Here is a 57,671-nt window from a genome sequence, read left to right on the forward strand (position 1 = left end):
CGGCCCGTGAACGTCGACGCGTTGAATTCGTGCTCCGCGTACAGGTTCAGCGACACGTGCATCGCGTCGACCCACGACTTCGACGGCTCCACGCCGTGCAGCAGATGCAGGAAGTGGCCGCCGATCGAATCGTCGTCGGTTTCGACTTCGATCCGCTTGCCGTTGTGCGAATAGTGATACCAGTACAGCAGCATCGAGCCGAGCGAGGCCATCAGCCGGTCGGCGATATCACGCGCGCCCGCGAGGTTGTGATCGTCCTTCTCCGGCAGCACCGTGCCCAGTGCCGAGACGCCCGTGCGCATCACGTCCATCGGGTGCGCGGCGGCGGGAATCCATTCGAGCACCGCTTTCACGTTCGCGGGCAGGCCGCGCAACGCCTTGAGCTTCGTCTTGTATGCAGCGAGTTCGGCGACGTTCGGCAGCTTGCCGTGCACGAGCAGATACGCAACCTCTTCGAATTCGCAGGCGCCCGCGATGTCGAGGATATCGTAGCCGCGGTAGTGCAGATCGTTGCCCGTCTTGCCGACCGTGCACAGCGCGGTGTTGCCCGCCGTCACGCCCGACAGCGCGACGGATTTCTTCGGCTTGAACGCGCCTGCGTTCGGCGTGTTGTTGTCTGCTTCGCTCATGTGTCTTCCTCCAGATGCCATTACTTGTTCGCGGCGAACAGCGCGTCGAGCTTGTCCTCGTACGCGTGATAGCCAAGGTACTTATAGAGATCGTCGCGCGTCTGCATCGTCGGCACGGCCGCTTTTTGCGTGCCGTCGCGCATCACCGTCTCGTAGAAATTGAGCGCCGCCGCGTTCATCGCGCGATACGCGCCGCAGCAGTACAGCGCGATATCGACGTTCGCTTCGCGCAGTTCCGTCGTCGTGAAGAACGGCGTCGAGCCGAACTCGGTCAGGTTCGCGAGAATCGGCACCTTCACGGCGGCCTTGAAGCGGCGATAGTCGTCGAGCGTCTTCATCGCTTCGGGGAAGATCATGTCCGCGCCCGCTTCGACATAGGCGACGGCGCGCTCGATCGCGGCGTCGAGGCCTTCGGCAGCGGCTGCGTCGGTGCGGGCCATGATGACGAACTGATCGTCGGTGCGCGCATCGACGGCGGCCTTCACGCGGTCGACCATCTCTTCCTTCGCGACGACTTCCTTGTTCGGCCGGTGGCCGCAGCGCTTCTGGCCGACCTGGTCTTCGAGGTGAACGGCCGCGACGCCCGCCTTGATGAACGAGCGGACCGTGCGCGCGATGTTGAAGGCGCCGCCCCAGCCCGTGTCGATATCGACGAGCAGCGGCAGGTTGGTGGCGTCGGTGATACGGCGGGCGTCCGTCAGCACGTCGTCCATCGTGCTGATGCCCAGATCGGGAATGCCGAGCGAGTTCGCGGCCACGCCGCCGCCCGACAGATACACGGCCTTGAAGCCGACGGCTTCGGCCATCTTCGCGGCATATGCGGTGATCGCGCCGACGACCTGCAGCGGTTGTCCTTCTGCGACGGCCTGGCGGAACGCGGCGCCGGCGCTAGCGGGTTGTTTGGCTGAATTCAATTTGAGGCTCCTTGATAGCGGGCCTGTATTCGCAAGCACCGTGCCATGCACGGCCGCCCCGCTAAGTCACTGATTTTGCGGCGCGCACGTCCGAACGGTCTTGCAGGTGCATTTCAGAAATGGAATCTCGCGTTTCTGTTGTGAAACATATAATGGACGAACGCCACGACCCGTACCGAGCACGTCCATGAGCACGCCTTCCGCCGCCTCCCATTCCCGTCCGCGCATCTGGGCGATGGGCATCAGCCGTCTGCGCGATCTGTTCGTCGATATCGCGAGCGAGTATGCGGGCCGCGCCGACGTGCGCATCGTCGCGCGCGGTTTCGGCGATGCGATGCAGGAGATCGACGCGGCAGGCGCCGAGCGTCCCGACGTGATCGTGGCGGGCGGCTCGAATGGCGCGTATCTGAAGGCGCGCGTCGACGTGCCCGTGGTTGTCATCACGCCGACGGGCTTCGACGTGATGCAGGCGCTCGCGCGCGCGAAACGCGACGGCGATTCGGTGGCGCTCGTCACGCATGGCGAAACGCCCGACGAGGTCAAGCGCTTCACGGCCGCGTACGGCGTCGATGTGATCTTCGCTTCGTACCGTTCGACGGAAGACGCGGAGCAATGCGTGCGCGAACTGCGCGAGCGCGGCGTCGATGCCGTCGTCGGGCCGGGCCATGTGACCGATCTCGCGGAGCGCGCGGGCATGGGCGCCGTGTTTCTCTATTCGCGCACGTCGGTGCGCGCGGCGTTCGACACGGCGCTCGAAGTCGCGCAGGCGACGCGCGCCGAAGGCGTGCGCCGTCAGCGTCTGGACAACCTGTTGCAGCACTTGCGCGACGGCGTCGTCGCGCTCGATGCGCAAGGGCGCGTCGAAGCGATCAACCAGCGGCTCGCGGGCGTGCTCGGCATCGATGCCGCCAGCGCCGCGGGCGTGCCGCTGCAACAGCTCGCGCCCGATCTGGCGAGCGCGCTGCCCGATACCGACGGCGATACGCTCGTGTCCGTGCGCGGCGCGAGCTATGTCGTGCATCGCGGGCCGCTCGCGGGCGCGGGCCCCGCAGCCGGCACGGTGCTGACGTTTCAGGAATCGCGCGCGGTCGAGCGGCTAGATCGCACGCTGCGTTCGCGTCAGCGCGCGCAGCAGTTCACCGCGCGTTACCGGCTCGACGATCTGGTCGGCGAATGCGCGTCGATCGAACGCGTGCGCACGCTGGTCCAGCGCTACGCGAAGTCCGACGCGACCGTGCTGATACTCGGCGAAAGCGGCACGGGGAAGGAAATGGTCGCGCAGAGCATGCATCACCTGAGCGCGCGGCGCGACTTCGCATTCGTCGCGATCAATTGCGGCGCGTTTCCCGAAGCGTTGCTGGAAAGCGAGCTGTTCGGTTACGACGAGGGCGCGTTCACGGGCGCGCGCAAGGGCGGCAAGGCGGGGCTCATCGAAGCGGCGCATCGCGGGACGCTCTTTCTCGACGAGATCGGCGAGATGCCGTTGCCGCTGCAAAGCCGGCTGCTGCGCGTGCTACAGGAGCGCGAGGTGGTGCGGCTCGGCTCGACGGAGCCGACGCGCGTCGACATACGCGTGGTGGCCGCGACGCATCGCGCGCTGACGGAAGGGATCGAGGCCGGGACGTTCCGCGCGGATCTCTACTATCGGCTGAACATCCTGAGCATTGCACTGCCGCCGCTGCGCGAGCGCGCGGCCGATGTGATGCCGCTTGCCGCCGAACTGCTGTTGCAGGCAGCAGCGCGCGAGCCGCGTCTGGCGGCGCGCGTGCGCAGCTTGCAGGCGGCGGCGCATATGCTTGCGCCCGTCAGCGAGCCTTTGTGCCGCTACGCATGGCCGGGCAACGTGCGCGAATTGCAGAACGTGATTGAACGGATCGCCGTCGAGCTGGCCGACGCGGAAGGCGACGCAGGCGCTGCGTTCTCACGCGAGATGCTGGAGGTGGTCGCGCCCGAACTCTTCGTGCAGTCGGGGCGGCAGAAGAAGGGCGCATTGACGCTGCGCGAACGCAGCCGCCATGTCGAGGCCGACGAAATACGCGCGATGCTGGCTGCGTGCGGCGGCGATCGCGATGCCGCGTGCAGGGCGCTCGGCATCAGCAAGACGACGTTGTGGCGCAAGCTCAATACGACGCAATGAGCGTTCGCGAACGGTTCACACGCCCACCAACGCGGTGATGAACAGACCGACTGCCACGACGGCCATGCCGATCGTGATCTTCTGAAGCCAGCTCTTTTTCGTGAGCAGCGTGATGGCGGCGAGCGCGATCGAGATCTGGATCAGCGTGGTCGCCTGCGCCCAGCGATGATGCTGATGTTGCAGCGACTCGCTGGCGTCATTGTCCTTTTTCACCTGCTTTTCGAGCGATTCCGCTTGCTGGCGAATCGGTTCTTTTTCGGTCTTGTAGCGCTGTACGTCGGTGATGAACTTCCCGTGCGCCGCCGATGCGGGATCGCTCAGCGCCGCGCCCAGTTCGGCGAGATTCTGTTTTTCTCCCTTGGCCTGATAGTAGGCCCACTGGTTCGCGGCTTCTGTCTTGAGTATCGCGGCCTCGTTCTTGTAGAAGAGTGCAAGGTTTTCGTTTGCGCCGCTCTGATATGAGGCGATTGCGCCAACGCTCGCGAGGATCGCCGTCATGACGGCAAGTCGCGAGGCGCCCGTGTCGCTTCCATGGGAGCCGGGGTGCTCGATCGCGTGATCGTGCGGGCCGTGCACTTCGTATTCGTCGGACATCGTGATCGTGGCTCAAGAGAAACGCAGAGTCGCAAGCATACCGCAGCGTATCACCCGCGAAAAAGCGCCTGGCCTTTTCTTTTCTCTCCGGTCGATGCCGTGTCGAGCGTGCGCCGCTTGCTGCTCAGCATTGCAGCTTGCGCTGCGCACGATACTCGGTCGGCGAAGTTTTCATATGCCGCCGGAAGCTGCGCGCGAGATGATCGCCGCTCGTCATGCCCGCGCGCTTCGCGACCTTGTCGACGGGCAGATCGGTCTCGATCAGCAGATTGCAGACCACCTGAAGCCGCGCGTTCATCAGATAGTCGGACGGCGTCATGCCGAGCTCGCTTCTGAAGTGACGCAGCAGGCTGCGCTCGCTCATCGCGGCCACCTGCGCCGCGTCTTCGATCGTGATCTGGCGGCGGCAGTTGTCCTGCAGCCAGTGCGCGGCCGCGCGCACTTTTTCAGCGGGCGTGCTGCCGACGACGTCCTCGAATATCGCATTCAGCGCGTCTTGCGAACAGATCGACAGATGCTCGGCGACGCGCCGCGCCATCGTGTCGCCCATGTCGCGACGGATCAGTTTCAGTGCGCCCGTGAGCGCTTCGTGAAGGCTCTGGGATTTCCGCTTGCAGTCGTTCGCGTGTCCCGCCGCGTTGCAGGACGGCTCGCGATGCGTCGCGCGCGGCCCATCGCGAATGGGGCTGTCGGGACCCGGCAGCGGCGCGCCCACCAGCCGCACATCGGCCGCTTTCGCACGGGCGCGGCTGATCCACGCGGTCAGCGGCTCCGAGCGGTCGTCGAGATCCGTGTCCGCGCCGACGATCGCGAAGATCGCGTCGAATTCATAGTCTCTGCGTGTGTCGAATGCTTCCGTGGAAACGAGCAGCGTCGCGGAACTGCCGACGTGTCCATCATGGGCCGCGAGAACGGCGACCCGATACGCCCACTGGATCGCATTGCGCGACGACAGCTCGCTCGCCAGCTCGAGTGTATTGGCGATGACGCTTGCGCTCAGCAGATCGAATCCCTCGAACAGTACGACGGCGACATGACGCGTGCGCAGCGGTTTGCCGTCCGGTCCCTCCGATTCACTGGCATCGAGTCTTTGACGCGGACGCGTGGACATGTTCTTCCCCAACCTCAATGAACTGGACCGGAACTCCGGATACCCTGACGTCGACGGGAAGCATTCCGGACGATGCGCGCGTCACCGAATGTATGGAAGGCTCCAGTTCTCCCGCTAGCCTCCAATGCTGCCTTGATAAATCGCAAAGCGAATGTGGGCCGGCGCACGCAGCGCGACAAGTATCGTCAAGGCGCTTTCACAGGCATCGGCCGATGCGTCTGATTCGGCACGAGGGGCACTGCATCCGGTTGCGGGAGTCAGCGTGAGCGCAAGAGCAAAACGATTGGCGGGCCGATATTGTTCCCGCGCCGATGTCCGATTGTCAGGTCGACTGGTTTCCGTTCCAGTTCGACATCGACGAGATGCCGCTGGACTCGAAAATGGCCTGCGCGACTTTCAGGTAGCTCTCGGCCGTGTCGCGCAGCGTATAGCCGTCCAGCGGGCGATATGCGCGAGGCGTGTGCAATGCGTGAATCAGCGCGCGCGCGTACGCGGAAGGATTCAACGTGTCGACGAGCGAGACGCCTGGAAATTCGCGGGCGAATTCGAATGCTGCAATGCGGCTTGCGACGACGGGGATACCCGATGCCAGCGCTTCGAGAAAGCCGATGCTGTGCGCCTCTCTGTGAGAAGGCATCGCAAACACATGCGACGCTTGCAGGATCGCGGCGACATTCGTCGCGGGGCCGCACAACGTGACACGCTCGTTCAGGCTCATGCGATCCACGAGATTCATCGCTGTCTCGTGATAAGCCTTGTCTTCGATGACGCCGCACAGCAGCAGGCGCGCTTCCGGTTCCTGTTGCAGCACGCCATCGAAGGCCCGAATCGTTTCGAGCTGTCCCTTGTCGTCGACATAGCGTCCCAGCTGCACGATCTGCTTTGCCGTGCTGTGATCTGCCAGGTTCAATGCGGAAGCCACGAAGTGAAAGCGCGACAGGTCGACGCCATTGGGGATCACGGTTACGAGCGGATGCGGTCCGAATTCGCGAACGTAGTCATGCGTATTCTGCGGGGACACGCCGACGACGGCTCTCGCGCGATGCGACAGAAAACGCTCCGCCCATTTCAGCTTGGGGTCCTCGAAATCGTTGGAGCCGGAGTGCATCACATAGACAACGGGCGCGGCATACGGAAGAAGACGCACGTAGAGCGCGGCGAGCGTCGCGTGAGCGATGATGATGTCCGGCCGGAACCGCTTGATGCAGCGCCACAGATGCATCAGACGCCCCATCCTGCCCAGATACGCATCGGGAAAATCGCACAGCACGTCCGCAGCCACCAGTTCTCTGCGGCTGTGATCGAAGTCCGCGAGTTGCGGCAGCATCGATGCGATGCAGACTTCGTGGCCACCCTCCCTATGCTGGATTGCAAGACCCTTCGCGAGGACCTCGGCACCAGACAGACGTGGCGCATGTACGACCTGTAGTATCCGCACTTGTCACCGTATGAATAAGTCTTGTGTACGAAGGGAACAGGGCCACGATGACGAATCGTCAATTGCTTTCTGTTCTCCGTGCAGCGTACGGTTCCGTTGATCGACCGTCAATTGGTGTGTTCAATGACGGTTCTAACATACTCAATGGCACCGACAATCATCAGCCAAGGACTAGTCATTACTCGACACCTAAGTACTTACCTGTAGAGTTGATTTTGCTGCAACCATCGATGCAGCTGATTGCACAGCCATGCAATTTTTTTGCCCGATTCAACCCTATTGAGCGAGCCGTTCGAGCCAGAGCGTTTCCGAGTACATCGCGGGAAGCTGGACCGTCGCTGTCGGTACAGTCTGCATACTGTTTCCGTTCATCGCGTATTGGGCCAGCGCCGCGCTTCCAGCGGTAAAGAGCGTGTTATCGAGTATCGCGTCGGTGCGCTGGTAAAAGACGAGCGTCGTGTGCTTGCCGCCGCCCGTCAGTGCGGGTGTCGCGTCCTGCCACCGGATGCCGTGTAACGAGGCCAGCAGAACGGGCGTCGAATCGGGATGAGCGGCGTCCAGCTTCCATACGTCGACGCCGCCGGGGTTCGCGAAACGAGGCACGGTCATGACGATCGATGCATCGGCATCGGCGTGCGGATCGCTGGCGGCGAATTTCGTCAAGTCGGGCTTGAACGTCGCGGGCAGCATCGCGGGCGCGCCGACCGACCAGTGCCCGCCTTCGACGCCGAGCGGGACGATGGCAATGCGCCCGTTGTCGTCGGCCGGTTGAATGGCGACAAACGATACATCCGCGTGATCGTTCCGCACTGCAAGCAGGCGAAGATTCGACTTGAGACGGCTGTCGTCGAGTACCTGGATTTGCTGAACGCGCCCCGCTGCGTCCGGGTCCACTGTCCATAGTTCGACGCCGGTGTCCTGCTTTTGAATTGCGATCAGTACTTTTGCCGGTTCCTTCTCTTTGGTCGAGTACGGCGTGATCTGCTGCACGCGTCCGGCAGGCATCCGGCTGTCGCTCTGGAACCAGAGAACGGGCGCGGTAAAGCGGCTGCCCGTGCTGTGCAGCAGCCAGAAGGCGGTGCCGCCGTTTCGCGGCGTGACGACCATCAGATCCGCGCGGCCGTCGCCGTCGAAATCGCCGAGCAGAAAGCGCGCGCTATCGAAGCACAAACTATCGGCGCGGCACGTTGTCGTCGTTGCACGGCTGTCGAACGGAATCGCATTCGCGTACCAGCGCACGGGTTTATCGGCTTTGTTCAACGCCTGAACGTCGACGTCGAAGCCCGGACCGTCCGCGCGACGTTGAACGTACACCGCCGACGACTCGCCGCGTCCCGACACGTCGCCGTACATCGCACCCGCGAGCCGCAGATCGGTCGCCCATGTCGGGCGCGTCGTCGACCATCGGTATCGCGTCGTCAGCGATGCGCAACCGCGGATATTGAGGCGTCCGCTTTCCTCACCGAGGCACCGGCGCGACGGCGTAAAGATCAGACCAAAGTCCCACGGCGTCCAGCGCTGCGATTCGTCCCACGCTTCGCAGGGCTCTTCTGTCAACGTGCCGTCGTGTTCGGCAACGCATTGCCGCGTCGATGCCGAAACGAGCGCCGCATTGTGCTGATTGCCCGCATACGTTGGCCTCGGTTCCCACGTCCACTGCTGGCTGACCGAGCCGTCGCACGGCGCGAGTTCCGGCTTGCGCTCGCTGCCCGTCGAAGTCAGGCATTCGCTGGAAGCGGTGTTGAACAGCACCGTCGGCAGCGCGACGAAATCGGGCGTGGCGTGACCGGTCGTATCGAAGCGTGCGTATCGGCGCAGGATCCAGTTGCCGTCCCATTGGTATTCGCCGAACACATGCGCGAAGTCCCCGCCGTCGATCGTGAAGTAGCTTGCCGAAACATCCCGCTTGCGTTGCGCTTCGTCGCCGGACAGCGTGGATGGCCACGTTCCCGTCGGATACGTGATGTGGTACGCGATGGGAATCGATCGTCCCAAGGTTTGCGCGACGTGCCGTGTGATGCGCGCGGAGTAGATGTGATCGGGGTGCTCGATGAACGGCACGGTGTCGGGGTTGAGCGTGTAAATGCGCGTGGCGTCTTGCAAAATTGTCTTGAGCACGGCGGAAAGCGAATCGCGCGTGTAGCGTGCCGGCGCGATTTCGCCGTGTCCCATCGGATAGCTCGTGATCGTCGCGCCCTGATCCCACAGCAATGCGAGCGGCACGCGGCCGCCGCGCACGGCGCCGCCCGGAAGACGCAGTTCGAGCAGCCGCACTTTTGGTTGCGCTTTCAATGTCAGCTGGAATACCGGCTTGCCCGCGATGCGCACAGTCGATTCGTCCCAGTCGTTCGGCACGCCGACCATGCGTGCGTAGGCGAGACGCGATCCCTGCTCGCGCTTTTGCACATACGCGAAGTTCGCACCGTTGGCCCCGCCGATCAGATGAACTGTCGTGACACACCATCCCGCGCGCAACTGCTCGCTGATGCCGGGCTCGACGAACAGCAGATCGTCGTCGAGATGCGCGACTACGGTAACGAGCGTGCCCGCGCTGCAATCGGCGGACGCGGCATGGCTCGCGCCGCAAAAGGCGAATGACACACAGAGAAGAAACAGGAAGCGAATGAAGCGGCGAGCGTTGAAGAGCGACAGGTTCATGTGATTTTCTTCGTGTTCTTCTCGCGAGTCGTCACTGGATGAAGGACGTAGTGTCTCTTCTCTTTTTCTAACGTGCTGGCAATTCCATAACGCTTACTGGGTGAAAGATTAATGGGCTTTTAAAACCAGCCTCTCATTGGCATTGAAATGAACCTCGCCAATTTCGCTTCTTTCACTGTCGTCTTAGGGACATTGAATAGCATTTAATCGCCAGGATTTCTGTCATATCGGCATCACACGGATGCATTGATCGCGTTGGCAGCGCTTTACGACCCGGCGCGCGGCGTGGCCTGAAACGTATCGACGATTTCGCGCATCAACGCTTTCCGGTCATCGGATGCGCGCTGCACCATGCCGACCGTTCGAAGGACCGGCGGGCTGCCGATCGAAATCACGCGTAGCAACGGGTCGTTTTGCCAGTTGCCGCGATTGAGCAGCGGCAGCACCGCCACCCCGACCTTCTCGCGCACGAGCGCGACGATCGTTTCGATCGAATTGAGTTCGAGATATTCGTTGACCGTCAAACTCGACTTCTGCAACGCCTGTTCGACGACCTGCCCCGTGCGCACGCGCCCGTCGAAGCGCAGAAACCCATGGCTGCGCAAGATGCGCTGCGGATCGTTGTCGATGATCTCGCGGCTCACGACCAGCATCATCGGCTCCGTGTAGAGCGTGGTCCACTTCAGCGTGTCGGGCAGCGTCTGGTCCGCGCGCGCGACGACGGCGGCGACATCCACTTCGCCTGCTTCGACCATGCCCGCCAGCTCGTCCGAGCGCGCCGACAGCAGGCGCACGTCGAGCCGCGGATGCGCCGCCTTCAGCCGCGCGACGGCCAGCGACAGCGCGCCGATCACCGACACCACCGCGCCGATCGTCACGGGCCCCTCCATCGCATCCGAAGGCTTCGCTTCAAGCTCGGCGAGAAGCTCCAGAATCTGCTCGACCTTGGGCCAGATCGTGTGGCCGTGCTGCGTGAGCGCGATCTGGCGGCCCCGGCGGTCGAACAGCTGGCGGCCCAGTGCCAGTTCGAGTCCGCGCATCTGCAGGCTAACGGCGGCCTGCGTCAGCGCGACCTTGTCGGCGGCGGCCGAGAACGATCCCGTGCGTGCCACGGCCTTGAAAGTCTTCAACATGCGAAGCGTCGGCATGGTGTGTCCCGAGTGCGTCTCATGATCGAGCCATGAGAAAAACTTAAGTGTCGAAAAGAAATATTAATATTTTTTGTACAACGCCGGCCAGATAATGGATTCGTAACGACATGAAAGGACGAGCGACACGATGCGGAGTGCCCAAGCATGACCGGTGCTGAACGCCGACCAGTACTGGATGTACGAGGCTTCTCGTTGAAATTTTCAAACGCGGCCGAGGTACCCAATGTCGTCGATAACGTTTCCTTCCCGGTTCACGCGGGCGAGACCTTGTGCATGGTCGGCGAATCGGGCTGCGGCAAGAGCGTGACGTCGCTGGCGCTGATGGGGCTGCTCGCGAGCCCGCCCGCGCGGCGCGTCGCGGGCACCGCGCATTTCGAGGGCGCCGATCTTTTCTCGCTGACGGAGCGCGAACTCGCCGACATTCGCGGCAACCGCATGTCGATGATTTTCCAGGAGCCGATGACGTCGCTGAATCCCGCGTACACGATCGGCGAGCAGATCGGCGAGAGCATCCGGCGGCATCGCGGCATCAAGCGTGCGCAAGCGCGTGACGAAGCGCTGGAGATGCTGCGCCTCGTCCACATTCCCGCACCCGAAACGCGGCTCGACGCCCTTCCGCACCAGCTGTCAGGCGGCATGCGCCAGCGCGTGATGATCGCGATGGCGCTCGCGAACCGCCCGCGTCTGTTGATCGCCGACGAACCGACCACGGCGCTCGACGTCACGATCCAGGCGCAGGTGCTGTCACTCGTGCGCAACCTCCAGGCGGAGACGGGCACGGCGATGCTCCTGATCACGCACGATCTGGGCGTGGTCGCCGAAGTGGCGGATCACGTTGCCGTGATGTACGCGGGCAGGATCGTCGAGTACGGCACCGTGACCGATCTGTTCGACGATCCGCAGCATCCGTACACGATCGGCCTGATGGGCGCGATTCCGTCCGTCGGCAAGCGCGCGGGCTCGCTCGCGACGATACGCGGCTCGGTGCCGTCGCCGGAGCAGATGCCGCGCGGCTGCCGCTTCGCGCCGCGCTGTCCGTTCGCGGAGCAGCGCTGCATCGACGCCGCGCCACCCGACAGAACGCTTTCGGGCGAGCATCGCGTCGCGTGCTGGCTCGCGCCTGTCGAGCAACTCGTGAAGCCCGCGCAGCAAAAGGAACTGACATGAGTGCCGACATGAAAGCGCCCATCATCGAAGCCAGCGCGCTCACGAAACGCTTCGGCGGCGAGCGGCACATGTTCGCGCGCACGCCGACGGTTCATGCCGTCAACGACGTGTCGTTCGCCGTGAACACGGGCGAGACGTTCGCGATCGTCGGCGAGTCGGGCTGCGGCAAGTCCACGCTCGGCCGGCTGCTGCTGCGCCTGATCGACGCGACGCAAGGGCGTGTGATCTATCAGGGCGAGGACATCACGCACTGGCAAGGCGCGAAGCTGCGGCGGCTGCGCCGCGAAATGCAGATCATCTTTCAGGACCCGTTCGCTTCGTTGAATCCGGGCATGACGGTGGGCCAGATCATCGGCGAGCCGGTCGGCGTGCATGGACTTGCGCGCAATGCCGCCGAGCGCCGCGAGCGCGTCGCGCAGCTGCTGACGAAAGTGGGCTTGCAGCCCGGTTACGCGGAGCGCTATCCGCATGAGTTTTCGGGCGGGCAGCGTCAGCGCATCGGCATCGCACGGGCGCTCGCGGGCGAGCCGAAGCTGATCGTCGGTGACGAGCCGGTGTCGGCGCTCGATGTGTCGGTGCAGGCGCAGGTGATCAATCTGCTCGAATCGCTGAAAGCGGAACTCGGCCTCACGCTGATCATGGTCGCGCACGATCTGGCCGTGATCCGCCATATGAGCGACCGCGTCGCCGTGATGTATCTCGGCGAGATCGTCGAGCTCGCGCAAGTCGACGAGCTGTTCGATGCGCCGCTGCATCCGTATACGCAAGCGCTGCTGCGCGCGATTCCCGCGAGCAGTCCGCACGAGCGCCGCACGAAGCCCGCGTTGCAAGGCGATCTGCCGAGTCCGACGGCGCCGCCGCCTGGCTGCCGCTTTCATACGCGCTGCCCGCATGCGAAGCCGCGCTGCTCGCAGGAACGGCCGCTCGCCGAAGCGCTGCCCGGCGGCCGGCAGGTCGCCTGCCACTTCTGGCGCGAAGTGCAGAACGCGGGCAGCGGCACGCCGCTCGCGGCGAGCGTCAGCGTGAAGCTGAACGAGCGCCTTTCGATTTACCGCGACAGACAGGCCGCGCTGACAGCGGGCGCGATCCGATAACTCACCTCTGATGGCAACCCGAACCGCAACAAGGACATAACGCATGCGAAGAATGTTGATTGCCGCCGCGCTCGCATTGAGCGCATCCGCCGCGATGGCCCAGACCACCATCCGCATCGGCTTGCAGGACGATATCGGTTCGCTCGACCCCGCGCGCAGCGTGCAGTTCGTCGACCGGATCGTGTTCGCGTCGATGTGCAATTCGCTCGTCGACGTCGGGCCGGATCTCAAGATCGTGCCGATGCTCGCCACTTCATGGACCACGAGCGCCGACGGCAAGTCGCTGACCTTCAAGCTGCGCCAGGGCGTGAAGTTCCAGGACGACGAGCCGCTCAACGCGGCCGCCGTGAAGGCCAATCTCGACCGCTATCGCAGCCTTCCGACCAGCAACCGCAAGAGCGAGCTTTCGTCGGTCGATCATGTCGACGTCGTCGACGACAGCACCGTGAAGATCGTGCTGAAGCAGCCGGACGCCGCGCTGCTCGCGACGCTCTCCGATCGCGCCGGCATGATGCTCGCACCGAAGACGCTCTCCGATGCGGCGGGCGTCGCGTCGCATCCCGTGTGTTCGGGTCCGTACAAGTTCGTGCAGCGCGTGCAGAACGATCGCGTCGTGCTTGAGAAGTTCGCGGGCTATTGGGACGCGGACAAGTATCCGATCCAGCGCGTCGTGTTCCAGCCGATTCCCGACAGCACCGTGCGTCTCGCAAACCTGCGCTCGGGCTCGCTCGACATGCTCGAACGCCTCGCGCCTTCCGATGTCGCGTCGGTGAAGAGCGATGCGAACCTGCAATTCAAGCCGGTGACGGGCCTGGGCTTCTACTACGTGACGTTCAACATCAACAACGGACCGCGCGGCAACAGCCCGTTGAAGGACAAGCGCGTGCGCCAGGCGTTCGAGCTATCGATCGATCGCGATGCGATCGATCAGGTGATCGGCGCGGGCATTTTCACGCCGGCCAACCAGGGCATTCCGAAATCGAGCCCGTACTACAACGCGTCGCTGCCGACGACGAAGCGTGACGTCGCGAAAGCGAAGGCCTTGCTGAAGGCGTCGGGCCACGAGCATCCGACGATCGAGTTCGCGTATCCGAACAACACGGTCGCGAGCCAGATCACGCAGATGCTGCAGGCGATGCTCGGTGAAGCGGGCATCACGCTGAAGCTGCGCCCGAGCGACTACGCGACCGAGCTGAACGCGGGACACAGCGGCGATTTCGAAGCGATGTACACGGGCTGGTCGGGCCGCGTCGATCCCGATGGCAACCTGCATCAGTTCAACACGTGCTCGGGCAACCTGAACTACGCGCACTACTGCAACCAGCAGGTCGATTCGCTGCTCGACGGCGCGCGCACGAAGCTCACCTCAGCCGAGCGCAAGGCGGACTACGACGCGGCCGGCAAGATCCTCGCCGACGACGATCCCATCGTCTACATCTACGCGCAGCCGTGGCCGTTCGTGTTGTCGAAGAAGGTGCAGGGCTTCACGCCTTCCGCCGATGGCCTCGTTCGCCTGCGCGGCGTTTCGATGAAGGGCTGAGCGCCATGCTGCGGATCATCGCCAATCGGATGCTCGTGGCCGTGCCGACGCTGATCCTGGTGTCGATGCTGATCTTCGGCCTGCAGAAGCTGCTGCCGGGCGACCCCGTCATGGCGATGGCGGGCGAGGACCAGGACCCGCAACTCATCGCGACGCTGCGGGTCAAGTATCACCTCGATCAGCCCGTGCCGACGCAATACGCGCTGTGGATGCGCGACGTCGCGCGCGGCGACCTGGGCGCGTCGCTGCGCACGGACGTGCCCGTGCGCTCGCTGATCGCGCAGAAGCTTCCCGTCACGATACAGCTCGCGATCATGGCGATGATCCTCGCTATCGGCATCGGCATACCGGCGGGCGTGATCTCGGCGGCGAGCCGCGGCGGGCCGCTCGACTACGCCGCGAACATCTTCGCGCTGTCCGGCATGTCGATACCGAACTTCTGGCTCGGCATCATGCTGATCTTCATCGTGTCGGTGCGCTGGCATCTGTTGCCGTCGTCGGGCTATGTGCCGCCGGGCGAGGACTTCTGGCTCAGCATCAAGACGATGCTGATGCCCGCGTTCGTGCTCGGCGCCGCGCTCGGCGCGCAACTGATGCGCCACACGCGCAGCGCAATGCTCGGCGTGCTGCGCACCGACTACATCCGCACCGCGCGCGCGAAAGGTTTGCTGCGCGGCGCCGTCGTCGTCAAGCACGCGTTCCGCAACGCGTTGATCCCGATCGTCACCGTGCTCGCGCTGCTGTTCGGCGAACTGCTTGCGGGCGCCGTGCTGACCGAGCAGGTCTTCACGATTCCGGGCTTCGGCAAGCTCGTCGTCGATGCCGTGTTCAACCGCGACTATCCCGTCGTGCAAGGCGTCGTGCTCGTGACGGCGCTCGCGTTCATCGTCGTCAATCTGTGCGCCGACGTGCTGTACATCCTGCTCAACCCCCGACTGAGGCGCAGTTGATGGCTACTCCTCTCGATGCCCAAGCCGTGTCGCCGGCTGCAACGCTGCCGCGCCGTAAGCGCCGTGGACTCGTGCGCTTCATGCGCAACCGCGCTGCGGTATTCGGCGCGCTGCTGGTGGCGCTCGTCGTCGTGATGGCCGTGTTCGCGCCGTGGCTCACGCAGTACGACCCGGTGCAGGCGAGCTTCATGACCGTGCGCCAGGCGCCGTCGGCGGCTCACTGGTTCGGCACCGACGAACTCGGCCGCGACGTGCTGAGCCGTCTGCTGTACGGTGCGCGCGCGTCGCTGCTCGCGGGTGTCGTGTCCGTCGGCATCGCCGTCGTGCTCGGCGTGCCGCTCGGATTGCTCGCCGGCTATTTCGGCAAGCTCGTCGACGGCGCGATCTCGCGCGTCGCCGATGCGCTGCTGTCGATTCCATTCCTGATTCTCGCGATCGCGCTGTCGGCTTTCCTCGGGCCGAGCCTGACGAACGCGATGGCCGCGATCGGCATTTCGGCGATGCCGCGCTTCATCCGCCTCACGCGCGGACAGGCGATCAGCGTGAAGGCCGAAGAGTATGTCGAAGGCGCGCGCGCGATCGGCCTCGATCATCCGCGCATCATCCTGCGGTACATTCTGCCCAACGTGCTGCCGCCCATCATCGTGCAGGCGAGCCTCACGGTGGCGAGCGCGATCATCGCCGAAGCGAGCCTGTCGTTCCTCGGGCTCGGACAATTGCCGCCCGCGCCCTCGTGGGGATCGATGCTCAACACCGCAAAGGACTTCGTGAGCCAGGCGCCGTGGATGTCGATCTTTCCCGGCATTGCGATCTTTCTGGCCGTGCTCGGCTTCAATCTGCTCGGCGACGGTTTGCGCGACGCGCTCGATCCGCGCGAATCCTGATTTCTTTCCGTGGCCGTGTCGCTTTCGATAGGGCCGTGGTCAACCTCTAGAGTGAAGGCATGACACATTTCAACTGGCAGAACCCTTATCCGACGACGCGCATGCCTGTGTTCGCGCGCAACATCGTCTCGACTTCGCAGCCGCTCGCCGCGCAGGCCGGACTGCGCATGCTGTGGAAAGGCGGCAATGCCGTCGATGCCGCAATCGCGGCGGCTGCGGCCATCACGGTCGTCGAGCCGGTGTCGAACGGCCTGGGCAGCGATGCGTTCGCGCTCGTATGGGACGGCAAGAAGCTGCATGGGCTGAATGCATCGGGTGTCGCGCCCGCCGCATGGAACGTCGACTACTTCAAGCGCAAATACGGCGAGAACAACGGCCTCGCCGAGCACCCCGTGCGCGGCTGGGACTCGGTGACGGTGCCGGGCGTGATCGCGGGCTGGGAAGCGTTGCACAAGAAATTCGGCTCGCTGCCGTTCGCAGACCTGATGGAGCCCGCTATCGAGATCGCCGAGCGCGGTCATGCGGTGGCGGGCATCGTCGCGCGCAAGTGGGCGGCCGCCGTGCCCGAGCTCAGGAACCAGCCAGGTTTCGCGGATACGTTCATGCCGCGCGGCCGCGCGCCCGAAATGAGCGAACTGGTGAAGATGCCGGGCCACGCGAAGACGCTGCGCGTGCTCGCCGAACAGGGGCCGCGCGCGTACTACGAAGGCGAGATCGCCGAGCGCATTGCGGCGTTCTCGCGCGAATGCGGCGGCGCGATGACGCTCGACGATCTGCGCAGCTACCGGCCCGACTGGGTCGAGCCGATCGGCAAGCAGTATCGCGGCTACACGGTGCACGAGATTCCACCGAACGGGCAGGGTATCGCCGCGCTGATCGCGCTCGGCATTCTCGAACAATTCGACATGGCTTCGATGAAAGTGGACGGCATCGAATCTCAGCACTTGCAGATCGAAGCAATGAAGCTCGCGTTCGCGGATGTGTATCGCTACGTCGCTGATCCGCGTTCGATGGAAGTGACGCCCGCGCAAATGCTCGACGACGCGTACCTGAAGTCGCGCGCAAAGCTGATCGACCCGAAGCGCGCGACGCATTTCGGCTTTGGCATGCCGAAGTCGGGCGGCACGATCTACCTGTCGGCAGCCGACGAGCGCGGCATGATGGTCAGCTTCATCCAGTCGAACTACATGGGCTTCGGCTCTGGCGTCGTGGTGCCGGACAGCGGCATCTCGCTGCAGAACCGCGGCTACGGATTCTCGATGGACCCGAAATCGCAGAATGTCGTCGAAGGCGGCAAGCGGCCTTTCCACACGATCATTCCCGCGTTCCTCACGCAGCAGGTGGACGGCCGGCAGGAAGCCGTGATGAGCTTCGGCGTGATGGGCGGCGACATGCAGCCGCAAGGTCATCTGCAAACGGTCGTGCGCATGCTCGACTACGGCCAGCAGCCGCAGGCCGCGTGCGATGCGCCGCGCTGGAAGGTCAACCGCGACTTCACGATCGACGTCGAATCGACGCTCAATCGCAACACGACGCGCGCGCTCGAAGGGCTCGGCCACACGATCAAGTCGATCGACGATCCTTATATGGATTTCGGCTCGGGCCAGTTCATCTGGAAGCTCGACGGCAACGAGCCCGAGCGCGGCTATGTGGCCGCGAGCGACAGCCGCCGCGACGGTCTCGCGGCGGGCTTCTGAGCGGAACGTATCGATGCGCCCGCGCGTTGGAACTGGCGGCGTTCAGCCGGTTTTCCAGCGCGCGTCCGCGACGGTCAGCTTGCCGGGAATCAGCTTGAGCGCGCTGAACGTATCGGCGATCTGCTGCTGATACGCGAGCGTCGCGTCCGTGATCGGCTGAACGCCATAGCCGGTGCGTTTGAGCGCGACTTCGAGCGTCGCCGTGTCGAGTCCGACGAGCGGCGACAGCAGCGCGGCCACTTCGGGAATATTGTCGTGCGCCCAGCCGTCGACGCCGTTCACTTCTTCGAGCAGCGTCCGCAGCACTTGCGGCTGCGCGGCCGCGAATGTGCGGGCCGCGACGTAGTACTGCGTATTGCGCACGAGCCCATCGCCGTTTGCGAGCGTGCGCGCATTGCCCTGGCGTTCGATCGCCGCGAGATACGGGTCCCAGATCACCCACGCATCCACGCTGCCTTGCACGAAGGCCGCGCGCGCATCGGCGGGCGTCAGATAGACGGGCTGGATGTCGGTGTACGCGAGTCCCGCTTTTTGCAGCGCCTTTACGAGCAGGAAGTGGACATTCGAGCCCTTGTTGAGCGCGACCTTCTTGCCGCGTAGCTGAGCGACCGAGCGGATGGGCGAATCGTGCGGCACGACGATCGCTTCGCCTTGCGGCGCCGACGGCTCGCTGCCGATGTATACGAAGTCGACGCCGCCCGCCTGCGCAAAAATAGGCGGCGTCTCGCCGACGGTGCCGACATCGACGGCGCCCGCATTCAGTCCTTCCAGCAATTGCGGTCCAGCGGGAAATTCGAGCCATTGGACGGTCATGCCCTGGCTTGCAAGCCGCTTTTCGAGCGTGCCGCGCGCCTTCAGCACCACGAAGTTGCCGTACTTCTGATAACCGATTCGCAGCCGGTTGCTCGCGCCTTGCGCATGCGCAGTGCCGCTCGCGAACGGTCCGAAGGGTCCGAGCATGCCGCCGAGCGCGGCGCCTGTCAGGCCCGCGGCGGCGCGCTGCAAGAGCCGCCGCCGGCGCAAATCGGCGGGATGGGTATCGATGGATGTGTCGTCGTGTTTGCTCATCGGTCGCTGATGTCTGTTATGTCTGTTGTGTCTGTGAGGGATGCCGCTTGCCCGACTGCGCGGCGCGGTCAGCAGGAGTTGTTCACGGCACAATCGCGCGTGCCGGGACTCACGACGTTAAGTCGACGCACGCGCGAATCCAACCAATGTTTGCGCATATCGAAAGCAGCGAATCGACGATAGCGCTCGCGTGACGATGGCCGTGCACATCGCATGCGACGCGCCATTTGCATATATCGAATCGTCGTTTGGAAGACGCGTAGCGCGTCGCTAGCATGCAGGGACTTTTGACTCCCTTCGACAGCCACCATGTCTACCGTCGCCATTCCGTCCGCTTCCGTCGATGCCCCGGCCGGGCACGCCGAGGCCGCCGTTCCCGTCCTCATCCGCAGCGCGCAGGACGTCTCGCGCATCGTCAACGCGGGCGCCGCGAAGGGCAGCAACGCGCGCATCGTGATCGCGATTGCGCTCGGCGGCGTCTTTCTCGACGCCTATGATCTGACCTCGCTCGCCTACGGCATCAAGGACATCGCGAAGCAGTTCGCGCTGACGCCCGTGCAAGTGGGCTTCGTTTCTTCGGCGATCACGTTCGGCGCGATTCTCGGCGCGCTGTTCGGCGGCTATCTGACAGATCGGATCGGCCGCTATCGCGTGTTCATGGCCGACATGCTGTTCTTCGTCGTCGCGGCAATCGCGGCGGGTCTCGCGCCCAACGCATGGGTGCTCGGCGCAGCGCGCTTTCTGATGGGGTTCGGCGTCGGCCTCGACCTGCCCGTCGCAATGGCCTTTCTTGCCGAGTTCTCGCGCGTGGCGGGCAAAGGCAACAAGGCTGCGAGCGTCGCGTCATGGTGCCCCGCGTGGTACGCGGCAACGAGCACCTGCTATCTGCTGATTCTCGGCTTGTACGCGATCCTCCCCGAACAGCACCTGGGTTGGCTGTGGCGGCTGACGCTGGCGTTCGGCGCCGTGCCCGCGCTCGCGATCATTCTGGTGCGCAGCCGCTATATCAGCGAATCGCCCGTGTGGGCCGCGAATCAGGGCGATCTCGAAGGGGCGGCGCGCATTCTGAAGCGCACGTATGGCGTCGATGCGATCGTCGAGCGCGCCGCAGTAACCGCAACGTCCGCGAGCGAACCGCGCCGCGCTTCATGGCGCAACTACGGCGTGCTCTTCAACAGCACGTATCGCAGGCGCACGATTCTCGCGGCCGTGATCGGCAGCGCGTCGTCGTTCGGCTATAACGCGATCATCTTCGGCTTGCCCGTTATCATCACGAGCTTTTTCGCGCAAGGACCGCTGACGACGATCGTCGCATCGCTCACGCTGAATCTGCTGTTCGCATTCGTGGGCGGATTGATCGGCGTGCGGACCGCGCCGACGGTAGGCGCATGGAAGATGACCGTGCTCGGTCACGCGCTGCAATTCGTCTCGCTGATCGGACTCGCGCTGATCGGGCGGCCGAGCGGCGGCGCGCTGGTCGCGGCGGCGATCCTGCTGCTGGGTGGTTATCTGTTCGGGCAAGGCTTCGGCCCCGGCTCGCATTCGATGACCTATGCGTCGCTCAGCTACCCGACATCGTTACGCGGTATCGGTGTCGGTTTCAATCAGACACTCGTGCGCACGGCATCGACGATCTCGCTGTTTCTCTTCCCGGTGCTGGCGGGCGCACTCGGCACGAAAGTGTTCTGGGTCATCGCGATCGCGCCGCTCACGTCGCTGCTGGTGCTGCTCGCGATTCGCTGGGAGCCGTCGGGTTATGACATCGACGGCGAGGACTATCGGCCTGTCGAGCCCGCTCCGGCGCGTGCCGGCGCTTGCAGTTGCCGTTAGTCGCGACATCACGACATCACGACACGGGCGGTATGCGATCGAAGTAGTGCATCTTGCGCGCGTTGCAAAGCATTGCACAAATGCTTGTTTGCACATGGACGCGCCACTGACTAGATTCAATGACGAGGCCACAAGCAGGAGGGCACATCATGTCGATGAACCTCGCAGCGTTTTACCGTCATGCCGTATTCGAGCCGTTCGAAGCCGTGCGGCATCGGCTGCATGCGAAGCCGCGACGCGTCGCGGTCCGCCAGAAAGAGACGCACCACAAAGACACACACGACAAAGACACGCAGGACAGGCCCACGCCATGCGACGACGCCGAGCGCCTCGAACGTATCGCCGCTTATGCACGTGCTGGCTACTTCAACATGGGATACACGCTCGACATGTTTTACGTGATCGGCGAAATAGAACCCGAGTGACGCCCTCGCTTCGATCCGCATGCCGAATCGGGACGGGTTCGTTCCCGACCCGCGTCCCGGACGACTGTGACGCTAGCTGCGTGAAGAAGCAAAGAACCGGTTTTCCGGACGTGGCAAGCCGAGGTGATCGCGCAAGGTCGTGCCTTCATACGCACGTCGGAAAATCCCGCGCCGTTGCAGTTCGGGCACGACCTTGTCGGCGAAATCGTCGAGCCCGCCTGGCAGATACGGGAACATCACGTTGAAGCCGTCCGAGCCGCGCTCGGTCAACCATTGCTCCATCTGATCGGCGATCGTCGTGGGCGTGCCGATTATTTCCAGACCCGAGTAGCCGCCGATGCGCTGCGCGAGTTGTCGAATGGTCAGCTGTTCGGTACGCGCCCAGTCGACGACGCGTTGCCGCGCGCTCTTGCTCGCGTTGCTCTCGGGAATGTCGGGCAGCGGGCCGTCGGGATCATACGTCGACACGTCATGTCCGAGCGCAATCGAAAGCGAAGCGATGCCGCTGTCGTAATGCACGAACGTATCGAGCAGCGCGCGCTTTTCGCGCGCCTCGTCGACGGTATCGCCAACGACGACGAACGCGCCCGGCAAAATCTTCAGATGCTCCGGGTTGCGTCCCGCGCGCTCGGCTCGCGCCTTGACGTCGGCGTAAAAGCGCTTGCCCTCGGCGAGCGACGGCGGCGCGGCGAACACGGCGTCGGCGGTCTCGGCGGCGATCTGGCGGCCCGGCTCAGACGAGCCGGCTTGCACGACGACGGGCCAGCCCTGTATCGGCCGCGCGATATTCAACGGGCCGCGCACCGACAGATGCTCGCCCTCGAAGCCGAGCACGTGCATCCGTTCAGGATCGACGAAGGTTCCGCTTTCGACGTCGCGCACGAACGCGTCGTCGGCCCAGCTATCCCACAGGCCGGTGACGACATCGAAGAACTCACGCGCGCGCTCGTAACGCACGGCATGCGCAACGTGCTCGTCGAGCCCGAAGTTGAGGGCCGCATCCGGGTTGGAAGTGGTCACGAGATTCCAGCCCGCGCGCCCGCCGCTCAGGTGATCGAGTGAAGCGAACCGGCGCGCGACGTGCCACGGCTCCTCGAATGTCGTCGAAGCGGTGGCGATCAGGCCGATGCGCTCCGTCACCGACGACAGCGCGGACAACAGTGTCAACGGCTCGAACGACGTGACGGTGTGGCTGCGCTTGAGCGCGCCCACGGGCATGTTCAGCACGGCCAGATGATCGGCCATGAAGAACGCGTCGAAACATGCGCGTTCGAGCGTTTGCGCGAAACGCTTCAAGTAGTTGATGTTGAAGTTGGCGTCGGGGAACGCGCCGGGATACCGCCACGCGCCCGTATGGAGGCTCACGGGACGCATGAAGGCACCGAGATGAAGCTGGCGGGATGGGGTCATGATCGATGGCCTCGTCGAAGCGGGGATCAATGTGCGAACAACGCTGCTGGATACGATACGAACGAACGATACGACAACCGCGTGATTCCGGCTCGTACTCTGCCAGTGTTTCGTCCATCGCTTTATGACTCACGCAGATAAGGGTATCGGCTTTGATTCGTTGACCCTCGCGCAAGTCCAAGGGGGCATCTGTCAACTTAAGGACGCCCGTAGCGTTGGAGGACGACGTTCTCGATGTCCGTACGAAATAGGACCTCACGTCATCGGGGGGCGGTCTGGCAGACCCGGATGTACACGAATCCTGGCCCGTGTGATTCTGTGCTAACGCGTCACCACAAAAGTGTTTGATGCCGGTAAAGGCAAACACAGATTCTTGATATGTCACTTGCTGAAAGTTTGAATGCTTCCGGCGTCGACCGAACTCTCATGCGAGGCATAACTAGCAAGCATCTCTGTGAGATTGGACATCGTCGACCTCGGATAGCCGCCAGCGCCGAATTCCTGCGAAGTGCGCTCAATACCACGTTGTCGCCACACACACGAATGCGGTGCGTTTTTGAAAGCATTTACCTGTCCTCTTGCGAGCTCGCCGAGATGCAGAAGCTGTCGTTAGAGCTGGTCGAACATCCGAGCATGGACATTGTGAACGCTGCTGCGACGGTATTGGAGTTGACCGGCTCGGACAACGTGAAACTGCGAACCCTGACTGAGTGGGCAGCCAGCAATTCGCCTTTCGTGCCGCGGTTAACGCTGGAAGACGCGTGTGCGCTCGCACGGGATGTCGCTGTGCGCACAATTTGCTTTTTCACCTAACGTCGGTTTGTTCATGAGAAGAGGGAGAAGCGATTGCGCTTTCAAGTCGCGTCCGACCTGCACCTAGAAATGCTGTCGCGTCGCTTTCCCGGATATCGAATCATCGAACCCGCGGCGGATGCCGACGCGCTTATTCTTGCAGGCGATATTCATTCGCACACACGCGCACTGGACGCGTTCTCGTGCTGGCCTGTCCCGGTAGTGTGTGTGCACGGAAACCACGAACCGATGTCCGCGCACTACTGGGGCATCGTTCGTGAGCTTGCGCGAAAAGCACAGGGAGGGATGGTGCGATATCTGGAGCAGTCGGTATTCGAGATGGACGACGTTCGCGTTCTCGGTTGCTGCCTCTGGGCGGACTACGACCTGGGCGGGCGACGCGCTACTTCCATGAGCGAAGCGGCGCGAGCAATGCCTGACCATCAGTTCATCCGTGTTGGGGGCGGCCAGCGGTTCTTGCCGTCGCACGCACTCGCGGAGCACCAGAAGGCTCGTCGCTGGCTGGAGGCCGAGCTTGCACGTCCATGGTCAGGAAAGACAATTGTCGTCACCCATCACGCACCGCATCCACGGTCATTGGGCTCACGGTTTGCGGACGATATATTGAATGGTGCGTTTGCGACGGACCTGTCACCGCTGCTCAAGTCCGTTGACCTGTGGGTGCACGGGCATACTCACGTTTCAGTTGATTTCAACGTCGGGCGTTGTCGTGTTGTTTGCAACGCGGCGGGCTACGCTCGAAACGTCCGCGTCGCGGTGAATGTAAACGAACTTCTCTTTGAAAATGAATCGTTTGTCCCCTCGTTGGTAATTGAAGTTTAGCATCCGTTGTCACGAGATTGAAGGACGCGAGTGAAAGAACTCATTGTGAACAAAGGTGGCGCATGAAAGTCGCTGAATTGCTGTCACGTCTTGCAGACGCAGACCCCGACGCAATTGTGCTGCTTTTGCCGAGCTATGCCGACCTTACCGAGACAGAAGAACTCGACGACGTAGTCTTGATTGGAGAACCGTGGACCTGCGAGCGACATCGTCAGGACGATGGCAGCACTACAGACGTCCATCATCCTGCGGGTCACGGATATACGATAGGCTGGAACGTTGAGACTGATGAAAGCTGGACCGAACACGTCGTCATCCTGTCGCCGCAGTCCGGAGACATTGAGGCACGGCTTCAATTGGAGTCGGAGTTGAGGTCCGACGCAGCATCGTTCGAGGACAATATTCGCGAGCAAGCTCTTCAGGCACGGCGTCAGATGGTAGCTGACGGTCGGCTTCTAACTGCAGACGAATTTCGTGCGCGACTCGGTATTAGAAAAAAGCGCTTTGGTCGCATGCTGGAGGACGGCGAAGTCTTCGCGCTGGATGTTGACGGCACAGACTATTTCCCAGCTTTGCTGGCGGACAAACGACTGAACCGCAAACGACTGCGCGCAATTTGCTACATCATTGCACCCGCGCCCCCGTGGAGTCGTTTGGATTTTCTTTGGTCACGCAACGGCAGTCTAGGTAACAAAAGCCCGCTCGATATGCTTGGCGGTGACGCGGACTACCTGCTACTGCGAAAGCTCGCCGAGGCGTGGGCTGCCGAATATTCGCGTACTGCCGTCAAGCTTTAGAAGGTGAACATGAGGTCGAGCCGGATGGAGTTGACCCACTCTACACGGCGATAGCAGAAATTGACCCGAGGAGGCCGTTGTGGGAGCGCGCTTCCGAGGCGCTTCACTCGCACGGTTATGAATGGCCCTTAGGCCCCTATCCGGAAACCCGTAGCTTCACGATGTTTGTTGAGCAGCAATCGGCCGGTTACAGCGAGCCCAGAGCGGAAGCTTGCGTGCAAATAAGCGCAAATGGTGGCCTTCTCCGTGTCCGTATCATCCATAAAGGAGGTGCGGCGCGGCAATCACAGACCGTGGCTGCTGGCAAACACAGAAGCGTGGTTGATGTTGCCAAGAAAGTCATTGCTCATCTACTTCGAAAGCACTGACCGTGTTGCATCCAGCTAGACACCTTCTTCCTTGCCCGAGGTTCTCATCATGTTGCTGGTCACAGTCGAGCTCTTGCTCTTTGGCGACCCCAACCCTAAGCTTCGCAAGCTGCTCGGCAGTGTCGAAATCGTCAATGTCGGCAGCGACCCAAGGTACGGGTCGTATGAAGTTCGACTGTTCAACGAAGCTGGAAAAGAGTTTGCCACCGGCGAACTCGCGGACTATCCAAGATTTGCGACCACAGTCTTCGACCTTGTCGCAAGAGGCGTTGCAACAGCACTTGCTGGCAAAGAAGAACTGCCTCCACGGCCTGTGCATCCGTGGAGCCGGCTGCCAAACGAGTAGCCAAGAGCATTGAGCCGAATTGCTATGAACGAGGCACTGTTCGAGTCACCGGGGGGAACATGGGTGTCCGCGCGACAGGTGCTCTTCGTCGATTACGACGGTACCCTGCATCGGGGCGACGCTTACCGGACGCCCAATGGCATCGTGAGCAGCCACCCCAGCATTCAGCTCTTTGAGTATGCGCACATTCTCGCAGAAGCAATTGCGCCATATCCAGACCTTGAGCTTGTCTTGTCGACATCATGGGTAAAGGCGATTGGTTTCAATCGCGCGCGTGACTCGCTGCCGCTACCCGAACTGCGAAGCCGAGTGATAGGCGCAACGTATCACACGAAGTTCTACGACCGCCATGTCTGGAATCAAATTCCTCGAGGAGAGCAGATACGGCGATATGTCGGACGGCATCATTTGGCGAGTTGGCTAGCCATAGACGACCGAGATGATGGTTTCGGGAATGCCAGAGCGCATTTAGTTCTTTGCGACACGAGTAATGGACTCGGTCGGGAGGATACTCAGCACGCTCTGAAGCACGCCTTATTCGCGGAATTCGGACAGCGCTAATGCAGCGACAAGGCAACCGCGAATTGATGTCAATCGACGAGTTCGCACAGCTGCTTAATGTCACCCACGGCTATGTCGTGCGGCGGCTACTGCGCAAGCACGTCCTGCGGCCAGTAATCGTCGTTGGTGGTCAGAGATACGTGTTGCGCCCGAAAGCTGAAGCGTATAGCCGCAAGCGAAAGAGGATTGCGCGCAGGGCGCTGCGCGAGCTGGCGCGCGTATCACAGGAAGCGGGGCTGTACCCGTAACGCACAGAATGCTCGCAAAACATCACCTGTGCTGCGTGCGCCGAATGCGGAAGGCTCAGCGGCGAAGGCGCCGTCATGCTAGAGGGGATTTGACTGGGTGTGGTCAGAGAGTACCACCGACCCGTCTGCGTTTTCGACTTGCAATAAAAAAGCGCGGAATGCCGGTTCACAGCGTTCCGCGCGACAAGGTACTGCAAGGAGCGGGTTATCGAACGAGGAAACCGTAAGTCAGCGGGTGGTGCTCCTCCACAATGCCTTTTGACGTCACTGACCGTACGGCACCGGAAGGCCGTTTTTGATGACGTACACGGTAGTCGGCGCGCCCTTCAGGTCGCCGTATTCATCGAATGTGTAGGTGCCTGCCACACCCTTGTAGTTGGTCTTGGCCAACTGGGCGATAAGCTTTGCCTTGTCGGTCGTGGTTCCAGCTTTGACCATTGCATCTGCCAACAGCTTCACGCCGTCATAGTAGCTGACCCCATACACTTGCGTGTCCGTGTTGTACGCGGCTTTGTACTTCTTCAGGAACTCGCGGCCGGCTGGCGTCTTGTCGAGCGAAATACCGCCTTGTGCGCAGTACACGATGGACGCTGCGTCGCCTGCCACCTTGCCCATATCGGCTGAGCAGATGCCGTCACCACCGAGTAGCTTGGCTCGCAGTCCCCGTGCGCGCATCTGCTTGGCCATGGGAGCACCTTGAGCAGCGTATCCGCCGAAGAAGATGACATCTGGATTCCTGGACTTGATACTGGTCAGAATACCGAGGAAGTCAGTTGCCGATGAGTTAGTGAACTGCTGGTCGACGATTTGGATTCCGTTTGCCTTCGCCTCTTTCACGAACTGCTCGGCCACACCTTGCCCATATGCCGTACGGTCGTCGATAACTGCGGCGGTCTTGGCCTTCAACGTTTTGGCAGCAAACTGACCCATCGTCCCGCCTAACTGCTCGTCACTCGCGCCGATACGGAAAATGTTCTTGAAGCCTTGCTTGGTCAGCGCCGGATTGGACGCCACCGGCAGCATCGGTACGCCGCCAGTGTTGTACACGCGGGATGCCGGAATGGCCACTCCCGAATTGTACGGGCCCAAGACAGCAATCACGCCGCTGTCAACGAGTTTCTGTGCGACCTGGACGCCAACCTTGGGGTCTGCCTGGTCGTCTTGTGAGTCCAGTTTGAACGTCACCTTTTGGCCAGCGACCATGACACCGCTTTTGTTGAGTTCATCGATAGCCAGGCGAGCGCCGTTTTCGTTGTCTTTGCCGTTCGGCGCCTGCGGGCCCGTGAGTGGGGCGGAGTGACCGATTGTGACGACCGTTTGTGCATCGGCGGTTGCGATGAAGCCGACGGCTGCAAGGACGGCCATTGTTGTATTCAGGCGGCGCATGTAGTCTCCAGGATTGGACCGGTGCATGACAGCCTAACCGCGCTTTGCCTCTGGGGCAACCTATCGAAAATACGAAAGCCCCGGTCGATTGATGGATTTGGAGTGAATGCGGAAACAGCCCCGAGGGCAGCCCGACTGTCTGCAACCGGGGTCATCGCGATGCAGACGCGTCGCGTCTGCATGGGACATTTCGCCTTCCCGGACTTCCTGATGAAATCGGCGGTCCTGATTGGCCAAGCGTGGCCACACCATCCTGCTCCTTCCACGCGAGGTAGTGCTCACGCATAGCTTGTTTGACTGCGCCCGACGAGAACTCTTCCGACGGGCTTATAACAAAGAAGCCGGTACAGGTATTTGCCCTTGCCGGCTTTTGACCTCAGAGAAGCGATGACGCTATCGACAACGATTGTTCACGAGAGTGGCGGGAACAAAGAGGACAAGAAGTCCGCCGATGACGAGGCTTACTGCAAGCGCCAGCACCCCAGCACCTGCCGAGCCGGATGCCTGCTTGATGACACCAATCAGGGACGGGCTGACAACGCCAGAAATGCTGCCGACTGAATTGGCGAGTGCCAACCCTGCGGCGGCAGCTGCACCGCCGAGGAAGGCGGGAGGAATTACCCAGAATTGCGAGATGGTGGTCATCACGCCCATTGTGCCCACCGTCAACGCAATCATCGCCGCCAAGGTCGAGCCCGAGAACCATACGCTCATCGCGAGGCCAAATGCACCGACGAGTCCCGGGATAATCAGATGCCAGCGACGTTCGCCGGTTCGGTCCGAGTTGTGACTCACGAGCACCATCGCAAGCGCGCCAGCTGCGTAAGGAACCGCAGTTAGCAACCCCACGTGGAACGCATCCGACACCCCGCTCGCTTTAATCAGAGTTGGAAGCCAGAAGCTGACACCATACAAACCCATCGTATAGAAGAAGTAGATGGCGCTGACCAGAAGCACTTTCGGGCTGACCAGGCCGTCCTTCAGCGAATGCAATGCGCTCGGCGCCGACTCTTCTCTGAGCTTCTGCTCAATCAAATCCTTCTGCTCTTCGTTCAGCCACGTTGCGTCGCGCACCTTGTCATCGAGATAGAAAAACGCAGCGACACCTAGAAGTGCAGTCGGCACGCCTTCGACCAGAAACAGCCATTGCCAGCCGGCAAATCCGTGCGCACCGTTGAACGCCGTCATAATCCAGCCAGAGAGCGGGCCGCCAATGACGCCAGACATCGGGATGCCCGTAAGGAAAAGCGCGGTAACTTTTGAGCGCCGTGATGCAGGGAACCAGTACGTCAGGTAGAGCACAATGGCCGGAAAGAAGCCCGCTTCCGCGACGCCCAGAAGAAACCGCATGACGTAGAACATCGTCGGCGTTCTGACGAACATCATTGCAGCAGAGATAAGGCCCCATGTGACCATGATTCGCGCAATCCAGCGCCGCGGACCGACGCTCAAAAGCAGCAGATTGCTCGGAACTTCGAAGAGGAGATAACCAACAAAAAAAACGCTTGCACCAAATCCGTAGACCGCCTCGCTGAAGCCAAGGTCGCTAAGCATCTGCAGCTTGGCAAAGGCGACGTTGATGCGGTCGAGATAGGCGAACAGGTAACAGATAAAGAGGAACGGTAGCAGGCGCCACGTCGCTTTCGTAAAAGCGGACGTGTCCGCGCTTTCCACGTAGGTGGCTGGGCTGTGGGAACTCACATATGTCTCCTAGGGGCCTTCCTGTAAGCGGCGGGCGACCTGTTTTCTGACTCTTCTCCGCCGGCGTTTGATTCGTGCGCGCGTCAGACGAACGGCGCGCACGAACCGGGCACTGCGCTCGATGCTTAGTCGAACATGTCCAGCTGCGTGTTCACCAGCTCACTCCAGATGGTCTGGAAGTGCAACCAGCCGATGTAGTCGCTGCCCACGTGTTCACGGCTATACCGCGCGCGTTCCGGCGTGACCTCCTTCGGCGTAATGCCGGTAGCTTCAATCATCAGCTGCTGCTGGCAGCAGCGCTCGAGCGCGATAAACCAGAAGGCGGCCGAGTCGATGCTGTGACGGCTGGCGGTAAGGAGCCCGTGATTCTGGTGGATGGCAGCCTTCACGCCTGCGAATGCGTTGGCAACCTTGTTGCCGCCCTTGACTTCGACCGCAACCTTGCCGGCCTCGTCGCCAATGACGACGTGGTCCTCATAAAATGCAGCAGCGTCTTGCGAAATCGGCGCCAGCGGCCTGCCGAGCGAGGCGAACGCCGTGCCGTACGTCGTGTGTGCGTGGCACATGGCGACGATGTCCTGATGCTGCTCATGCACAGCCGCGTGCAGTACGAAGCCTGCGCGGTTAATGGCGTATTCGCCTTCGACGACATTGCCTTGGTGGTCGGCACAGATGAGGTTGGACATCTTCACTTGCGAGAAGTGAACGGCCATCGGGTTCGTCCAGTACAGGCTCGGGTTCTCGGGGTCACGAACCGTCAGATGACCGGCGAAGCCATAGTCATAACCCTGGAGGGCGAACGCGCGGCACGAGGCGACCAGACGCTCCTTCAAATGGGTCCGATGCTCCTGGATGCTTTTGAATTTGGGCATCGTGGGGAAAATCAGTCCTTCCTGGTCAGGCTCGTAAATCGAGATTTTGCCCGGCTTGAGAATTGACTCGTGCCTGGTTTCCGATTGCGATTCGGCGACTGTAGACATCACATACTCCTTTTATCGAGTGGGGAACACATAGACAAACGGTGGTTTTTCAAAATGCATCAATGAGATGCATGCAAGTCTGGTTAGTACTACATATAGATTGAAATCGGATTTCAATAGTAAAGTTGAATACGACTACCACTTCAAAATCAGGCCAACACCTCGTCGACTGATGCCTTGACGTCAGCCGTTAGCGTTTGGGTTTGCAGTAGCACCTCGAACTCGCCTATCAGATGTTGGTGAGCTCTCTTGGCGTGAAGTTCGGACAAGCTCATCGCGAGAGCTGCATCGCCCTGTTCAATCGCTCGTGCGATGGCGGCATGCTCTTCCAAAATAGACTCTCGCTGCGCGGACACCTGCAGCATTGCTCCCATGACCCGTCTGAGATGAACCCAATGACCTCGGGCTGTTTCGCCGATGAGCCGATTACCCGAAGCGCTATAGACGGCAAAGTGAAAGTCCATATCCGCGTCTATCATTGCCCGAACATTGCACGAGGTAGATGCGGCGCATCCGCGCTCAAGGAGTTTGCGGTCCAACCGCGCTCTCTTCCCGGCGGCGAGCTTTGCAGCAAGTGCATCCAGCGTGCCGCGGATTTCGTAGATGTCGCTCAGGTACTGCGCGTCTAGCGGCGCGGCCAGCACCCCTCTGCCTGGCGCATCCTGAACCAGCCCGTCTTTCTTGAGCAATCGAAGCGCTTGATGGACGGGTGAGCGCGAAACCGCAAGTTGCTCGGCAATATCTTCCTGAGTCAATCGGGCTCCAGGACGAAGCGTCCCCTCGCAGATGGCGTTGACGAGAGAGTTGTAAACCTCTTCGACGTAATCGGCGCGTGACTGAATCTTGAGCAACTTCGATGTCATGGTATACCTCGTTGCTTTTGCGTCAGCGACCACGCTGGGACGTCTTTTACGGGACGTCCCCCCTTGCTAAAGCCCGAAAACCTAGTTCTTCGAGCGGTCGACAAGTGCGCCCTTGGTAATCCACGGCATCATCGCGCGCAGCTTCGAACCCACGATTTCAATCTGGTGCGAAGACGTGATGCGTCTGCGGGCCTGAAGCGTTGGAGCGCCAGCCCTGTTTTCAAGAATGAAGCTCTTCGCGTATTCACCCGTCTGGATGTCGCGAAGGACCGCTTTCATTGCATTCTTCGTTTCTGACGTTACGATTCGCGGACCAGTGACGTATTCACCGAACTCGGCATTGTTCGAGATACCGTAGTTCATGTTGCCGATGCCACCTTCGTAGATGAGGTCCACGATGAGCTTCACTTCGTGGAGACATTCGAAGTACGCCATCTCCGGGGAGTAGCCAGCTTCCACGAGGACTTCGAAGCCGGCCTTGATGAGCTCTACAAGGCCGCCGCAGAGAACCGCCTGCTCACCGAAGAGGTCGGTCTCGGTTTCTTCGAGGAAGCTGGTTTCAATGATGCCGGCACGGCCGCCGCCATTCGCCGCCGCGTACGCGAGCGCGATGTCGCGAGCAGAGCCAGACTTGTCCTGCGCAACAGCGATGAGATGCGGAACGCCGCCGCCCGCGACATAGGTGCTTCGAACCGTGTGACCCGGCGCTTTCGGGGCGACCATCATTACATCAAGGTCAGCGCGCGGGTTGACCTGACCGTAATGAATGTTGAAACCATGTGCGAAGCCGAGCACCGCGCCTTCGCGAGCGTTCGACTCGACTTCTGTTCGGTAGACTTCGGCGATTTGCTCGTCGGGCAACAGCATCATGATGATGTCGGCCTTTTTGACAGCGTCCGCAATGCTTTTGACCGTGATCCCAGCGGTTTTTGCCTTCTCCAAGGACGGACCTTTGCGCAAACCGACGCAGACGTTGATGCCGCTATCTTTCAGGTTGAGCGCGTGAGCGTGGCCTTGCGAACCGTAGCCGATGATTGCGACACTTCGGCTTTTCAGAAGACTGAGGTCGGCATCCTTATCGTAGAGAACTTTCATTCTATTTCCAGATTTATGCACCAATGGGCGCGTATTTGCGGGATAGCGCGTCGAAGTGGAGCTACGTGGGGCACGCAGTCCGTGTTGAGTTTGTTCGTGGTTACAGGTCCAGCACCAAGGTCTTGCTCACCGGTCTGGAGACGCAAATCGTGAGGAATTCCTTTCGGTCGTCGTCATCCAGGATGAAATCGTTGTGCTCGACTTCGCCTTCTCGATAGCGAACCTTGCAGGTCGCGCACAGGCCAGCGCAGCATGAGGTCGGAACTTCGATACCAGCCTCATTCAGCGCTTCGCTAAAGTTCTGGTTGGGTCCAACATGTACGACCTGGCCCGTGCTGGCAATTGTGACGTCACATCCGTCCTGATTTTCAGTGCCGGTGGGCTCTCGCTTCGGCTGCTCTGGCGCCTTGAAATGCTCGAAGTGCACAGCGCCTTTCGGCCAATGACTTGCTGCGTCGGCACAAGCCGTCATGAATCCGGCCGGTCCGCAGTAATAGACATGCGTGCCTGGCGTGGGCTCGCTCAACAACGCGCGCAGGTCCAGACGGTTCGCCTCTTCGCCATCGTCAAAATGATAGCGGAGCCTTCCTGAGCGGTGCATGCGTTCCAGCTCGGAGCCGAATGCCGCTGCTTCTGCGCTTCGGGCGCAGTAGTGCATCACAAAATCGACACCGCGCTCTTCCAGTTCGTGTGCCATCGCCTTCAACGGCGTGACGCCGATGCCGCCCGCAATCAGGATGACTTTTTTCGCGTCTTCGGAGAGCGCAAAGTGGTTACGGGGCTTACTGATGGTGACAATATCCCCAGCGGCGATGCTTTCATGAACGGCGCGCGAGCCGCCACGACCATTTTCGTCCTTGAGCACGGCGATGACGTAGCGATTGCGCTCGGCGGGCGAGTTGCAGAGCGAGTACTGTCTGATGACACCGTTCTTCAGGTGGATGTCGATGTGCGAACCGGCTTCGAAGCGGGGTAACGGCATTCCGCTCGTGCTCGTGAATTCGTATGAATTGATGCCTTTGCCTTCGTAGCGTATCTGCGTCACCCGAACATCGAGCGTCCCGGTTTCGATGTCTTGAACCGCTTCTTCTCTTTCCAATACCGTGTCCATGGTCTCTTCCTTCCTGGCAAGTCACCAGCCGCAGGTGTAGGCGGCTGGTAACGGTGCGCACCAAACTCATAGAGAGTGGCGCCCGCCCTATTAGCTCTTCAGCGACTGTTCGAGCTCTTCGAACTTGTTGCGCACGAACTCGCCGCGTTCGTCGCCTTTCATGCTGTCGCTTTCGGTCAGAATCTGGACGACCGCCTTCAGTACCTTGCGACGACGTGCGACTTCTTCTTCGACGGTCGCGCCCTCCGCGATTTCGAACACGTTGCCTGAGCAGAAGCTGTTGGGGGCGCCGCCCAGTGCACGGAACCATTCAGCGAAACCTTGCGCCGACGCCGCTGCATTCGTGCCGCGGACTGCCTCGCGCAGCATCTTGCGGAACTGATAGAGGCCCGCATCGAACTTCGTCGGATTTTCGAGCGCATGTACTGCGATGGGGCGCTGGCTGATGATGGCTTCGTAGTCGCCCGGTGCGTATTGAGCCTGCTTGTAAATCGCGCGCTCACGATGATTCGGCGGAATCGGCGGCATGTCTTCGAGCTTGTATTTGCCAAAGCGCTCCGGACGGCGCATCGCGACCTGACCTTCAAGGAAGTCGATGGTCTCGTAGCCGACCAGTTCCTTGTTACCCACGCCGCGGGTGTCGATGCCCGGGCCCATGACGCGCCAGCCAATCATCTTGCTGTTTTCGTCATCGACGGGCACCGTCCAGCGGATGATGTGGAAGCGGCTAAAGTACTTTTTCTTCGAGCCGTCTTCGGACGTATACGCATGGAGGCTCAGATTTGGAAGAACCTGATGCTGGACCCGCACAAAGAGCCTGTCCTTGTTGACGCGACGCGCGCCGGCACACGCCAGACTGCGACCGCCTTGAACCGGTACAAAATTCATGTCGGGAGCCACTTCCATCGACGCAGCCCCGACTTCGTCGAACGTCGTACCTTGATAGTTACCGTCGACAACGTTCTTGCCGGCGTGCAGCGCCGTCGGGTGATAGTTGTCCGCCGCGTTGTCTTGAACCTGCAGCCAGTTGCAGTGCTGGAAGTTGCTGTACGGGACGAGTTCGTCGCCAGGCATCACCGTGTAATCGCCTTCCCATTCGGGGAACGGTGGTTCTTCTTCCGGCGGCCCCATGTAGGCAAAGACGAGACCGTTGCGTTCAACGGCTTTGTAAGCGCCCTGGCGAATCGAGCATGCGTACTTCTCGGCTTCCTTCTCTTCGCCTTTCGGGAACGGCACATGGAGGCAGGCGCCGTCCACATCGAACACCATGCCGTGGTAGCAGCACATGATGCCGCGCTCCTGGATGGCGCCGTATTCGAGTGACGCGCCCCGGTGCACGCAATGCGCGTGCAGCACGCCGACGCGGCCGCTCTTGTCGCGGAATGCGACGAGTTCTTCGTTCATGATTTTGAGGAAGCGGGGCGTGTCAGTCAGTTCCATCGACATACACACCGGATGCCAGAAGCGGCGCATGAATTCGCCCGTCGGCGTGCCCGGACCCGTTTCCGTCAGTTCGGGGTCGTGCGCGGGCGTCCGGTTCGCGTAGTAACCGCCGAACGGAATCAGCTTCTTGGCGACCGGGGCCGAACCGCCGGTGTGCTTCTGGTCATCCATCTTGTCCGATTTGACGCTCATGTCTTCCTGCCTCCAATGATTGATAGGGACCATACACTCAGGGTATTTTTGCCCAGAACCGTCTACTGACCACCGTATGCTGAACTCTGTATCCAAAGATTAGGCGCACATTAGGCTAGTGTCTTTATGGGTAAACACTTATGCGTCTGGTTTTGGTCGTACTCAACCGAGCCTCGTTATCACGGGCGTCCGCCGCGACAACGGTTCTTCCGAGCATAAATGCCTCACCCGACTGACCCTTCTTTGGCGCGTTATCGGTGTTTGTACGGATATGCTCGTCAACGTCCTAACTTTAAGCTCTCTGTATACAGTAGACGGTAGCCGGAACTCGATTCTTCGAATTTGAGCAATCAGTCGAGTGCTTCAATTTGAGACAAAGAGAGAAACGCCGTGGAAATGCCTGATTATCTGATGGTGTCCGAAGGGCCGGCATCTGAACGGATGTCACACCCGATTGGTGAGACGGGCTTTTCGTTCAAAAAAAGCGAGCGACCCAGTTCGGCGCTTACTTCGTGGATTGACGCAGAGACGATTCCACAGACCGCGCGCGCCGTCTTGCAATCAAAGGAACTGTTCGAAGGGCTGACAGGCCTGATACGTGTGCTGACTGAGACTGACGCTTTCGGTCAGTTTCGCGCAGGGTGGATTCTGGGTCGGACGGTGCGTGGGCTAACGTCGATTGTCGTGCGGGATGCAAATCACTGCAGCGCGAAAGGTTTGCTTGACGATGCGGCCTTCGGCGTTAGACAAGCCGAGCGGTATTGCGCGACTTCTGCTGTCGTTCTGGTCCAGCAAAGTGACTCGAACGGTGGTCGCAAGGCACGGGAGGCGCTTGAAAGCGCGTTCATGGCGAGTCATGTGCGACCGGACGTGTTGTACGAATCTGGGCTCCATTCGGAAATCCCGCTATGGTTCGCGTGCTTGTCCCCAGTCGTCCGTTAGTATGAATGCACAGCAACTCAATCTGTCCCCTTTGATTTCAGACAACCCATCGCGCCTGGCAATGCTGGTAAGCTGACAGTATTCAGTATCCACAGCGCTTATCATCATGCCAGCAAAACTCTTGAAGTTGCAGTCGCGACCTGACTATGTAGACGAAGTCTATAGGGTGCTGCTTGACGCCATCAGCGATGGCTCGCTTGCTCCGGGAACACGCATTGTTCAGGAGGAAATCGCCGAGCAACTCGCCGTATCTCGCTCCCCCGTGCTACAGGCATTCCGCCTTTTGAAGAAGGACGGTCTGGTCGAGGACGCGCCTGGGCGTGGGTTGCAAGTTGCCCCTCTTGATGCGCGACGGGTCGGTCACCTCTATGAACTGAGAGGCGCGCTGGACGCTCTTGCTGCCCGTCTCGCCGCACGGCAGCGAGTGAAGTTAGACAAGTCTTTGGTTGCTAACGGCCGCCAGGCGTCGAAAGGTGGCGACATCAAAGCGATGATTGAGGCTGACATGGCATTCCACGCGGCTATCTATTCTGCGTCCGGGAATCCATTGATAGTTGAGAATGCGCGTCTCCATTGGATTCATCTGCGGCGTGTTATGGGGGCCGTGCATCAGGTCGTTGGCCAGCGCAAGACCGTCTGGGACGAGCACGCAGCAATCGCAGAAGCGATAGCGGATGGCAACGAGGCGCTTGCTGCGGAACTCAGTATGCGACACACCGAAGCCGCGCGAGAAAACCTGGTTCAGCATATGACAGCATCAGCCGCCGCTCAAGGTTCAGCCACCTGACACATAGCCGATGCATCAAAACTACAGCGGGCTCACGAGTTGACTGGTTTCTTGGTGACAATTGAAACTGAACGCGGTCGCCGCCATATGGCCGCGATATTTTGCTCGCCGAATGCTATGCATTGGCTGACCGTGCGAGCACGGTAACATCAACAGCTCCATCACAAAGAGCGATGACGATGGATAACGTTAGCGCCAGTGGAATCAAGGCACTCGTATTTGACGTGTTTGGGACAGTAGTCGACTGGAGGAGCGGCGTCGCCCGAGAGGTGGCCGCGTTTATAGCATCGGCGCAGGTTACTGTCGACCCGTTTGAGTTCGCCGATGCCTGGCGACGGGAATATGCACCGGCCATGGCGGAAGTCCGTGCCGGCAATCGCGGATTTGTGCGACTCGATGTATTACATCGGGAGAACCTCGAGAAGGCGCTAATGGGATTCGGCATCGACCCCCAATCCATACCCGCGGCGTCGCTCGACGAACTCAACCTCGCCTGGCACAAGCTGGACCCATGGCCGGATGCAGTACCGGGGCTCAGCCGGTTGAAGGAGCGGTTCATCATTGCTCCCTTATCGAACGGCAACATACGTCTCATGCTCGATATAGCCAAGCGCGCTGGCATCCCTTGGGACGCCATCCTCGGCGCAGAGGTTGTTCGCATGTACAAGCCCGCGCCTTCGGTTTACCTCGATACGGCAGAACTGCTTGCGATTGAACCAGCGGAGCTGTGTATGGTGGCTGCCCACAACGATGACCTAAAGGCCGCAAAGGCGTGTGGGCTGAAGACGGCGTTTGTTTCGCGTCCTCGCGAGCACGGTGGAGCGCAAACTAAAGACCTGTTTGCAGAAGGCCAATGGGATTTTGTCGCGAGTTCGTTCATCGAGCTCGCGGACATGATGCTGGGAGTTGGTCAGAGCAAGCGGCAATAGGTTTGCGCCGCCATCAGCACGTTAGCCCGCGGGGCTCGCCATTGGCACGAAGAACGAAAGGGAAGAAGGGGACATCGTGTCGTCGCTGCCGGAATCCGCCCAGTTTTGTTATTGCGACTCAAGAGCGTCGAGGCGAGCTCGTGCTGTTTCGTCCGGATGCATGCAGTGATAGGCGTCAAATAGCTCCGAGCACAGCTGTGCGAGCGTCGCGAGATTCACAGCCTGGTCCGGGTGCTCGACCTCTCCTGCGTTGAGTATGTCATCAAGAACGGGAGCGAGACGGCGCAGTCGCCGGAAGGTCTCAACATCTAATTTCATATCACCTCCTTGGCCAAGCGATAGAGTGCCCTTGAACTGAGCGAATCTACGGCTCGGCTTTTTGCCCGACGTGCCGCCCATGCTGACCGAGGCGTTCGAGCTGCCATAAGTTCTTCATGTGCCGCGTCATGCGCTCCCGCTGACGAAAGTCCGCACCCGGCCGGGGTACGCGGCCCAAACCGTTTTACGTCGACCCGGGCGCGACTTGTAACTGGTTTTTGCGATGCTGCCATCGAGGATGGACACCGGACATCGGTCGTGCGATGTCGATTTCTATCGGAGATGTCCTCGGCGCATGAGAAGGAGAAATTTCTGAAAAACAGCTCGCGAAACCGACACGCTATCACTTCTGCGAAGCGGGCGCAGAAGCGCAGTTCGTCAGCGACAATGCATGGGACATCAGAGCCTCTCGGCCGCTCCCTTTTATGATGCACTGCACAATAAATTTAAGCAATTGCATGAACTTTCGATGACGAAACGTCGTCTTTTAACGATGACAGCATATCGACGGGTAGGCCGCTAGCGGCCGGCGCCAACCGCTTCGACACGTCGCGCCCGGTCTGATTGTGCGGCGCACACAAAGAACGATTGTTAAATCACAAAGAAAGGGTATACGCTTACGCAACTTCCCTATTGGAGGCTCATCTTCGTGTCTACTCTCCTCGAGCGGGACGGGCTCGTCGCGACCTGGCGTCGGATTAACGCCGACACCGGGTCTGGCTCGCGGGAATGCTGTGAGCTGAATGAACGCGGTGAAGCGGTACCGCATCCACACCCTTCAGCACGGCGCCAGATTGTCCTGACCGATGTCTACTGCCAGATTGCAGAACAAATTGGTCATGTCGCGGCGATGTCGGTTGCCGTGACGACCCCGTCATTCGGCATTCGCGTACCTGACGTGGTCTGGATGCCACCGGACAAGTGGGAAGGGTTTGACCGGGAAGCTCCTGTGCCGTTTGTGCCGGACCTGTGTGTCGAGGTGCTCCTTGACCGCAAGATGCCGCAAGACATTAGCCGCAGAGTCAGGGCTTACCTCGCGGGTGGCGCCCGTGAGGTCATTGTCGTGAGCCAGCGCGGAGAACTGCAATTCTGGGGAGCGAATGGACCGCTGCAAGCCTCGGCATTGGGAATAGAGCTCTCGCTGGAGCGTATGTACTTCGAAGAGCTGGCGCCGTCTTTCACCGCTAGTTCTTGGCGGGAAATTTAAATCGAGGTCGTCTGCCTTCTACAGGGCTCACATCTGCGCGTGCAAGCGAATTGGTCTCTCACGCCGCAATGAGTGCTGCCGTCGGCTCCTGCCTGTCGCTGGCGGGCGGAAACACGTGCCAGGTGCCATCACCGGGCCGAAAGAAAAACACGCACACACCGGCATGTGATGACGTCTCGACGCACACATAACGTGTCCGGCCCCGGCGTGTACGACCAAATTCGGTTACGTGAACAAGCGCAGTGGGGGCCGGCGCGAGCCATTTTTCCACCTGATAGCGAAGCGACTTCGTGCTCGAATTCTTCATGTCCTACTCTGGTAGGTCAGGGCGCGACGCGTTTGATATCGTGCTGTGCCGATACAACTGTTAGGTTAGGAAAACTTATCAAATGAGACATGGATTAGTGTCGCGCGCTGAGAGTAAGAGGAATCCGCTCAAATTATGAGCGGACCTGCCCGGAACTTCTGAATTCTATGGCCGATATTCTCGAGCCTATTGGTCAACGATTTCGGCTTGCTCAGCGAACGTCGGTTGGAGCCTCAAGTGCGGCCGTTACGTTGCCTTCAGTAAACCGCGCCGCACGTTTCGTTGCCTTCCGGGCAGTTTCAAATGTCGCACTGGCCGTTTCGATGGTGGACGTCCATGCGGACAAGGCGGCCTCGCTTCCAGTAGGAGCGTTCTTCGCAAGGTTTTCAAGGAACGCTTGCCAGTCGTGCTGGTAACGTTTGAACTGCTCGTCGAGAGTCTCCGTGAAATCGGCCAGGGTGCCAGACTCGATTTCATACACGTCCCGCCAGTACGACTGCGCTTTTTCTACAGCAGGTTGCGCCTGACCTGCCTGTAGTTCAAACAATTCCCGCGGGTCTTTGGTCGATAGAGTTCTGGTTGCGATTTCCTGACTGCTTGCGATGGTTGATTTGAATACCTGAAGATTGAGACTAGCGAGTTTTTCAATGCTGGCCAGAGCTTTGTTCAGAACGTCAAACATAGCTTCAAGACTTGCTTTCTGCGCGGCGATGGGTTGCTTGAGGTCGGGGGTGCTCATCACAAACTCCATAAGGGTGCAAACATTTCCAACGGGCCGATGAACGGAACGCCAACAGGCGGGGCGGGAATCAATGTTGCAATGCAGCGAATTGATTCTAGAGGCAGGCGCGAAATTGTCAATCGTCCTGTTGCACCTGGGCGTTAACGTGGAAGTTGCCAACTAACCCTTCGGCCTTGCGGGCATTGATGGAGGCATCAGTCATCTGGGGAAATCCCTGATGCAAACAGTGGTCCGTGTGGTGCCTAATGGTCTTTTATGCAGGCATGTGCAATTGCAGCATGAATTTCCGAAGCTTGACCGGGGCCGGTCGCATCAGATACGTGTCCCCGAGGTGAAGCGGTGAAGCAGCAGTTGTCGCTTATCAAACTGGTCATCTGTTCCCATATCTATATTTGTCGTGGACAGGTTCGACGCTGACGCCCACGGGCTCAGCGCTGACGGTAAGTGACCAAAGTGATGGCTGCTGGCGGAATGGTTGGTTGAGAGAAAGCGACGCAAGGTTGCGATAACTCGGGCGGCCCGCTGGGGCACATTCGCACAAAGGTGTCAGTGTGTATCATGGACCGCCTAGCCCCTAACCTGGCGGAGAGACGCTGTGGACGTATCGTTCTTCATCGACCCGATTCACAAAACCGTCACCAGTGTGCAGGACGGCTATGCCCGTGCTGGTGAACTTATTGGCACAGAGTTGACCGATACTGCGACCCTTTGGGGGGATGCCGCCGATTCGGATACCTCGGTGCAGGTCATCGTCGCGGACGACAGCCTTACAGACAACGCCATGTCGCGAGGATTTTTCAGGGTCACGCTTGAATTGGAGAACGCGAGACTGGAAAGGGTACTGGCGGGGAAAGCAGTACTCAATGCATATGGCAGTCCACCTCCCGATATCAAGGAACAAGTCAAAACGCTCAGGGCCATGCGCGAGCGTGTCAGCTTTATCAGCGCTGAAGACGCATTTCAGTGGTTCGAGGAAAACACTGGCGGCTCGCCGTTCTCATTGGAGGGCTGAAGCGGGATTGCGCTTATGGCGGGGAAGTATTAACGACTTCATTGCCAGCATGGCTGGTTAAGAGCGACCCGCAACCCATGAAGCTGCGCGTACTCGCACGATTGGCAATTTCTCAAAGGACAGCGTTAGTGCAGAGACAACACGCACGCGATTTGATGTCAGTCGACGAGGTGCACAGCTGCTTAATGTCACCCCCTGCTATGTCGTGCGGCGGCTACTGCGCAAGCATGTTCTGCGGTCAGTACTTGTCGTTGGTGGTGGGAGGTACGTGCTGCGCACGAAAGCATTAGCGTACCGCCGCAAGCGCAAGCGGATAGCGCGCTGGGCGCTGCGCGAGCTGGCGCGAGTTTCGCCAGAGGTCTGTCTGTACCCATGAAAGACAGAAATGCGGTCCGACGACCGCAGCACCATCACGCTAGATGGCGGTTTGACTGGTCCTTGTCGGAAAGTAATACCATACCGACACGCCTGAATCTCTCATAATAAAAAAGCGCTGAATGCCGGGTCATGGCTTCCGCGCTAAAGGTACTGCAAGGAACTGGTTATCGGACGAGGAGTCCGTGAGGCAGCGGGTCACGCATGTCGACGATTCAGGTTGCGAAACCGCGTGCAAATGCGTTGCCTCCGACTTCCGGGACGACTGCTTTGAAGTCGCCGGCGGTCGTCTCTCACTGAGCACACGCCCCTTGAAGACTGTCTCGATGATGCACTCGTTCTCTCATTGCACCGACGTCGCTGGCGCTCGCATCACCGCCGGCTGCTGCGCTCCAAAGACAACCGACCTGCCTTACCTCACCGACGTTCGAAGCGGCAGGTCTATGAAGCTTCCAGCTATGCCAGCGTGGACCGAGAAGACCGGTGGTCGACCATAGGGCATAGGCACAAAGTGTCCAGCGTCTGCTCCAGAAATCGAAAGACGCAGCTTGCTACCTTTTTTCAGAGTCCAGGCTACCGGCAGCAACGGGATAATGAACTCATTCAGCGCGCCGGCCTTTACGCGCGCTGCTTCCGCGCGGTGGTATGAGCGAAAGGGCCAAGCCGTCACGTATTCCGATGGTGCGTCAGACGTTTTTCGATGAATCGCGCGGAGCATCCCTTCCGTCATGTAGAAGATGTTTCCTTCCACGTCGACTTCAGACAGATAGACGAATATTGATGCATCGCCTTGGTCAATCGACATACGAAGGGTCGCTACTGCATGTCCTTCAACCGAAGCTGGTTCGGTCAACGGTGCAGTCTCATAGTGCAGCATCGACATGGAACAATCAGCCCAGTCGGGGTAATAGTCGACGATGCTCGCTGCACCAAGTCGCTCATAACGGGTTTGCTTACCGCTTGTCGTCTCGAAATCAACCTTGAAGACATTGACGTGATGTTCGCCTGGCGCTTCGGTAAGCAGGTTTCCCGCCGAAAGGCTCAAGCGGGTCTTCTTCGAGAGAGGGGGCCAAGCTGTCGAAGACTGCCACTCTTCAGCGTGAACGTTGTAGTAGTGAATCGGCGCCTCGTCTGAAAGACCCACATCCTGGCCCATCAGATGGGTGTCAAAGAACCGGAGTAGCTCAGCGAGAAGATTGAACTGGGGCGCTTCCTGTTCGCGCCACGGCGAGACGTTTGTGCGCGCTCCATGGTCCCATGCGCCAAGGAGCAAGCGGTCGTTCGGGTTTGCGCGGGTCAGGAACCGCGTGATGGCTCCATTGGCGTATCCGGCACCGTCGAACCAGCCGGAGACCGAGTAGATTGGGACGTCGTCCGAAATCTGGCCGAGGTAGTGATAGGGGCTGCAAACGGCCAGATTTAACTCGGGGTTGTGAAGCATCCCCTCGTCTCTGAACGCAAATTCGGGAGCCGCCTCCGCCAGAGAGAAGTTGCTGCGATGCTCACGGATTGCTGCAGCAAGCAAACTGCCGTCGACGTCCTCGTCCACAGGATGCGGTCCCTGAAGTCCTGGGTCCTCGTAGTATGAGAACCGGCTGATGAGGTCGTGACGGTCGTGGTCCATCGCCACCATGAGGTCGGAATATGCCTGCGTCCAAACCTTCGAGAGAAGGCCGCCGGGATATAGCTGTTCACTGTAGATGTCCGACACACCAAAGAGTGGCGCGATTGCCTTGACTGCCGGGTGACCGGTACTGGCGAGAAAACACGCGGCTGCGCCAACATACGATATGCCGGTCGAGCCGATAACGCTGTTCGACCACGGCTGCTCGACAGTCCATTGCGCAACTTCCCTGTAGTCATCGCGCTCTGTTGGAGACCGGAGGGCATCACGTGTCCCGAAGCTTGCTCCTGTACCCCGAACATCGACAACCACAACTACGTATCCGCGCACGACAAAGAAGTCCCGATAGCGAGCAGCTGCCGGCGCTGCTTCAGCAACGTTTCCGTCCGTATGGAAGCGCCTGTAATACGGCGTGAAGATGAGCAGCGTCGGAAACTGCTGCGCCCGCTGATGACCTTGGGGAATATAGATGTCTGCGGCCAGGCGGCAGCCATCACGCATCGTTATGTATTGCGAATCGGGAACCGCTGGAAGCTGGAACTTCGCGGGCCTGGAGGAAAGGTACTGGCTCGGCGGAATTTTCCACGCCGAGTTCTTATCGTCACGGTCAGACATGCAATTTCCTTACTGAGATTTCAATGTGCGAGATTCGACCTGGCCGGTCCATCGCAGAAGAACGCTGGCACTGCTGCCTGAGCCAGGCAGCGGACAATCGGGATATGTTCGTCCCGGTAATAGTCTTCTGTGTTGAGAAGATTGACTGTTGCCAATATCTTTCCCATCCAAATCACTGGAACGTTCAATATGCTCGAGCAACCCGTTGCGAAAATCGTCTCTGCGTCGGGAAAATTGGCAACAATGTCTGCTCGATTGCGTCCGATGAAGGGTTGCCCGGACGCGAGCACTTTTTGGAGTCGAGGAGCCGAATCAATACGCTTGGTGCCACCTGCAGCGTATGAATCGCTCACGTTGCTATATGCACGCTCGACAACTCCTTTGTCGGCGTGGACAGCCAGCACTGTAAGCAATTTCCGGCCAACGACCCCCGCAATTGCACTATCCAGTGCTGCCAAGGTCGACAGGGGTTGCTCAATTAGTCCGTGAGCTTCTGTGATGGAACGCAGCCCGGCAACCAGTTTTTCACAGGACGTCATGCGTCACCCCGCGAGGGAACCGGCACGGCGCCGGGACGAGCAGGCTGGCTATCTGATGTCGCAATGTCTTCCAATGCGAGACCGCGCGTCGGAATACCGAAGATGAGAACGACGGCTGCGCCCGCGAGCAGGATGCACGTCGTGACTCCAAACACTCCGGCAAACCCCAACGTCGGGTAGATGAGACCCACGAGGATTGGCGCAATGACAGCGCCGATTCGGCCGAAGGACGATGACGTACCGACGCCAGTAGCGCGAAGGTGGGTCGGGAAGATTTCCGGTGTGTAGGCATAGACGCCACCGAACGTGCCGTTCATGAAAAATGAGAGGCAGATACCTGCGACAGCGATTTGCCACGTTGCGTCCGAGAAAGCCATCCCGACGGCTGACAGTCCACCCAAAACCATGTAAGTCGCAATTGTTGCCTGGCGGCCAAGGCGTTCGTTGAGGTAAGCCGCCGAGAGGTAACCCGGGATTTGCGCTGCGTACATCAACAGGGAGAATCCAAAGCTCTTCGTGATGGTCATGCCATGCTGAACGAGCAGACTAGGAATCCACGTGAAGAACGCGTAATAACTGAAGGCAATGGCGAACCACATTGTCCACGACATGGCCGTCGTTCTACGCAGCTTTCGCGACCAAATCGCAGCAAAATTTCCTAAGAACGTGGACTGATGGACGTGAGGAGTCGCTCGCACAATCGTCTCGGTAACCGGCTCAAACGTCTGCCCTTCGTTGAGAACCTGGGCCTCGATTCGGTCCAGTGTCGCATTGGCCTCGGCGACCCTCCCGCGGCTTTCGAGCCATCGTGGAGATTCGGGCAGGGCACGCCGCCACCAGATGAGAATGAAGATGGGCAGCGACGTGATGACCACGACATAGCGCCATCCGTCGTGAAAATGCGGAATTATCAGATTGCCCAGAACAGCCGACATCACATAGCCGAACGCAAAGAACCCGGCCAGCGCTCCAGTGAACGCGCCTCGGTACTTGCGTGCAACAAACTCGGACAGAAATGGCGCGACGATGGCGCTTTCTGCGCCGGCGCCGAAGCCCGCGAAGATTCGAATCGCGTAGAAGGCTTGCCAGTGGTCAACCTGAGAACTGATGACTGAGGCGATACAGAAAATCACCAGCGTCGTCATCATCACGAACCGACGTCCGAAACGGTCGCCGCACAGGCCAGCCAGCATGGCCCCGAAGAAGAATCCCGTATAGGTGCTGCTGGCGATGAGCCCCGTCTGAAAAGATGACAAGCCCCACGCCTTGGTAATTGCTGGCAAGACGAAGGCCATCGAAGACGAATCCATGGCATCGAAGGTGTAGCCAAGGCCGCCCATGAATAACAACTTTTTGTGAAAGCCACAGAACGGCAGCCGTTCGAGGCGCGCAGCAACGCTAGACATGCTGTGTCTCCAGCCTTCCGTTGCTTGGCAGAAGGCGTCCAGGTCGTTCTCGTGAGGAGTCTTCCGCAGATGACCCCCGCCAGTGGTCCAGTTGGACCGCACACGAGCATTTAACGAGCGTGACTTTCATGCGTCAAATGCGAAAAATAATTCATAATGTGCGAAAAACGCATGAGGAGCAGCCATGCTGAACATTCGAGAACTTGAAGCTTTCAGGGCGTTTATTGAATGCGGGTCGGTCACACTGGCTGCCGACCGTCTCGGACGCACACAACCGCAGGTTGGTCGACTTCTTACGTCACTGGAGGACTCTGTTGGCTTTCGATTGTTCGACCGTGTCGGGAAGCGACTTCGCGCGACGCCAGAGGGCTGGCGCTTTTACGAAGAGGTCGACAGAGTAATTCGGGAACTCGAGCTACTCACCCGGTCTGCGAACCAAATCCGCACGGGTTCGTCGGACCACCTGAGAATACTCGTCGCGCCGCACGTCACCAACGCATTGGTTTCACCGGCGCTAGTGGAAGTCCAACGCAGGCTGCCGACGTTCACCGCGGAAGTGGCGTCGCGAGTGCGTCTCGACATCGAGACCTGGATAACGCACGAGCAGTTTGATGTCGGCCTGAGCATCTTGCCCATCGACAATCCGGCTATTGAGGTTGAGCCGTTTCTCAGGACGCGGGCTGTAATTGTTATGTCCGAGTCGCATCCGCTCGCGAAGCGAGACGTCGTTTCTCTTGCAGACATTCTCGACCTTCCACTGGTCGCGACCCACTCGCGCTCGTTGCTGCGTCAACATCTGGAGCGTCTTTTCCGTAATGAAAAGAAAAAGGCGAATATCCGCTATGAAGCAACGAACGGCCTTACCGCTTGCGAACTCGCCGCTCAGGGTTTAGGTGTGGCACTCGCTGACCCTATCGTGGCAATATCGACCGGTGCACCGGATTTGCTCGTGAGAGAGTTCACCGAGGGAATGCCGATGGAGTATGGATTCTTGTACCCCATCGGGAAGACTCGGTCGCCAGCGGCCGGCGTTTTCACCGACGCTGTTCGGTCGTCAATTCAGGAGCGGTTAAAACAACTGGCTCTTCCGCAAAACGCCCTTGCGCTGGTGTGATTGTGCCGGGACGTCACCTTTACAGCGTGCCGCCGGTGGTTACTTCCGTGAGGAATATTGTGTTAGGTCGCGGACTTTTAGCGAACCTCTCGCGCGAATATTAGCCGGACTATCTTCAGAGCGACCAGCGAGAAGCTTGCTGTCGACTCCGACGCAATCACGACCGCTGAGGATGGTCACGGTGTAGTTAGTGAATTGCTGCGCAATCGCCAATTGCCCTCGGCCGTTGGGGCCGTCGAGCGAGGACGCTTCGTCATCGAGCGTGGACCTTACTTCGCTATCGCACCCACCTTTCTGCCCTAGGAGTAATACCCGGCCCATGGGTTGCACTACGTGGTTTCCGTGGCGTCTCGAAGTATCCACGACGTCGTTGCAATGGCCTTACGTACGCTATTCCATCGAGCTACCAGATTCACCATGGTCTGACGGAAGCCGGATGCGTGCGTTCGACTCGTTTTGCCAAAGGCCTGCTTGTACGTCGATTATTGGCGTCGTTGTCACCGCGGCGGCTACACCATCTGACGCAGGCAATAGCCCGGAAAACGACGCGATGAACTCGGCTTCTTCTTAGTGGCGAACTGGACGGGCGTAAGCGACGGGAACAATGGGTTCAACACCTGGCCCGGCAAAAAAGAAAGGCCACCTCGTCGGCGACTTCGGATTAGAGCATCTTGGGGGTGGCGTTGGCGGCGTGGTTCTCTGTCATAGGCGTATTTGTTCTATCGGAAGGATGTGCTGGTCCTGTTGAATAGAGGTGCGGTCAAAACGAAGAGAGATTCGATAACAGAGTGCCGAGCGATTCTACTGACGATGCGACGACTATGAGGAGCGTGCACGATGAGGTCCGTAAAATATGTTTGCGCGTCGAGCAGCAGGAAAATCGATGGAAAGCTCGACGAGAGCACAGCCTGGTTCGAATTCCATCAGGTTGCTCATCTGTTCGGTATGAGTCTCGAACAGGCAACCAAGTTACTCCGGCACGCGGGCATGACCGGCGACATTGAGCCCGCAAAAGACGTCAGGTTGTCCGACCGTTGCAAATGCCTAATGAGTCACCGGGCAGTCGTTGCAGTCGGATATCTGGTCAACTATGGTCGGGCAACAGCCTTCCGTCACTGGTGCGCGTCGAGCCTGGCTGTCTTGTTCCGCTAAAGCGCCTTTGTACTTCGTTCCCGCTGCCCCATTGGTAGACCGCGTAGCCCGACTTGTCCAGCGCGCGGACGAGGACATCTACGATTGCGGCATCGTCTTCTGCAATCAGTGCTCTCACAATCCGGAGCATGTGTGCCGTTAGCCGGTTCGGAGGGCGCGCTGTTTACGCGAGCCGGACGAAGCTTGAGTTCACATGTGGTTGTAGACCGCTTCGTGCGACAGGAGGCAAATGCGGTTGTGTCGACAATGGCTGTCAAATATTTCCTCGGAACCACGTCGGGAGCGGCGATAGTATGAGGCATACGCATTCGCCCCTAGGGACCGGGAAGCGAGCAAACCTAATTCACCCACGCTCTGGGTTCATTAGTCACTGAGACAAGCGCATGCGTACACCGGAGGGCGCAGGTGGCGCTACTGACGGGGTATCGTCGGTACGTGCTGGAAGCAAGTGTCCATACTCGGCCCATTCGTCTCGTTTACTGCGTCGCCCCGGACACCAAACAAGCTCACAGCCATGGTGAGGGGCTTCAATATATGCGTAAAGCCTAGGGCGGCGGCGACTGGTTGTTTGCAACTCACCACGTATATAAATTTCGCGATGGCATATGACTTAAGTAGTATGGAATAGTGACGCCGAATGTACTAAGGGACGCCGTGTTTAGTCACGTGTTTCAAAAAAAAGCTTATTTTAAGGTAGGCATTGGTAAATGACATGAGAATAGCTCTTAGGTTATTTTAAAAATGTACACGCTTGAACGGATTCTCCAATCCAACCCCGGCACCTGATTCCGCTAAGACGTTCGTATCGTTTTTATGGTGCGAGCGCTGGCCGGTAGCCGGGTAGTCAGCCTCTTTCTAAAGCAAGGCCGAGCTAACTGACAGGTCGGCCTTGCCATGCCCGCTCTCAGTTTCTAGTTCTGGTAGTCAAGCGTTGCGGGGTTGCTGTTCCTGAAAATCAAGAACCAGGGCGACTTCAACGGGCCGCCAGCGGAGTTGGCCTTGACGATGGTGTCGCAATGGATGGGGTTGGTCGTGATATCGCAGCGTCTCAATTCCCCCGTGGTGTCGGATAAGTTGCCGGTGATGGGGACGAACAGCTTTCCTCCAGGCCCGAAGAGGATTGCCTGTGCGAAGGCTCTGGCCGACCCCGGTGTCCACAATGGCAGCGTGTCGAGAAGCTGGCCTGTCTTGCCATCCAGTTTGAGGATTTTGTCGACGTCGTTGGCGTTGCTGTTATCACGGAAGCTGGTCACCCAAAGGTTACCATTGTTATCAAAAACCAGTCCTTCCGGGCGGTGCAAGTCTGGAACCGTGACATATGATGCAAATACGTCAACGAACTGGTTAGTCTGGGCATCAAAGCGCAAAATGTATCCCTTCAGTGGGTCAAACAGCGGGTCACTTGGATTCAGACACCCTACTGATGAGACATACAAAAGACCGTCCGGACCGAATACCACGCCCCTTGGATGAAACTCGGGCTTGAACGCTGTACGGTTAAGGCTACCCACAAAGGCGCCGAACGGGTTGTATTGCTTGACGTTGCCTTCAGCTGCGCAGCTGCCTCCCTTGGTGCCAATATCCGCGACGTAGAAGCGGTCCTTCGGTCCTCCCCGAACCATGCCAGTCTGCGGTAAAAACGGTGCGTTATGGTCACTGGATGCGACGAGCTTGTTTGTGAACATGCCGGTCGTGCCGTCAAAGAGCAGAATCTCGCCGTTGATGTTGGTGTCGATATTCTGATTGATGAGCACAAGCTGCCCATCGCTAAAAATCATGCCCATGGGTCCATCCAGACCTCCAGCACCGGTAGAAACGAAGGTGCCAAGATAGGCTCCTGTCGATGCGTCAAACTGCTTGACGTTGTTGTCGCCAAGGTCGCCGACTAAGAGTACGGCCGTGGTCGGCGGAGGCGGCTGATTGACAACACCTTGAGCATTGGCGTTCGTCTGCCCGACTGACCACGCACCCATCGCAACGACTGCTGACAGCAGCATAGAGGGGAGTACATGCCGCCGAGCCGGCCGGCGTTCTGCGTTCAGTGAGCTACGGCGCGAACAAGCACGAGAACATGCAATCATGGGATGCCTCCATGGATTATTTACTACTTCATCTGACAACTGCACCTTGGGCGGCTGAGATGCGCTACCCTCCATTTGCCGGCGTCGACGACGCCGAATTGTCGACTGTGGAACCCGAGGGTCCAGGGTTGTCACCGCCGCATGCGCTCAATGCCATTGCGACCAATAGGGCGAACGCTGTTGCGTACAATGCCTTCTGGAAGAATGAGAGCAAATCATTCATGAGGCCTCCAGTGAGGAGAAGCGAGCAGTCTGCCAGCGTCCCGCTGCACTCAATTCGCCGCGGTCGCCAGCGCTGTGAAGACTGCCAATGTCCACACTGCTTTTGATGAACGGGAACGGGTCTTTCATGGCGACCTGCGTTGATTCAACGCGTGTAATACGGGAGGGCCGGAATCGTGTGACTGCTTGCAAGAAGATGCGGACAACGGCCAAACACAATGCCGGCAGGCATTGGCGCAATAAGTTGGCCAAAGGAATTGCTCACTTGCATTCGAGCATAAAGCTCTCCCCCGTCTTCAGCTCACGTTGAGCCGAAGACAAAGTTTTAGAGCATTGCCCGATGTGATGACAAATAAAAGGTTGTGTATCTTAAGAAGAAGCAGGCTCCTCGGAATTGGTCTTAGTAATTTAATTGACAGCAATACTTGTTTTAATCGCTTTTAACTTTTTCACTTCGAACTCAGTATAGGTGAGCTCACTAAAGATTACATTTTATCTTTTGCCGATAAGGCCTCACGCCGCCCGCCGAACTCGGTGTGCACCAAGCGGATGCAAGTCAATTGGGTCAGCGTGTAAAGCCTAGGGGCTGACCCGTTCGGCGTCTCATCGTCCCTGCCTACTTGACAAAGAGGTTGTAGGTGATGTCTTGACTGAAAGGGGTTCCCACAATAAAGGCCGTGCCGCCAAATTTGATGGTATGAGGACCGGGTGGAAGTGATGCAAGCAATATGTAGTATCCGTCCGCCACCGCTGGTGAATAGACCCCTGCGCGTAGAGATTTGACGCTTCTGACCTTTGGTGGCTGTGTGATGATGGGGTCAAACAGATTGTTACCCGGCATTGTGACGCTATACGCTGGTCCAGTACAAGGTGGAGTAGGCCCGCCGGCGCACGTACGGTACGGTGTCGCAGGGCTCAAACTGACCGGCACACCGTCCACGCTTGCGTGCAACTCAATAACGGGACCAAAGGCTGATTCGATGTCCGCCCAAAGCTTCGCAGGAGTATCCAGGTTATCTTGCCCTGGAAAGTGAATATCCCCGAGGTTTACCAGAGGGAAGAACAGGTACTTTCCAGCAGGTATCGTGCAGTCGTTGCGGGTCGCTGTGACCTGATTGGTAGAGCCGAACGTCCCGACGAGGAAAAAGACCGGACTGCTGCGTGGCTGGTCGACTCCGCAACCTTGGCCGGTCTGGTCCAACAGCGGATTGTTAGGGTCGGTCGTCGACTTTGAGAGAACGTACTGCCACCAACCCACAGACCACTCGCCATACGTCATCCCTGTTTGCATCTGGGCGTCACTTGGAGAAATAACAGCGAACCCCGATGCATCGGCGATGTGAGGCGTTGCTACCGCAAGCGTAAAGGCTGTCACGGCCGCTGCCGTGATAGCGTGGCATCTGTTGCCTTTCATGACGTGCACCTCTCTTTGCTCAAAAGAACTTAGGGCGAAGGAACACTTAACGACCTCGTGCTCACGCTCGTACTGTTTCCCGGTCTTCAGGAGACCGGCCAACAAAGGCAGTCGATGCACGGCGTGACTGGAGGTTCTGAGTCCGCAGCGGTCGGTTGTTGCGACTGGCCTCCGCGCCGCGCACGTCCTATGGCGTGGCGCTCGCGCTCGTACCGCTCGCCACCGGTGTGATATCAATTTCGCCGCTGTCGGCCCTGTCCAGCTCAGCAAAGGCGGACGCAGCAGGCGTGTAGTTGGTTGTCGCAGACATGACAGTTCCGGACGCGACGGCGGGCCGCGAGAAGCCAGTGAAGTGGGTGTTGACAACGCCGCCAGGGAATGAGGAGGTGTGCTGGGTTAACGTTGAGCCAACCAGCTGCCCGTTGCCGGTCCACGTGACATCGACCTGCACGTCGAAAGTGATTGCAGTAACAGTATCTACCAGCGTTACGTCACCCGTTATGTGTCCGCTGTTCAAGTTTGGTGATATTTGAAATGTGGCTGGCTGAGGGTTGTCGCCAAAAGCGCTGAGCAATAGCAGCTGTCGGCAATAGTCGAAAACGGTGACAAACACGCCGAGGTCCTGGATAGTAGTATGCGGCGTCCCGCTACTCGAAACCACACGGGTGGTACCTGAAAAGGCGTTGACGGCAACGGTCGTATCCATGCAACCATCGGCGCTGCGACTATCAAAAAACGCAGTCAAGATGTTTGAGCTGGATGTCTGCATTTGCACCGAGGTGGGCGACGGCGGGAGCGCGGACGAGGACGCCTTGCTGATTGCGTTCGCAGCCGCACCGCCCCCGGAGTCCCCGCCGCAACTTGTCGCCAACAAGGCGACGGTGAATGCGACCAGAGATGTGCCGGCCGCATTCCAGAGCTGCGTGAGCGAGTTGGAGCGCTCATTGCTCGCAAGTGAAGGAATTCTCATGATGGCCTCCTCGGAGGCAGTGCTTTGTTGCACACATAGGGCGGCGCCACGCAGCGCCGCCCTATGACGTTACGACACGAGTGGTACTCGCGGTTGGCAAGCCCTACGAACCCATCGTGATGAGGAGCGTCACATCCTTCGGGATAGTCACCGACTTGTGGCCCAAGACGCCTTTCGGGATACTGAACGTGCCACCAAAACGAATCGTGTGCGAACCAGGAGGCAGCTGGAGCATCAGGAAGTAACCGTCCCCCACCGACGTGCCGGTGCCGCCGACCGTGTTAAAAATCCACGGCGTAGGAGCGGTAAACGTGAACTGGCCGGTCGTTGCACGATACGCGGTTACGTTGGCGACCGGGACGCCGTCGATGGTCACGAACAAGTCCTGAATGTAATTCGCGAACTGCTGGGCAATCGCCAGTTGGTCTGCCGCCGTGGTTGCAAAGAACGGCGGGGCGTCCAACGACGACGCCTCGACATCGAGCGTAGTGAGAAAGATGGCTTTGCCAGGCGGGATAATCGTCGCTGATTGATTGCACACTACGACCGCGTCCGGTGAGGACCAGAACCAGACATCACCGCTTTGGTCAGCCGAGATGGGACGGTTGTTACAGTCATTGAATGGATGCGGAAGGGGCCCGAGTGGTAACGCCAACGCCCATTGCCAGAATGCCACCTCCCACTGGGCATACGTTCGACCCTCGAAAGTTCCGTTTGGAGGGACAATCTGAGTGGTCTTGACGGCCGCCGTCGTTACGGAGTCGCGGGCCACTGCCGAGCCAGTTGCAGCACCACTATCGCCTCCCCCACAACCGCTCAATGCCGTTGCGACCGCTGTGATGATTGCCGATGCATGCAATGCTTTCTTGACGAGTGGAATTAGGTTTTTCATGGCGACCTCCAATGAGCCGAAGCGAATCCTTGGGAGGACCGGAATCGCGAGGTCGCTTCGAAGACGGCGGACAGCAGCTAACGCGATGCCGGACGGCAGTGGCGCAATAAGTTGGCCGGAGACGTTGCGAAACTACTATTTGGGCGACCGGATGCGTGACAGCGGGCTTCGCACGGCTATACCACGTCCATCTCCCGATGCACCGAGAAGCAAGCGAACGCAATCGCCCAGCCTCTGTGCTTCGTTCGCGACAGAGACAAGCGCATGCGTACGCCGGAGAGAGGGCGTGCCTGTGCGCTACTGACGAGGTGTCGAAAGTATGTGCTGGAAGAAGGTGTCCATAGTCGCCGATTCGTCTTGATTCACTACTCCGCCCCGGACACTCAACAAGCTCAGGATGAGGTGAGGGGTATTTCAATATATGGGTAAAGCCTAGGGCAGCGATTGGTTGATTGCAACCCAAGGGGCATAAAATTCCGCGGCGGCGGCATATGGCTGAAGTCACTAAGGAATAGAGACGCCAAATTGCTCGATTAACAGTTTTCAATATCTTTGCGGCTGCCGTTCGTGTGAACATTACAAATTTTTTAATATGTCGATTTGCAAGACTCACACGCTTGATGGCGCAAGGTCCTTGTCTTTAATTACAGATAGCGTGTGCTTTATAAAAGTGCTTGTAGAGGAGTCTAGACCTCGTGAATAGCCCTCAGTGTTATTCGCAACGTATACAGCGAAGCAGCTTTGTTTCATTTGCACAAGCGACGTCCGCAAACACAACGATTGGCGTTCCTTACTAAAAAATCGGTGTTCCGCGTGACGATTCAGGAGTTCTTCGATGCACTGCGCGAGCAGAAAATCAGTCCGCTCGTCGACACGCAGGCGGTGAGGGCGGGCGTCGATGCACGGGTACGTGCGTTGTGCGTCAGCTACCCCATCCCAGGGCGATGGCCAGTGCTCGACCTGGAGAGTGCCTACCAGCAGACGCTTAATGAACTCCCGAACGTCCCGGACCTCGTCAGTGACGGCTACAGAAGAACCGTCAACCTGCGCGGGTACGACAACATCTACCGATGGTCGAATGGTTTGGCGATTTCGCCGAGCAGTGGGCCCCCCATATCCGGGGCAATGCTCGCGCTGCTTCCGCCAGCCTCGACCTTGTCGTCACCCAGGCTGCGGGCCTATAAGAACGCCAACCGCGCACTTCGCGGGTTATGGCTGCGCCGGCTGTTAGACCGCTAGCTGGACAGCTGCTTCGCGACGGCGTTCAGTCCTACCTCAGCCCGGACCGTCGACCGGACGGCACCGCCAATATTGCATTCACGGGCAACTTGCCAAGGACACCCTTCAACTCGTCAAGCGAGAGAGCAAGCACGGTCTGAGTGCGCACACCGATGAGCCGAAAGGTGTTCCTGAGAGGGCGGAACCGCGTGGTCGGTTCGAAGAGCGGCGGACAGCGGCCAATGCGATGCTGGACGGCAGCGACGCAATAAGTTGGCCGGAGAAACTGCTACTTTGCGATTGATTAGTGACAGTGCCAGGTCCCCTCCGTCATGCCGTCGCGGTGAGGCGCGTCGATTTCGACGAAAGCCCCACCGTTTTCGACTCTTTTATTTAGTGTCCGCTGTCGGCGTTGCATCGTGGCAAATGACCACAGGTAGTCAATGCCGAGGAGGTTAAGCTACCACTTGCGCTGGTGCCTTCGGATACGCCGCCATACCCGGACGTGTTGTTGTTCATTTCGCCGTGCATCGTATCCAGCGTGCTCGTGACAGGGTCTCCGTGGTAGGTCATGCCGGCAGTTGCCGCGCCATGCGCGTTGCCCCCGCCACTCCCACCGTTGCCATTTCCACCACCGTCCGCAAACGCGGCGCCCGTCGCACAGAGTGCAGCAACGGTCCCGCCGCAGGCCAGGGCGACCTTCAGTGAGTGCTTCATCATACGTCTCCTGCAAGCTCGACACGCTTGGTTCGCGTCGAGACTGATGCGCCGCTAACGACGACGGACCATCTGCGCAGCGGCGGTGCGCAGACGGTCGATTCAACCCGGATATTCCGGACGCTTGTGGCGTTAAGACCCGGGGTACCGCTGCTTTAGACGGTCGATGCCCGAGGCGGGTTGCGGGCCAGAAGAGGCCCCGAATCGCACTGCCCGACAGCGCTGCAGCTACCGCATAAACGAGCGACTCGGTGGATTCTTGAAGGAGGGTGTGTTTTGAAACAGTTTAACGGGCCGTGAGCCACAGGTCCCTGATACCGTCAGAAGAGGCCGTTCCTGCCCTGCTGAACGAGCCCGCCTCTGAACTGGAAAAGGCGGTGACAGGCCTGCGGGTCGAACCACGATTGCATGAGACGCTTGCGCAATGTTGTAGAGCCAGCGGTCGCCGCCTGGTTACTGCAATGCAGGTCATGCGATTTCTCGCATCACCGGCGCGATGTGTCCATCAGGTGAGGCAATGTTGGATACACGTGACCTGCGGAACCCGCTCTCATTTCTTTATCGGTAAATTGCTGACCGTGGCTGCAATATCAATCACCACCGTGTTGGCCACGCGGTCATGCAGAGCTTGCTTCCGCGGATTGGACAGCACCCACAAAAACCCAGCGCCGAATGTTGAAAAAGTGAGCAAATAGCCGAGCGTGCGCAACATAGCCTGCGTCACGGTCATCGGCTGCCCGGTATCGGCATCCACGATTCGAAGGCGCACCGCGCGCTTTCCCGGTGACGTTCCCCATACGGCCCACATTGCGCCAGTGACCAATATCGGGATGCACTGGTCAACCATAAGCCAGAGAATGATGGACGAGGCAAAAGCCTCCGGTGCCATCAGGATGTCTTCGGTCGAAGGTCCGAGGGGGATGAACAGCAGGATGACCGTCCACCATATCGAATCAATGAACAGAGCGCGGGCGCGCTGCGAATAAGTCGCGTAGCGCATCAGAAGCCGTGCGTCGACGACGTTACCGGAGGATGGCAGACTCCGACGCCCCAGCCCAGTAGGGTCGATGAAATCCGGTAAGCCCATTTTGTTAGGAATCTCATTTGGAAGTCCCCGCTGGTGTCTTTTCGGCCGGCGAGCAGTCCGGTCACACTGGCCTCCTCGTCAAGCTCGTCCCAATGCAGACCTTTGTGCGAGCTTGACATGCACATTCGCTGACGTCGAGCGGACAACGCCGCAACCCGGCGCGGGAAACATGACAGTGGAGCACGTGAACTCACAACCGCGGCTCAACCCGACAACAAGGGTTGTGTCGTCAAGCAGCACCTTTATCGCGACGGCCGTCATCGATACGCATCCAATGTTTGTCGTGATACCCGGGTCAATTGGGCAGCGACTGCTGTTGCACTTCGTCACTCGGTTTCACTGTAGCCTGCGTACGCGCTGCCAATCGCTCATGATTCGTTGTCCGCTCTTCTGAACTAGGTGGAGGAACGACCGATGTGTTGGCAGCTCCTCCGTGCGCCAATTTTTTGACGGAGTAGCTGGCGAATGCATGCCCATTCGCACTTCGCGCGCTCGTCGACCACGCCACCGTGATAATTTTTGCCACCGAGGTGTCGAGCGCGGAGAAAATCGCATGCTTGCACGCGCTATCAAGCCCG

General features: G+C 59.7%; 51 protein-coding genes. 22 read left to right on the forward strand and 29 right to left on the reverse strand.

The annotated features are described in order from the left end of the window. Together BMW76_RS31975 and prpB are read right to left on the reverse strand one after the other, a co-directional pair. The coding region (locus BMW76_RS31975; protein ID WP_281248569.1) for a citrate/2-methylcitrate synthase at positions 1 to 629 on the reverse strand (629 nt) is incomplete at its 3' end. A gap of 20 nt (positions 630 to 649) precedes the next feature. Further along, a complete protein-coding gene (gene prpB / locus BMW76_RS31980; RefSeq protein WP_090872532.1) occupies positions 650 to 1,543 on the reverse strand; it encodes a methylisocitrate lyase in 894 nt (297 codons plus the stop codon). A 187-nt stretch (positions 1,544 to 1,730) separates the two neighbouring features. Here prpB and prpR point away from each other — a divergent pair, with 187 nt between their 5' ends. Continuing rightward, on the forward strand, positions 1,731 to 3,680 hold the full coding sequence (prpR, locus tag BMW76_RS31985) for a propionate catabolism operon regulatory protein PrpR (protein WP_090872534.1): 1,950 nt from the start codon (positions 1,731 to 1,733) through the stop codon (positions 3,678 to 3,680). Positions 3,681 to 3,695: 15 nt separating this feature from the next. Here the strand turns inward: prpR and BMW76_RS31990 are convergent, their stop codons facing one another. The 5 genes from BMW76_RS31990 to BMW76_RS32010 form a co-directional block, all read right to left on the reverse strand. Further along, the gene (locus BMW76_RS31990) at positions 3,696 to 4,274 is read right to left on the reverse strand and encodes a DUF4337 domain-containing protein (protein ID WP_090872536.1); all 579 of its coding nucleotides are present in this window, start codon (positions 4,272 to 4,274) and stop codon (positions 3,696 to 3,698) included. Between the two features lie 124 nt (positions 4,275 to 4,398). Continuing rightward, complete coding sequence (locus BMW76_RS31995; RefSeq protein ID WP_090872538.1) at positions 4,399 to 5,385, reverse strand: helix-turn-helix domain-containing protein; 987 nt, start codon at positions 5,383 to 5,385, stop codon at positions 4,399 to 4,401. A 322-nt stretch (positions 5,386 to 5,707) separates the two neighbouring features. Beyond that, the gene (locus BMW76_RS32000) at positions 5,708 to 6,823 is read right to left on the reverse strand and encodes a glycosyltransferase family 4 protein (RefSeq protein ID WP_090872540.1); all 1,116 of its coding nucleotides are present in this window, start codon (positions 6,821 to 6,823) and stop codon (positions 5,708 to 5,710) included. A gap of 276 nt (positions 6,824 to 7,099) precedes the next feature. After that, positions 7,100 to 9,481: an RICIN domain-containing protein gene (locus BMW76_RS32005; protein WP_090872542.1), complete on the reverse strand. Its 2,382-nt coding sequence runs from the start codon at positions 9,479 to 9,481 to the stop codon at positions 7,100 to 7,102. 266 nt (positions 9,482 to 9,747) lie between these two features. Next, positions 9,748 to 10,629 carry a LysR family transcriptional regulator gene (locus BMW76_RS32010; protein WP_090872543.1) on the reverse strand — a complete coding sequence of 294 codons (882 nt, stop codon included), beginning with the start codon at positions 10,627 to 10,629 and terminating at the stop codon, positions 9,748 to 9,750. A gap of 147 nt (positions 10,630 to 10,776) precedes the next feature. Here BMW76_RS32010 and BMW76_RS32015 point away from each other — a divergent pair, with 147 nt between their 5' ends. The 6 genes from BMW76_RS32015 to BMW76_RS32040 are packed head-to-tail and all read left to right on the forward strand — an operon-like array spanning position 10,777 to position 17,964. Next, positions 10,777 to 11,799 carry an ABC transporter ATP-binding protein gene (locus BMW76_RS32015; RefSeq protein WP_090872545.1) on the forward strand — a complete coding sequence of 341 codons (1,023 nt, stop codon included), beginning with the start codon at positions 10,777 to 10,779 and terminating at the stop codon, positions 11,797 to 11,799. Continuing rightward, complete coding sequence (locus BMW76_RS32020) at positions 11,796 to 12,893, forward strand: ABC transporter ATP-binding protein (RefSeq protein WP_090872547.1); 1,098 nt, start codon at positions 11,796 to 11,798, stop codon at positions 12,891 to 12,893. The genes BMW76_RS32015 and BMW76_RS32020 overlap by 4 nt, the downstream gene beginning before the upstream one ends. A 43-nt stretch (positions 12,894 to 12,936) precedes the next feature. Then, positions 12,937 to 14,433 (forward strand): ABC transporter substrate-binding protein, encoded by a 1,497-nt coding sequence (locus BMW76_RS32025; protein ID WP_090872549.1) that lies wholly within the window; start codon positions 12,937 to 12,939, stop codon positions 14,431 to 14,433. A gap of 5 nt (positions 14,434 to 14,438) precedes the next feature. Further along, on the forward strand, positions 14,439 to 15,383 hold the full coding sequence (locus BMW76_RS32030) for an ABC transporter permease (protein ID WP_090872551.1): 945 nt from the start codon (positions 14,439 to 14,441) through the stop codon (positions 15,381 to 15,383). After that, positions 15,383 to 16,267 (forward strand): ABC transporter permease, encoded by an 885-nt coding sequence (locus BMW76_RS32035; protein WP_090872553.1) that lies wholly within the window; start codon positions 15,383 to 15,385, stop codon positions 16,265 to 16,267. Before BMW76_RS32030 ends, BMW76_RS32035 begins: the two co-directional genes overlap by 1 nt. Positions 16,268 to 16,326: 59 nt before the next feature. Next, entirely contained in the window at positions 16,327 to 17,964 is a 1,638-nt protein-coding gene (locus tag BMW76_RS32040) for a gamma-glutamyltransferase family protein (protein ID WP_090872555.1), read from the forward strand. A gap of 42 nt (positions 17,965 to 18,006) precedes the next feature. Here the strand turns inward: BMW76_RS32040 and BMW76_RS32045 are convergent, their stop codons facing one another. Further along, positions 18,007 to 19,032 carry a sulfonate ABC transporter substrate-binding protein gene (locus BMW76_RS32045; protein ID WP_090872557.1) on the reverse strand — a complete coding sequence of 342 codons (1,026 nt, stop codon included), beginning with the start codon at positions 19,030 to 19,032 and terminating at the stop codon, positions 18,007 to 18,009. A gap of 309 nt (positions 19,033 to 19,341) precedes the next feature. Between BMW76_RS32045 and BMW76_RS32050 the strand changes: the two genes are divergently transcribed. Both BMW76_RS32050 and BMW76_RS32055 read left to right on the forward strand, forming a co-directional pair. After that, complete coding sequence (locus tag BMW76_RS32050; protein WP_090872559.1) at positions 19,342 to 20,862, forward strand: MFS transporter; 1,521 nt, start codon at positions 19,342 to 19,344, stop codon at positions 20,860 to 20,862. A 149-nt stretch (positions 20,863 to 21,011) separates the two neighbouring features. Continuing rightward, entirely contained in the window at positions 21,012 to 21,287 is a 276-nt protein-coding gene (locus tag BMW76_RS32055) for a hypothetical protein (RefSeq protein WP_090872561.1), read from the forward strand. A gap of 72 nt (positions 21,288 to 21,359) precedes the next feature. On the opposite strand, the gene BMW76_RS32060 is transcribed toward BMW76_RS32055, so the two are convergent. After that, positions 21,360 to 22,697, reverse strand: coding sequence for an LLM class flavin-dependent oxidoreductase (locus BMW76_RS32060; RefSeq protein ID WP_090872563.1), 1,338 nt, complete (start codon positions 22,695 to 22,697; stop codon positions 21,360 to 21,362). Between the two features lie 594 nt (positions 22,698 to 23,291). On the opposite strand from BMW76_RS32060, the gene BMW76_RS32065 reads away from it, so the two are divergent. The 6 genes from BMW76_RS32065 to BMW76_RS32090 all read left to right on the forward strand — a co-directional run bounded on the left by BMW76_RS32065 (position 23,292) and on the right by BMW76_RS32090 (position 26,652). Beyond that, positions 23,292 to 23,510 carry a hypothetical protein gene (locus BMW76_RS32065; RefSeq protein ID WP_090872565.1) on the forward strand — a complete coding sequence of 73 codons (219 nt, stop codon included), beginning with the start codon at positions 23,292 to 23,294 and terminating at the stop codon, positions 23,508 to 23,510. A gap of 33 nt (positions 23,511 to 23,543) precedes the next feature. Continuing rightward, entirely contained in the window at positions 23,544 to 24,332 is a 789-nt protein-coding gene (locus BMW76_RS32070; RefSeq protein WP_090872567.1) for a metallophosphoesterase, read from the forward strand. A 62-nt stretch (positions 24,333 to 24,394) separates the two neighbouring features. Next, on the forward strand, positions 24,395 to 25,129 hold the full coding sequence (locus tag BMW76_RS32075; protein WP_245763460.1) for a hypothetical protein: 735 nt from the start codon (positions 24,395 to 24,397) through the stop codon (positions 25,127 to 25,129). A 417-nt stretch (positions 25,130 to 25,546) separates the two neighbouring features. Continuing rightward, on the forward strand, positions 25,547 to 25,843 hold the full coding sequence (locus BMW76_RS32080; RefSeq protein ID WP_090872647.1) for a hypothetical protein: 297 nt from the start codon (positions 25,547 to 25,549) through the stop codon (positions 25,841 to 25,843). A gap of 24 nt (positions 25,844 to 25,867) precedes the next feature. After that, a complete protein-coding gene (locus BMW76_RS32085) occupies positions 25,868 to 26,404 on the forward strand; it encodes an HAD domain-containing protein (protein WP_245763461.1) in 537 nt (178 codons plus the stop codon). Beyond that, complete coding sequence (locus tag BMW76_RS32090; protein ID WP_090872569.1) at positions 26,404 to 26,652, forward strand: MerR family transcriptional regulator; 249 nt, start codon at positions 26,404 to 26,406, stop codon at positions 26,650 to 26,652. The genes BMW76_RS32085 and BMW76_RS32090 overlap by 1 nt, the downstream gene beginning before the upstream one ends. Positions 26,653 to 26,916: 264 nt before the next feature. Here the strand turns inward: BMW76_RS32090 and BMW76_RS32095 are convergent, their stop codons facing one another. The 7 genes from BMW76_RS32095 to BMW76_RS32130 all read right to left on the reverse strand — a co-directional run bounded on the left by BMW76_RS32095 (position 26,917) and on the right by BMW76_RS32130 (position 35,423). Continuing rightward, positions 26,917 to 28,038, reverse strand: a complete 1,122-nt coding sequence (locus BMW76_RS32095; protein ID WP_090872571.1) for a branched-chain amino acid ABC transporter substrate-binding protein — start codon at positions 28,036 to 28,038, stop codon at positions 26,917 to 26,919. A 393-nt stretch (positions 28,039 to 28,431) separates the two neighbouring features. Further along, a complete protein-coding gene (locus BMW76_RS32105; protein ID WP_090872576.1) occupies positions 28,432 to 29,739 on the reverse strand; it encodes an MFS transporter in 1,308 nt (435 codons plus the stop codon). A 125-nt stretch (positions 29,740 to 29,864) separates the two neighbouring features. After that, the gene (locus BMW76_RS32110) at positions 29,865 to 30,719 is read right to left on the reverse strand and encodes a class II aldolase/adducin family protein (RefSeq protein WP_090872578.1); all 855 of its coding nucleotides are present in this window, start codon (positions 30,717 to 30,719) and stop codon (positions 29,865 to 29,867) included. A 149-nt stretch (positions 30,720 to 30,868) separates the two neighbouring features. Next, positions 30,869 to 31,582, reverse strand: coding sequence for a GntR family transcriptional regulator (locus BMW76_RS32115; RefSeq protein WP_090872580.1), 714 nt, complete (start codon positions 31,580 to 31,582; stop codon positions 30,869 to 30,871). Between the two features lie 81 nt (positions 31,583 to 31,663). Then, positions 31,664 to 32,677, reverse strand: coding sequence for a ketol-acid reductoisomerase (gene ilvC, locus BMW76_RS32120; protein ID WP_090872582.1), 1,014 nt, complete (start codon positions 32,675 to 32,677; stop codon positions 31,664 to 31,666). Positions 32,678 to 32,777: 100 nt separating this feature from the next. After that, entirely contained in the window at positions 32,778 to 33,788 is a 1,011-nt protein-coding gene (locus BMW76_RS32125; protein WP_090872584.1) for a PDR/VanB family oxidoreductase, read from the reverse strand. A gap of 90 nt (positions 33,789 to 33,878) precedes the next feature. After that, positions 33,879 to 35,423 (reverse strand): Rieske 2Fe-2S domain-containing protein, encoded by a 1,545-nt coding sequence (locus BMW76_RS32130; protein WP_090872586.1) that lies wholly within the window; start codon positions 35,421 to 35,423, stop codon positions 33,879 to 33,881. 390 nt (positions 35,424 to 35,813) lie between these two features. Between BMW76_RS32130 and BMW76_RS32135 the strand changes: the two genes are divergently transcribed. From BMW76_RS32135 to BMW76_RS32145, 3 genes are all read left to right on the forward strand, one after another. Beyond that, positions 35,814 to 36,365, forward strand: coding sequence for a hypothetical protein (locus BMW76_RS32135; RefSeq protein ID WP_143062373.1), 552 nt, complete (start codon positions 35,814 to 35,816; stop codon positions 36,363 to 36,365). Positions 36,366 to 36,471: 106 nt separating this feature from the next. After that, entirely contained in the window at positions 36,472 to 37,152 is a 681-nt protein-coding gene (locus tag BMW76_RS32140; RefSeq protein ID WP_090872591.1) for a GntR family transcriptional regulator, read from the forward strand. A gap of 173 nt (positions 37,153 to 37,325) precedes the next feature. After that, entirely contained in the window at positions 37,326 to 38,081 is a 756-nt protein-coding gene (locus BMW76_RS32145; RefSeq protein ID WP_090872593.1) for a haloacid dehalogenase type II, read from the forward strand. A 108-nt stretch (positions 38,082 to 38,189) separates the two neighbouring features. On the opposite strand, the gene BMW76_RS32150 is transcribed toward BMW76_RS32145, so the two are convergent. Beyond that, a complete protein-coding gene (locus tag BMW76_RS32150; protein ID WP_090872651.1) occupies positions 38,190 to 38,399 on the reverse strand; it encodes a hypothetical protein in 210 nt (69 codons plus the stop codon). A 649-nt stretch (positions 38,400 to 39,048) separates the two neighbouring features. On the opposite strand from BMW76_RS32150, the gene BMW76_RS32155 reads away from it, so the two are divergent. Then, entirely contained in the window at positions 39,049 to 39,606 is a 558-nt protein-coding gene (locus BMW76_RS32155; RefSeq protein WP_090872595.1) for a Uma2 family endonuclease, read from the forward strand. A 518-nt stretch (positions 39,607 to 40,124) separates the two neighbouring features. On the opposite strand, the gene BMW76_RS32165 is transcribed toward BMW76_RS32155, so the two are convergent. Then, complete coding sequence (locus BMW76_RS32165) at positions 40,125 to 40,652, reverse strand: phasin family protein (RefSeq protein ID WP_177200554.1); 528 nt, start codon at positions 40,650 to 40,652, stop codon at positions 40,125 to 40,127. Between the two features lie 598 nt (positions 40,653 to 41,250). Between BMW76_RS32165 and BMW76_RS32170 the strand changes: the two genes are divergently transcribed. Then, entirely contained in the window at positions 41,251 to 41,667 is a 417-nt protein-coding gene (locus BMW76_RS32170) for a hypothetical protein (protein WP_090872601.1), read from the forward strand. Positions 41,668 to 42,454: 787 nt separating this feature from the next. Here the strand turns inward: BMW76_RS32170 and BMW76_RS32175 are convergent. The 3 genes from BMW76_RS32175 to BMW76_RS32180 are packed head-to-tail and all read right to left on the reverse strand — an operon-like array spanning position 42,455 to position 46,226. Beyond that, entirely contained in the window at positions 42,455 to 44,281 is a 1,827-nt protein-coding gene (locus BMW76_RS32175) for a CocE/NonD family hydrolase (protein ID WP_090872603.1), read from the reverse strand. 20 nt (positions 44,282 to 44,301) lie between these two features. Continuing rightward, the gene (locus BMW76_RS40630; protein ID WP_143062374.1) at positions 44,302 to 44,820 is read right to left on the reverse strand and encodes a GAF domain-containing protein; all 519 of its coding nucleotides are present in this window, start codon (positions 44,818 to 44,820) and stop codon (positions 44,302 to 44,304) included. Then, positions 44,817 to 46,226 carry an MFS transporter gene (locus BMW76_RS32180; RefSeq protein ID WP_090872605.1) on the reverse strand — a complete coding sequence of 470 codons (1,410 nt, stop codon included), beginning with the start codon at positions 46,224 to 46,226 and terminating at the stop codon, positions 44,817 to 44,819. Before BMW76_RS32180 ends, BMW76_RS40630 begins: the two co-directional genes overlap by 4 nt. Before the next feature lie 184 nt (positions 46,227 to 46,410). Between BMW76_RS32180 and BMW76_RS32185 the strand changes: the two genes are divergently transcribed. Then, positions 46,411 to 47,340, forward strand: coding sequence for a LysR family transcriptional regulator (locus tag BMW76_RS32185; protein WP_090872607.1), 930 nt, complete (start codon positions 46,411 to 46,413; stop codon positions 47,338 to 47,340). Between the two features lie 2,063 nt (positions 47,341 to 49,403). On the opposite strand, the gene BMW76_RS32195 is transcribed toward BMW76_RS32185, so the two are convergent. From BMW76_RS32195 to BMW76_RS32215, 5 genes are all read right to left on the reverse strand, one after another. Next, positions 49,404 to 50,489: an NHL repeat-containing protein gene (locus tag BMW76_RS32195; protein WP_245763462.1), complete on the reverse strand. Its 1,086-nt coding sequence runs from the start codon at positions 50,487 to 50,489 to the stop codon at positions 49,404 to 49,406. Between the two features lie 303 nt (positions 50,490 to 50,792). Further along, positions 50,793 to 50,924, reverse strand: coding sequence for a hypothetical protein (locus tag BMW76_RS42515; protein WP_281248570.1), 132 nt, complete (start codon positions 50,922 to 50,924; stop codon positions 50,793 to 50,795). Positions 50,925 to 51,411: 487 nt separating this feature from the next. After that, complete coding sequence (locus BMW76_RS32200; protein WP_143062375.1) at positions 51,412 to 52,209, reverse strand: hypothetical protein; 798 nt, start codon at positions 52,207 to 52,209, stop codon at positions 51,412 to 51,414. 187 nt (positions 52,210 to 52,396) lie between these two features. Then, complete coding sequence (locus BMW76_RS32205) at positions 52,397 to 53,179, reverse strand: hypothetical protein (protein ID WP_143062376.1); 783 nt, start codon at positions 53,177 to 53,179, stop codon at positions 52,397 to 52,399. Between the two features lie 103 nt (positions 53,180 to 53,282). Further along, positions 53,283 to 54,071 (reverse strand): hypothetical protein, encoded by a 789-nt coding sequence (locus BMW76_RS32215; protein ID WP_177200555.1) that lies wholly within the window; start codon positions 54,069 to 54,071, stop codon positions 53,283 to 53,285. Between the two features lie 741 nt (positions 54,072 to 54,812). Between BMW76_RS32215 and BMW76_RS32220 the strand changes: the two genes are divergently transcribed. Then, positions 54,813 to 55,310 (forward strand): hypothetical protein, encoded by a 498-nt coding sequence (locus BMW76_RS32220; protein WP_143062377.1) that lies wholly within the window; start codon positions 54,813 to 54,815, stop codon positions 55,308 to 55,310. 372 nt (positions 55,311 to 55,682) lie between these two features. On the opposite strand, the gene BMW76_RS32225 is transcribed toward BMW76_RS32220, so the two are convergent. The 3 genes from BMW76_RS32225 to BMW76_RS42880 all read right to left on the reverse strand — a co-directional run bounded on the left by BMW76_RS32225 (position 55,683) and on the right by BMW76_RS42880 (position 57,287). Continuing rightward, a complete protein-coding gene (locus BMW76_RS32225) occupies positions 55,683 to 56,009 on the reverse strand; it encodes a hypothetical protein (RefSeq protein ID WP_090872620.1) in 327 nt (108 codons plus the stop codon). A gap of 547 nt (positions 56,010 to 56,556) precedes the next feature. Next, a complete protein-coding gene (locus BMW76_RS32230; protein WP_090872622.1) occupies positions 56,557 to 57,006 on the reverse strand; it encodes an RDD family protein in 450 nt (149 codons plus the stop codon). After that, a complete protein-coding gene (locus BMW76_RS42880; RefSeq protein ID WP_090872624.1) occupies positions 57,006 to 57,287 on the reverse strand; it encodes a DUF2442 domain-containing protein in 282 nt (93 codons plus the stop codon). The genes BMW76_RS32230 and BMW76_RS42880 overlap by 1 nt, the downstream gene beginning before the upstream one ends. Positions 57,288 to 57,671 lie beyond the last annotated feature (384 nt).

It is taken from the genome of Paraburkholderia diazotrophica (genome assembly GCF_900108945.1).
In the GTDB taxonomy this organism is placed as follows: Bacteria; Pseudomonadota; Gammaproteobacteria; order Burkholderiales; family Burkholderiaceae; genus Paraburkholderia; species Paraburkholderia diazotrophica.

What these genes read in the sequence shown, in the direction of transcription:
- prpR (WP_090872534.1), top strand. Translation starts at nt 1,731, where the DNA reads ATGAGCACGCCTTCCGCCGCCTCCCATTCCCGTCCGCGCATCTGGGCG.
- BMW76_RS31990 (WP_090872536.1), bottom strand. Translation starts at nt 4,274, where the DNA reads ATGTCCGACGAATACGAAGTGCACGGCCCGCACGATCACGCGATCGAG.
- BMW76_RS31995 (WP_090872538.1), bottom strand. Translation starts at nt 5,385, where the DNA reads ATGTCCACGCGTCCGCGTCAAAGACTCGATGCCAGTGAATCGGAGGGA.
- BMW76_RS32005 (WP_090872542.1), bottom strand. Translation starts at nt 9,481, where the DNA reads ATGAACCTGTCGCTCTTCAACGCTCGCCGCTTCATTCGCTTCCTGTTT.
- BMW76_RS32010 (WP_090872543.1), bottom strand. Translation starts at nt 10,629, where the DNA reads ATGCCGACGCTTCGCATGTTGAAGACTTTCAAGGCCGTGGCACGCACG.
- BMW76_RS32015 (WP_090872545.1), top strand. Translation starts at nt 10,777, where the DNA reads ATGACCGGTGCTGAACGCCGACCAGTACTGGATGTACGAGGCTTCTCG.
- BMW76_RS32020 (WP_090872547.1), top strand. Translation starts at nt 11,796, where the DNA reads ATGAGTGCCGACATGAAAGCGCCCATCATCGAAGCCAGCGCGCTCACG.
- BMW76_RS32025 (WP_090872549.1), top strand. Translation starts at nt 12,937, where the DNA reads ATGCGAAGAATGTTGATTGCCGCCGCGCTCGCATTGAGCGCATCCGCC.
- BMW76_RS32030 (WP_090872551.1), top strand. Translation starts at nt 14,439, where the DNA reads ATGCTGCGGATCATCGCCAATCGGATGCTCGTGGCCGTGCCGACGCTG.
- BMW76_RS32035 (WP_090872553.1), top strand. Translation starts at nt 15,383, where the DNA reads ATGGCTACTCCTCTCGATGCCCAAGCCGTGTCGCCGGCTGCAACGCTG.
- BMW76_RS32040 (WP_090872555.1), top strand. Translation starts at nt 16,327, where the DNA reads ATGACACATTTCAACTGGCAGAACCCTTATCCGACGACGCGCATGCCT.
- BMW76_RS32045 (WP_090872557.1), bottom strand. Translation starts at nt 19,032, where the DNA reads ATGAGCAAACACGACGACACATCCATCGATACCCATCCCGCCGATTTG.
- BMW76_RS32050 (WP_090872559.1), top strand. Translation starts at nt 19,342, where the DNA reads ATGTCTACCGTCGCCATTCCGTCCGCTTCCGTCGATGCCCCGGCCGGG.
- BMW76_RS32055 (WP_090872561.1), top strand. Translation starts at nt 21,012, where the DNA reads ATGTCGATGAACCTCGCAGCGTTTTACCGTCATGCCGTATTCGAGCCG.
- BMW76_RS32060 (WP_090872563.1), bottom strand. Translation starts at nt 22,697, where the DNA reads ATGACCCCATCCCGCCAGCTTCATCTCGGTGCCTTCATGCGTCCCGTG.
- BMW76_RS32065 (WP_090872565.1), top strand. Translation starts at nt 23,292, where the DNA reads ATGCAGAAGCTGTCGTTAGAGCTGGTCGAACATCCGAGCATGGACATT.
- BMW76_RS32075 (WP_245763460.1), top strand. Translation starts at nt 24,395, where the DNA reads ATGAAAGTCGCTGAATTGCTGTCACGTCTTGCAGACGCAGACCCCGAC.
- BMW76_RS32080 (WP_090872647.1), top strand. Translation starts at nt 25,547, where the DNA reads ATGTTGCTGGTCACAGTCGAGCTCTTGCTCTTTGGCGACCCCAACCCT.
- BMW76_RS32085 (WP_245763461.1), top strand. Translation starts at nt 25,868, where the DNA reads ATGAACGAGGCACTGTTCGAGTCACCGGGGGGAACATGGGTGTCCGCG.
- BMW76_RS32090 (WP_090872569.1), top strand. Translation starts at nt 26,404, where the DNA reads ATGCAGCGACAAGGCAACCGCGAATTGATGTCAATCGACGAGTTCGCA.
- BMW76_RS32095 (WP_090872571.1), bottom strand. Translation starts at nt 28,038, where the DNA reads ATGCGCCGCCTGAATACAACAATGGCCGTCCTTGCAGCCGTCGGCTTC.
- BMW76_RS32110 (WP_090872578.1), bottom strand. Translation starts at nt 30,719, where the DNA reads ATGTCTACAGTCGCCGAATCGCAATCGGAAACCAGGCACGAGTCAATT.
- BMW76_RS32115 (WP_090872580.1), bottom strand. Translation starts at nt 31,582, where the DNA reads ATGACATCGAAGTTGCTCAAGATTCAGTCACGCGCCGATTACGTCGAA.
- ilvC (WP_090872582.1), bottom strand. Translation starts at nt 32,677, where the DNA reads ATGAAAGTTCTCTACGATAAGGATGCCGACCTCAGTCTTCTGAAAAGC.
- BMW76_RS32125 (WP_090872584.1), bottom strand. Translation starts at nt 33,788, where the DNA reads ATGGACACGGTATTGGAAAGAGAAGAAGCGGTTCAAGACATCGAAACC.
- BMW76_RS32130 (WP_090872586.1), bottom strand. Translation starts at nt 35,423, where the DNA reads ATGAGCGTCAAATCGGACAAGATGGATGACCAGAAGCACACCGGCGGT.
- BMW76_RS32140 (WP_090872591.1), top strand. Translation starts at nt 36,472, where the DNA reads ATGCCAGCAAAACTCTTGAAGTTGCAGTCGCGACCTGACTATGTAGAC.
- BMW76_RS32145 (WP_090872593.1), top strand. Translation starts at nt 37,326, where the DNA reads ATGACGATGGATAACGTTAGCGCCAGTGGAATCAAGGCACTCGTATTT.
- BMW76_RS32150 (WP_090872651.1), bottom strand. Translation starts at nt 38,399, where the DNA reads ATGAAATTAGATGTTGAGACCTTCCGGCGACTGCGCCGTCTCGCTCCC.
- BMW76_RS32165 (WP_177200554.1), bottom strand. Translation starts at nt 40,652, where the DNA reads ATGAGCACCCCCGACCTCAAGCAACCCATCGCCGCGCAGAAAGCAAGT.
- BMW76_RS32175 (WP_090872603.1), bottom strand. Translation starts at nt 44,281, where the DNA reads ATGTCTGACCGTGACGATAAGAACTCGGCGTGGAAAATTCCGCCGAGC.
- BMW76_RS40630 (WP_143062374.1), bottom strand. Translation starts at nt 44,820, where the DNA reads ATGACGTCCTGTGAAAAACTGGTTGCCGGGCTGCGTTCCATCACAGAA.
- BMW76_RS32180 (WP_090872605.1), bottom strand. Translation starts at nt 46,226, where the DNA reads ATGTCTAGCGTTGCTGCGCGCCTCGAACGGCTGCCGTTCTGTGGCTTT.
- BMW76_RS32185 (WP_090872607.1), top strand. Translation starts at nt 46,411, where the DNA reads ATGCTGAACATTCGAGAACTTGAAGCTTTCAGGGCGTTTATTGAATGC.
- BMW76_RS32195 (WP_245763462.1), bottom strand. Translation starts at nt 50,489, where the DNA reads ATGCTGCTGTCAGCAGTCGTTGCGATGGGTGCGTGGTCAGTCGGGCAG.
- BMW76_RS42515 (WP_281248570.1), bottom strand. Translation starts at nt 50,924, where the DNA reads ATGAAAGACCCGTTCCCGTTCATCAAAAGCAGTGTGGACATTGGCAGT.
- BMW76_RS32200 (WP_143062375.1), bottom strand. Translation starts at nt 52,209, where the DNA reads ATGAAAGGCAACAGATGCCACGCTATCACGGCAGCGGCCGTGACAGCC.
- BMW76_RS32205 (WP_143062376.1), bottom strand. Translation starts at nt 53,179, where the DNA reads ATGAGAATTCCTTCACTTGCGAGCAATGAGCGCTCCAACTCGCTCACG.
- BMW76_RS32215 (WP_177200555.1), bottom strand. Translation starts at nt 54,071, where the DNA reads ATGAAAAACCTAATTCCACTCGTCAAGAAAGCATTGCATGCATCGGCA.
- BMW76_RS32225 (WP_090872620.1), bottom strand. Translation starts at nt 56,009, where the DNA reads ATGATGAAGCACTCACTGAAGGTCGCCCTGGCCTGCGGCGGGACCGTT.
- BMW76_RS32230 (WP_090872622.1), bottom strand. Translation starts at nt 57,006, where the DNA reads ATGCGCTACGCGACTTATTCGCAGCGCGCCCGCGCTCTGTTCATTGAT.